Origin of the sequence: uncultured Eubacterium sp. (assembly GCF_934561735.1) — a bacterium.
Taxonomy (GTDB): Bacteria; Bacillota; Clostridia; order Oscillospirales; family Acutalibacteraceae; genus Eubacterium_R.
On record NZ_CAKTGT010000012.1, the window covers coordinates 1 to 41537 of the forward strand.

43 protein-coding genes and 1 pseudogene are annotated in these 41537 nt (G+C 39.9%); 15 read left to right on the plus strand and 29 right to left on the minus strand.

Annotation, left to right across the window (positions count from 1 at the left end; genetic code table 11):
• The coding region (locus Q0E08_RS08245; RefSeq protein ID WP_294778640.1) for a glycoside hydrolase family 2 protein at window positions 1–1817 on the minus strand (1817 nt) is incomplete at its 3' end.
• Window positions 1818–2099: 282 nt separating this feature from the next.
• Here Q0E08_RS08245 and Q0E08_RS08250 point away from each other — a divergent pair.
• The 3 genes from Q0E08_RS08250 to Q0E08_RS08260 all read left to right on the plus strand — a co-directional run bounded on the left by Q0E08_RS08250 (window position 2100) and on the right by Q0E08_RS08260 (window position 4677).
• Entirely contained in the window at window positions 2100–2864 is a 765-nt protein-coding gene (locus tag Q0E08_RS08250) for a threonine/serine exporter family protein (protein ID WP_294778641.1), read from the plus strand.
• Window positions 2861–3328, plus strand: a complete 468-nt coding sequence (locus Q0E08_RS08255) for a threonine/serine exporter family protein (RefSeq protein WP_294778642.1) — start codon at window positions 2861–2863, stop codon at window positions 3326–3328. The genes Q0E08_RS08250 and Q0E08_RS08255 overlap by 4 nt, the downstream gene beginning before the upstream one ends.
• Before the next feature lie 101 nt (window positions 3329–3429).
• A complete protein-coding gene (locus Q0E08_RS08260; RefSeq protein WP_294778643.1) occupies window positions 3430–4677 on the plus strand; it encodes a 6-phosphofructokinase in 1248 nt (415 codons plus the stop codon).
• A 42-nt stretch (window positions 4678–4719) separates the two neighbouring features.
• Here the strand turns inward: Q0E08_RS08260 and Q0E08_RS08265 are convergent, their stop codons facing one another.
• The 3 genes from Q0E08_RS08265 to Q0E08_RS08275 all read right to left on the minus strand — a co-directional run bounded on the left by Q0E08_RS08265 (window position 4720) and on the right by Q0E08_RS08275 (window position 8732).
• Window positions 4720–4959 (minus strand): hypothetical protein, encoded by a 240-nt coding sequence (locus Q0E08_RS08265; protein WP_294778644.1) that lies wholly within the window; start codon window positions 4957–4959, stop codon window positions 4720–4722.
• A gap of 61 nt (window positions 4960–5020) precedes the next feature.
• On the minus strand, window positions 5021–6793 hold the full coding sequence (locus tag Q0E08_RS08270) for a peptidylprolyl isomerase (RefSeq protein ID WP_294778645.1): 1773 nt from the start codon (window positions 6791–6793) through the stop codon (window positions 5021–5023).
• Between the two features lie 73 nt (window positions 6794–6866).
• On the minus strand, window positions 6867–8732 hold the full coding sequence (locus Q0E08_RS08275; protein WP_294778646.1) for a peptidylprolyl isomerase: 1866 nt from the start codon (window positions 8730–8732) through the stop codon (window positions 6867–6869).
• 203 nt (window positions 8733–8935) lie between these two features.
• Between Q0E08_RS08275 and Q0E08_RS08280 the strand changes: the two genes are divergently transcribed.
• Complete coding sequence (locus Q0E08_RS08280) at window positions 8936–10297, plus strand: O-antigen ligase (RefSeq protein ID WP_294778647.1); 1362 nt, start codon at window positions 8936–8938, stop codon at window positions 10295–10297.
• Window positions 10298–10352: 55 nt separating this feature from the next.
• On the opposite strand, the gene Q0E08_RS08285 is transcribed toward Q0E08_RS08280, so the two are convergent.
• From Q0E08_RS08285 to Q0E08_RS08310, 6 genes are all read right to left on the minus strand, one after another.
• On the minus strand, window positions 10353–10523 hold the full coding sequence (locus Q0E08_RS08285; RefSeq protein ID WP_294778648.1) for a DUF362 domain-containing protein: 171 nt from the start codon (window positions 10521–10523) through the stop codon (window positions 10353–10355).
• 133 nt (window positions 10524–10656) lie between these two features.
• Window positions 10657–11478 (minus strand): stage 0 sporulation family protein, encoded by an 822-nt coding sequence (locus Q0E08_RS08290; protein ID WP_294778649.1) that lies wholly within the window; start codon window positions 11476–11478, stop codon window positions 10657–10659.
• A 35-nt stretch (window positions 11479–11513) separates the two neighbouring features.
• A complete protein-coding gene (locus tag Q0E08_RS08295) occupies window positions 11514–12497 on the minus strand; it encodes a DNA polymerase III subunit delta' C-terminal domain-containing protein (protein ID WP_294778650.1) in 984 nt (327 codons plus the stop codon).
• Between the two features lie 20 nt (window positions 12498–12517).
• A complete protein-coding gene (locus Q0E08_RS08300) occupies window positions 12518–13453 on the minus strand; it encodes an AEC family transporter (RefSeq protein ID WP_294778651.1) in 936 nt (311 codons plus the stop codon).
• Between the two features lie 11 nt (window positions 13454–13464).
• A complete protein-coding gene (locus Q0E08_RS08305; RefSeq protein ID WP_294778652.1) occupies window positions 13465–14256 on the minus strand; it encodes a hypothetical protein in 792 nt (263 codons plus the stop codon).
• A gap of 25 nt (window positions 14257–14281) precedes the next feature.
• Window positions 14282–15649, minus strand: a complete 1368-nt coding sequence (locus Q0E08_RS08310; RefSeq protein ID WP_294778653.1) for a citrate synthase — start codon at window positions 15647–15649, stop codon at window positions 14282–14284.
• Window positions 15650–15759: 110 nt separating this feature from the next.
• Between Q0E08_RS08310 and Q0E08_RS08315 the strand changes: the two genes are divergently transcribed.
• A complete protein-coding gene (locus Q0E08_RS08315) occupies window positions 15760–15897 on the plus strand; it encodes a hypothetical protein (protein ID WP_294778654.1) in 138 nt (45 codons plus the stop codon).
• On the opposite strand, the gene Q0E08_RS08320 is transcribed toward Q0E08_RS08315, so the two are convergent.
• Genes Q0E08_RS08320 through Q0E08_RS08330 form a run of 3 tightly spaced genes read right to left on the minus strand, consistent with a single transcriptional unit; the run spans window position 15882 to window position 19471 of the window.
• Window positions 15882–17003, minus strand: a complete 1122-nt coding sequence (locus Q0E08_RS08320) for a Ger(x)C family spore germination protein (protein ID WP_294778655.1) — start codon at window positions 17001–17003, stop codon at window positions 15882–15884. The two genes, Q0E08_RS08315 and Q0E08_RS08320, sit on opposite strands and share 16 nt — an antisense overlap.
• The gene (locus Q0E08_RS08325) at window positions 16981–18024 is read right to left on the minus strand and encodes a GerAB/ArcD/ProY family transporter (protein WP_294778656.1); all 1044 of its coding nucleotides are present in this window, start codon (window positions 18022–18024) and stop codon (window positions 16981–16983) included. The genes Q0E08_RS08320 and Q0E08_RS08325 overlap by 23 nt, the downstream gene beginning before the upstream one ends.
• Window positions 18017–19471: a spore germination protein gene (locus Q0E08_RS08330; protein WP_294778657.1), complete on the minus strand. Its 1455-nt coding sequence runs from the start codon at window positions 19469–19471 to the stop codon at window positions 18017–18019. The genes Q0E08_RS08325 and Q0E08_RS08330 overlap by 8 nt, the downstream gene beginning before the upstream one ends.
• A gap of 75 nt (window positions 19472–19546) precedes the next feature.
• On the opposite strand from Q0E08_RS08330, the gene Q0E08_RS08335 reads away from it, so the two are divergent.
• Together Q0E08_RS08335 and Q0E08_RS08340 are read left to right on the plus strand one after the other, a co-directional pair.
• Window positions 19547–20221 (plus strand): DUF421 domain-containing protein, encoded by a 675-nt coding sequence (locus Q0E08_RS08335; RefSeq protein WP_294778658.1) that lies wholly within the window; start codon window positions 19547–19549, stop codon window positions 20219–20221.
• Complete coding sequence (locus tag Q0E08_RS08340) at window positions 20218–20544, plus strand: DUF4363 family protein (protein WP_294778659.1); 327 nt, start codon at window positions 20218–20220, stop codon at window positions 20542–20544. The genes Q0E08_RS08335 and Q0E08_RS08340 overlap by 4 nt, the downstream gene beginning before the upstream one ends.
• 43 nt (window positions 20545–20587) lie before the next feature.
• Here Q0E08_RS08340 and Q0E08_RS08345 read toward each other — a convergent pair whose 3' ends face one another.
• Together Q0E08_RS08345 and Q0E08_RS08350 are read right to left on the minus strand one after the other, a co-directional pair.
• Complete coding sequence (locus Q0E08_RS08345; protein WP_294778660.1) at window positions 20588–21493, minus strand: 2-oxo acid dehydrogenase subunit E2; 906 nt, start codon at window positions 21491–21493, stop codon at window positions 20588–20590.
• A gap of 128 nt (window positions 21494–21621) precedes the next feature.
• Window positions 21622–23043, minus strand: a complete 1422-nt coding sequence (locus Q0E08_RS08350; protein ID WP_294778661.1) for an acetyl-CoA hydrolase/transferase family protein — start codon at window positions 23041–23043, stop codon at window positions 21622–21624.
• A gap of 171 nt (window positions 23044–23214) precedes the next feature.
• On the opposite strand from Q0E08_RS08350, the gene Q0E08_RS08355 reads away from it, so the two are divergent.
• The 5 genes from Q0E08_RS08355 to Q0E08_RS08375 all read left to right on the plus strand — a co-directional run bounded on the left by Q0E08_RS08355 (window position 23215) and on the right by Q0E08_RS08375 (window position 28395).
• Window positions 23215–24876 carry a hypothetical protein gene (locus Q0E08_RS08355; protein WP_294778662.1) on the plus strand — a complete coding sequence of 554 codons (1662 nt, stop codon included), beginning with the start codon at window positions 23215–23217 and terminating at the stop codon, window positions 24874–24876.
• A gap of 33 nt (window positions 24877–24909) precedes the next feature.
• A complete protein-coding gene (uvrC, locus tag Q0E08_RS08360; protein WP_294778663.1) occupies window positions 24910–26730 on the plus strand; it encodes an excinuclease ABC subunit UvrC in 1821 nt (606 codons plus the stop codon).
• 75 nt (window positions 26731–26805) lie between these two features.
• On the plus strand, window positions 26806–27351 hold the full coding sequence (gene rsmD / locus Q0E08_RS08365; RefSeq protein ID WP_294778664.1) for a 16S rRNA (guanine(966)-N(2))-methyltransferase RsmD: 546 nt from the start codon (window positions 26806–26808) through the stop codon (window positions 27349–27351).
• The gene (gene coaD, locus Q0E08_RS08370) at window positions 27348–27833 is read left to right on the plus strand and encodes a pantetheine-phosphate adenylyltransferase (RefSeq protein ID WP_294778665.1); all 486 of its coding nucleotides are present in this window, start codon (window positions 27348–27350) and stop codon (window positions 27831–27833) included. Before rsmD ends, coaD begins: the two co-directional genes overlap by 4 nt.
• A gap of 1 nt (window position 27834) precedes the next feature.
• A complete protein-coding gene (locus Q0E08_RS08375) occupies window positions 27835–28395 on the plus strand; it encodes a hypothetical protein (RefSeq protein ID WP_078768565.1) in 561 nt (186 codons plus the stop codon).
• Between the two features lie 116 nt (window positions 28396–28511).
• Here the strand turns inward: Q0E08_RS08375 and Q0E08_RS08380 are convergent, their stop codons facing one another.
• The 7 genes from Q0E08_RS08380 to ylxM form a co-directional block, all read right to left on the minus strand.
• On the minus strand, window positions 28512–28775 hold the full coding sequence (locus tag Q0E08_RS08380; RefSeq protein WP_078768564.1) for an HPr family phosphocarrier protein: 264 nt from the start codon (window positions 28773–28775) through the stop codon (window positions 28512–28514).
• A 178-nt stretch (window positions 28776–28953) separates the two neighbouring features.
• The gene (gene trmD / locus Q0E08_RS08385; protein ID WP_294778666.1) at window positions 28954–29697 is read right to left on the minus strand and encodes a tRNA (guanosine(37)-N1)-methyltransferase TrmD; all 744 of its coding nucleotides are present in this window, start codon (window positions 29695–29697) and stop codon (window positions 28954–28956) included.
• The gene (gene rimM, locus Q0E08_RS08390; RefSeq protein ID WP_294778667.1) at window positions 29687–30196 is read right to left on the minus strand and encodes a ribosome maturation factor RimM; all 510 of its coding nucleotides are present in this window, start codon (window positions 30194–30196) and stop codon (window positions 29687–29689) included. Before rimM ends, trmD begins: the two co-directional genes overlap by 11 nt.
• 87 nt (window positions 30197–30283) lie before the next feature.
• Complete coding sequence (locus Q0E08_RS08395) at window positions 30284–30517, minus strand: KH domain-containing protein (protein ID WP_078768561.1); 234 nt, start codon at window positions 30515–30517, stop codon at window positions 30284–30286.
• A gap of 39 nt (window positions 30518–30556) precedes the next feature.
• Complete coding sequence (gene rpsP, locus Q0E08_RS08400; protein ID WP_078768560.1) at window positions 30557–30799, minus strand: 30S ribosomal protein S16; 243 nt, start codon at window positions 30797–30799, stop codon at window positions 30557–30559.
• A 77-nt stretch (window positions 30800–30876) separates the two neighbouring features.
• On the minus strand, window positions 30877–32274 hold the full coding sequence (gene ffh, locus Q0E08_RS08405; RefSeq protein WP_294778668.1) for a signal recognition particle protein: 1398 nt from the start codon (window positions 32272–32274) through the stop codon (window positions 30877–30879).
• Between the two features lie 4 nt (window positions 32275–32278).
• Window positions 32279–32644 carry a YlxM family DNA-binding protein gene (ylxM, locus tag Q0E08_RS08410; protein WP_294778669.1) on the minus strand — a complete coding sequence of 122 codons (366 nt, stop codon included), beginning with the start codon at window positions 32642–32644 and terminating at the stop codon, window positions 32279–32281.
• 156 nt (window positions 32645–32800) lie between these two features.
• Between ylxM and hisC the strand changes: the two genes are divergently transcribed.
• The gene (gene hisC / locus Q0E08_RS08415) at window positions 32801–33862 is read left to right on the plus strand and encodes a histidinol-phosphate transaminase (protein WP_294778670.1); all 1062 of its coding nucleotides are present in this window, start codon (window positions 32801–32803) and stop codon (window positions 33860–33862) included.
• 40 nt (window positions 33863–33902) lie between these two features.
• Here hisC and Q0E08_RS08420 read toward each other — a convergent pair whose 3' ends face one another.
• From Q0E08_RS08420 to Q0E08_RS08430, 3 genes are all read right to left on the minus strand, one after another.
• Window positions 33903–34811 (minus strand): hypothetical protein, encoded by a 909-nt coding sequence (locus Q0E08_RS08420; RefSeq protein WP_288527168.1) that lies wholly within the window; start codon window positions 34809–34811, stop codon window positions 33903–33905.
• The gene (locus tag Q0E08_RS08425; RefSeq protein WP_294778671.1) at window positions 34801–35286 is read right to left on the minus strand and encodes an RNA polymerase sigma factor; all 486 of its coding nucleotides are present in this window, start codon (window positions 35284–35286) and stop codon (window positions 34801–34803) included. The genes Q0E08_RS08420 and Q0E08_RS08425 overlap by 11 nt, the downstream gene beginning before the upstream one ends.
• A gap of 272 nt (window positions 35287–35558) precedes the next feature.
• Window positions 35559–36653, minus strand: a complete 1095-nt coding sequence (locus tag Q0E08_RS08430; protein WP_294778672.1) for a metallophosphoesterase family protein — start codon at window positions 36651–36653, stop codon at window positions 35559–35561.
• A gap of 185 nt (window positions 36654–36838) precedes the next feature.
• Here Q0E08_RS08430 and Q0E08_RS08435 point away from each other — a divergent pair, with 185 nt between their 5' ends.
• Window positions 36839–37618, plus strand: coding sequence for a YoaK family protein (locus Q0E08_RS08435; protein WP_294778673.1), 780 nt, complete (start codon window positions 36839–36841; stop codon window positions 37616–37618).
• 50 nt (window positions 37619–37668) lie between these two features.
• Here Q0E08_RS08435 and nrdR read toward each other — a convergent pair whose 3' ends face one another.
• From nrdR to Q0E08_RS08455, 4 genes are all read right to left on the minus strand, one after another.
• Window positions 37669–38118 (minus strand): transcriptional regulator NrdR, encoded by a 450-nt coding sequence (nrdR, locus tag Q0E08_RS08440; RefSeq protein ID WP_078768555.1) that lies wholly within the window; start codon window positions 38116–38118, stop codon window positions 37669–37671.
• A gap of 105 nt (window positions 38119–38223) precedes the next feature.
• A complete protein-coding gene (locus Q0E08_RS08445; protein WP_294778674.1) occupies window positions 38224–39111 on the minus strand; it encodes a DMT family transporter in 888 nt (295 codons plus the stop codon).
• Window positions 39108–39893 carry a sugar phosphate isomerase/epimerase gene (locus tag Q0E08_RS08450; RefSeq protein WP_294778675.1) on the minus strand — a complete coding sequence of 262 codons (786 nt, stop codon included), beginning with the start codon at window positions 39891–39893 and terminating at the stop codon, window positions 39108–39110. The genes Q0E08_RS08445 and Q0E08_RS08450 overlap by 4 nt, the downstream gene beginning before the upstream one ends.
• Window positions 39893–41146 carry an aminotransferase class I/II-fold pyridoxal phosphate-dependent enzyme gene (locus tag Q0E08_RS08455; RefSeq protein ID WP_294778676.1) on the minus strand — a complete coding sequence of 418 codons (1254 nt, stop codon included), beginning with the start codon at window positions 41144–41146 and terminating at the stop codon, window positions 39893–39895. Before Q0E08_RS08455 ends, Q0E08_RS08450 begins: the two co-directional genes overlap by 1 nt.
• 191 nt (window positions 41147–41337) lie before the next feature.
• Here Q0E08_RS08455 and Q0E08_RS08460 point away from each other — a divergent pair.
• A pseudogene (locus Q0E08_RS08460) lies at window positions 41338–41537 on the plus strand (SCP-2 sterol transfer family protein); the annotation flags it as partial.

Here is a 41537-nt window from a genome sequence, read left to right on the forward strand (position 1 = left end):
ATACTCGACCACGAGCAAACACCCCAACAATCGTTGAACTGCCAATACATTGAGCCGTTACATCTGCCCTTGTTTCTTCTCCAATGCTCGGTTGCATCACGAATACATTCAAGCTGTGTTACCTGTGAAAGATAAACATAATCCCTGAAATGCTTTGGCAAATCAAATCTGCCTGCAATGTAGTAAACCATTTTGTCATTGCCGTTCATACACTTTTGATGCGAAAGGAACACAGGACTGTTGAGGTCATAATCGGACTTGTCGGCAAAAATGCGAATACTGTTCATATCGGGAAGAGATTCAAAGCCGAATTCACTGCAAAAACGGGTCATACGCTTTCTGTAATAATCCATAGGCTTCAAGCCGTGCCATACGCCCCAAAGATGAGTATCACCCACATTATCGGCATACACGCCCTCGTTGTGGCTTTTACCGATAGGCGAACCTTGAGTATACGGAGTTTGAGAATCGTATTTTCTGATTTCAGGTTCAAGAATTCCGTAGAAAAACTTTTCTGTCCACGCAATATACTTAGGCATATTTATCCACGCCATGTGCATATCCTCAATCTCGTTGTTACCGCACCACAGTGCAAGTGACGGATGAGAAGAAATGCGTTTTACATTGTATTTGACTTCCTTCTTTACATTTGCAAGGAAATCTTCATTAAAGAACGGATAAGCCTGGCATGCAAACATAAAGTCCTGCCAAACAAGAATACCTCTTTTGTCGCACTCACTGTAAAGAGCTTCACTGCCGTAATATCCGCCGCCCCAAATACGAAGCATATTCATATTTGAAAACTGAAACGCATCAAGCAAATAGTTAAGTTCCTTGTTACCAAATCTGGTAATAAAGCTGTCGGGCGGGATATAGTTTGCCCCCTTGGCAAAAATCGGCACATCATTAATCTTGAATTGGAAGTTTTTACCGTAGCCGTCAAGTTCTCGATTAAGTTCAATCTTGCGGATACCGATTTTCTTTGAGCATTCATCAACAACCGTACCGTCACACAAAAGAGTTGCTGTCACGGTGTAAAGCGGCTGTTCCTTTTTGTCGGACAAATCGTAGGTCCACCAAAGTTCGGGCTTTTCAATATCAAAATGAGCGGTGTCACCGTTTGCCGACATAACTTCTCCGCTCGGAGATGTAAGAGTGATTTTACACTCACAATCTTTGTATGCTGTATATTCGATTTTTGCATCAACGGTTGCGTCAGTAATATTGCAAATCTGAGAAACGGCGAAATCATTGATTCTGCCCTCGTTTACAAATTCAAGATAAATATCCTCGGTAATACCGCTGCAAGGAAGTACCGGACCCCAATCCCAGCCGAAGTGACATTGCGGCTTGCGGATATGAACAATGCCGTTTTGACCGTTTGAATTAATAGGAGTTACACAATTTTTGTACTTATCTTTGACCCAATTAACAGGAGAATGAAAATATATCGCAATCTCATTTTCGCCTTTTTTAAGAAATTTCTTAATTTCAAACTCGTATTTAATAAAACAGTTATCGGCGGAAAACATAAAACTGTCATTGATAAACACATCGCAAACGGTATCGAGCATATCGGCACAAAGCAAAACACTGTTTGAAGCCAGTTCTTCCTCTGTAACTTCAAATGTACGCTTATATTCAAAATCAGTTTTGCCGACCCACTCTGCATCTTTTTCGTTAAGCTTCAAAAACGGGTCGTCAATAACGCCGTTAGCCATCAAATCAAGGAAATTGCAACCCGGAACGGTTGCATTCATCCACTTATCATCCGTATTCTGTTTAAAGAGCCACGCTCCGTTTAATAATTTTTTCATAACATATCCCTTTTAATTTGTATTTTTTAACAAGCACCTCATTGTCTGTGAGGTTATATGTGTTTTGCATTATTATTGATTGCAACTTTCTCTATGGTTTTTGCAATATGAAAAACCATACCGAGTTTATGCATAAAAATTACTTTTTATAAAACAAATATCATATATAGATTATATATTACCCAAATGTTTTTGTCAATCAAAGTAAAATTGAAAAAGCACCAAATCATATTGACAAAATAACTTATTAATTTATAATAAAACTAAAGAGAGGTGAGGCTTGTGAATGACAGAGAATGCGAATTGTTCCTTGAAAATTTGCTTGAATTCGGAAGCAAATATGTATCCTCGGGTACGCAGGTAAAAAGGGTTGAGGATTCGCTCATAAAAATATGCAAAATATACGGTTTTGAGCATATAGAAATATACGCCGTAACAAGCCTTATAGTTGCCACAATCAAAACAAAAGAGGGCAAACATTATACTCAAAGCGTCCGTGTAACAAAAGGCGGAACAGACCTTGGAAGCAGCGAAGAACTAAACAATATTTTTAAATACATTTGTGAAAACAAGCCAAGCATCGAAGAACTTAACAAACTGATTAATCATCCTAAAAAAGCAAAGTCAAAGCCGGCAATAAAATGTATGGGATATGTACTTGCGGCAGGAAGTTTTGCCCTGTTTTTCGGCGGCAACATATATGACGGACTTGCATCGGCACTTATCGGAATATTTATATATTTTATGGATTATCACTTTAGGTTGAGAAACATCAACAACATTGTTTACACTTTTACGGCAAGTTTTTTGGCAGGTGTGCTTGCAATACTTTGTATGTATATCGGAATAGGAAGCAACATTGACAAGGTGATGATAGGCGACATAATGCTGTTTATACCCGGACTTTTGCTTGTTAACTCCATTCAGGAAATGTTCAACAAAGACATTGTGGCAGGGCTTTACAAATTTATTGAAGCTTTGCTGACGGCTGTTGCAATAGCCGGCGGATATGCAATGTCTATGCTTATGCTCGGAGGGTTGATATGAAAGATTTTGTTATTCAAATCATAACCGCAACGACGGGTGCACTCGGATTTTCGATTTTTTTCAGAGTAAGTGAAAAAAATGTGCTTGCTTCAACAATCGGCGGCGGACTCGGCTGGGCACTGTTTTTATTAATAAATCATTTAACCGGCAATATGTTTTTATCCAACTTTGCGGCGGCGTTATTCGTTTATCTTTACAGTCAAATTATGTCGGGAATACTCAAGGCTCCGTCAAATGTTTATCTTGTACCGGGAACAATTCCGCTTATTCCCGGAGGTGCTCTTTACTACACAATGAGAGGACTTTTGGACGGTGACAAGGTGCTGTTTTGGAACAATCTTAAAACAACGGCAATAGTCACCTTTGGCCTTGCGGCAGGTATCGTGATAGGCACGGTAATGATAACCTATGCAAAAAGTATGATAAAAAAGAAAAAAGGAATAGCTAAAAATGAGTCTGTATAATTGCAGGCTCATTTTTTGACATTATTAAAAATTTAATTATTGAAAAATTAAGTGAAAGAATATATAATACATAGTTGACTTTCGAAGTAGGAGTTATAACCATGAGCAAAAAAAATATGATAATCGGTCAGTCGGGCGGACCGACTGCAGTAATAAATTCTTCGCTTGCAGGGGCGATAGACTGTGCCTTTAAGCAGGATAAAATTGAAAAAGTGTACGGAATGATTAACGGAATTGAGGGATTTTTAAACGAAAATCTGCTTGACCTCAATGCAACATTTGAAAACAAGCCGTATATGATGAACTGCCTCAAGCACTCGCCTGCCATGTACCTCGGTTCTTGCAGATACAAGCTTGGCGGAACAGAAGATGAATACAGGCAAATCTTTGCACTTCTTGAAAAGTACAACATCGGCTACTTTTTTTACATCGGCGGCAACGATTCTATGGACACGGTTAAACAACTCAGCGAATATGCCGCAAAGATTAAAAGCGATATAAAATTTGTAGGTATACCTAAAACCATAGATAACGACCTTGTAGGCATTGACCATTCACCGGGATTTGGAAGTGCGGCAAAATACATCGCTTCGTGTGTAAGAGAAGTTGCATATGATACTTCCATTTACAACATCAAGAGTATTCACATCATAGAAACCATGGGCAGAGATGCCGGATGGATTGCCGGCTCTGCCGCTCTTGCAAAAGAGGGCACGGCACTTGCCCCACACCTTATCTATTTGCCTGAGGTTGCATTTTCTACCGAACAATTCATCAAAGATGTTAACAAAATGCTTGACAGATACAATTCCGTTATCATTGTTGTCAGCGAGGGCATCCGTGACAAAGACGGTAACTACATCAGTGCCGAGGGGTCAAAAGCAGACAAATTCGGACACATTATGCTAAGCGGTGCAGGTGCGTATCTTAAAAGCGTTATTGAAGAAAAAATCGGCTGTAAGGTAAGAGCACTTGAGCCGGGAGTTTTGCAAAGAAGCACTGCTCACATTGCATCGCTCACAGATGTTAACGAAGCATTTAATCTTGGTGAAGTTGCAGTAAAAGCCGCAGTTAACGGAAAGACGGGAGTGTTCTCCACAATCAAGAGAACAAGCGAATCACCATATTGTGTGGAATACGGCACAGAAGATGTCAGAGTTGTTGCAAACGCCGTAAAAACCGTTCCGAGAGAATGGATTAACGATGAAGGCAACTATGTAACAGAAGAATTTTTAAACTATGTAAGACCGCTTGTAGTGGGTATTGCACAGATACCGTACAGAAACGGACTGCCGGATTACATCGATGTTCGTCATCTCAACTCGAAAGGTCAAAAATACACGGAATAAAAGAAAACCGACGGTTCTTGAAACATCAAGCCGTCGGCATTTTTATTTGTTTTCGTTTGATTTTAGATTGTCAACCAAGGCTTCAATATCACCTTTAAGCGTTTGAAGAACATCAATATTCTTTTCGAGTTCCCTGTTTGACTCTTTAAGTTGAGCTTCTAAATTAGAATTAATAATAGTAAGACGCTGACATTCGTATTCAGCCTCACCGAGTGCCGCTCTTAATCGGGCGTTTTCTTTTTTCAGTTGTTCAACTTCTTTATTTGTCGGTATCAACGGCATAAGCAAATCCTTTATCTAAACAAGTAATGGCGAGAATAATTCCCGCCATTATTTATTGCTGTTAAGCATCAATATCTGTATCAATTTCAAAATAGCGTGAACCAAGCCAATTCTTCTTGATAGTAACCGAATCTTCCTCTTTTTCGCTGTCTTCGGAAGCAAGTGCCTGCTGTGCAATATACTGCCATACAGTTTGGTCATTTTTACCTTCAAAGTACATTACATGATAACCGTACTCTGTCTTAACGATGCCGACATCACCTGCTTTACGGGATGAATCAAAGCACCAAGCGTTGAAAGTAGGAACCATTTGGTTTGTAGTTATATTTTCGTACAAACCGCCGTCGCTTGCGTTACTGTCGGACGAATTAGCCTTTGCAAGACTTGCAAAAGACTTTGATGTTTTCTTGCCCTTATTATATTCGGCAAGAATTTTTTCTGCCTTTTTCTTTGCGGCAGCCCATTCCTTATCTGTGCAATTCTTTGCGGAAGTTGATGAGCTGTCATCGCTTGAATCGGATGATTCGGGAGCGATAAGAATATGGCGAACATTAACTGTCTTTGTATCTGACATATAAGCAGGCTTTACAACATATACAACTGTTGTTGAATCCTGTCTTACATCTCCTGCCTTACGGTCGGAAGAATAGAGCCAATCAAGACCCGGATACTTATCCTTATCGTCATCGTCAGCTGTTGCAATAGCTACAGAAAGCTTTTCCATAGTTGTACGATTCATATCGTTGTATGTGGTTTCCTGAGGGTCTTTATAAGCCTTTTTGTCAAACTTATCGGATGAATACTTTGAAGCAAGAGCGGCAAAGTTTGAGCCGTCTGCTTTGAGTGCTTTCTTAAATGCTTTTGCGTCATCTTCGCTGTCGCATTCAAACATCTTGATATCTACAGACTGAAGCTTTGACTTATTTTCCTTCTTATACTTATTGAGTTCTTCCTTAGTATAAGTCTTGTTTGAAAGTTCTTCTTCATGATCGGATTCGTAGTTTTCGGCGATGTAAGAAATAGTTGCTTCACGCTTAAACACTTCCTTAGTTACACCGTGACCCATTGCGGCTTCGATGTAACCTGAAACGGTATAGCCGTACTTATGAGCGGACTCTTTGTAATTCTTGAGAGCGTCTTTAAGTTCTTTCTTTTGATCGTCTGTAATTTCAGGCTCCTTACCCTTATTTGCTTTAACAGCCTGATAATAGTGCATATATGTATGCTTGATATTATCCTCAACCTGCTGCTGAACATATTCAAGCCATGTTGTTGTCTTGCCATCCTCGGTTCTTGTTTGCTCCGAGAGCTTTTTGTCAAAGTCAACATTGAGGTTTGCCTCATCAAGGTCAATGCCGTACTGCTTGTACTGGCTGACTGTTGACTGAAGGTTATTGTAATACATAGCAAAATAGTAATTGTATGTATTTACCTTAATACTATGCTTTTCGCCGTCTGCATCGGTAAGTGTGTAAGCGGTAAAAGATTTTTGCGGCCAACCGAGAGTTGCTGCCATACCCTTGCGGACAAAGCCTGTTGCAACATATGTAAAGAGAAGTGCAATTACAACAATAAGTGCAACAACAGCCGTTACAATCTTCTTTGTCTTTGGTGCCATAGGAATTTTAACTGTATCCTCGGTAATAATTATGCTGTCACGCTCCTTAATAAGAGCATCTCTCTTTGAACGCAATTTGTTCTTTTTCTTTTGATCAGGCTCATTAAGAATATCCTTTCTGAGTGATTCGATTTGCTCAGCAAGTGCATCCTTTTTGTCATAAGCCTTATCATACTTTGCTTCCAGCTTAGCAAGCTTGTCTTTATTTTCTGCCATCTGTTTTCATCCTTTTTGGTTTTTTATCAATAGTATTCTACACTATTGTGCACATTTTTACAAGTGTTAATTTTTATTCTGCCGAAACAGTATTGTCTGCATCCGATGATGATGTGTTGCTGTCGGTAGATTGGTTAGGCTGTGCAACCTTCAATTTCTTAACTGCACCGTTATATTTTTTAACGGTTGAAGAAGATGTAAATTCTTTTTCTTTTTTGCTTTTAAGGTCGGTTTCGCAATCGTAAAGATACTTTGGCTGTTTGCTGATAAAGAACATAATATGGCAACCGTATTTTGAATCGACAATACCGGTGTCGCCGTATTTTCTTGAATCATCCATAGACCAATCATTGAAGTTTTCTACCATAGTACCCTGAGTAACACCGCCGTAATAGCCGCCGTAAGTACCCGATGAACCGCTTGAAAGCGAAGCTGTATCCTTTGAATATTTTTCTGCGAGTTTGGCAAACTCATATTCTGTTTTACCGCTTTCGTTATATTTATCAAGAATCTTTTGTGCTTTTTTTCTTGCCTCGGCAAGTTGTTCGTCTGTAAGTGTAACATCCGATTTTGAAGTGTCAACTCCGTCAGGCATAACGAGAATTTGACGAACGGAATATACTTCTTCTTTGTCAGGCTCAGGCTGAGAAACCTTGTAAAGAATATAAACAGTCTTATTTTCGGAGTCGTCAAAAGCCTTAACTTCGCCGATTTTTGTGTTTTCGTCAAAAAGCCAGTTAATGCCTTCTTCAACCAAAGCATCCTCTTTTGCGGTAATTGAAACTTCAATATTAGAGGTTAAAATATCCACACATGAATCTGCATCTTCTACATAGCCCTGTTGAACATAGCTGTCAATCAACGACTTGCAAGCCTTTGGAAGAATTTTTTTCATATCATCTTCAGACTTAATTTGTTCTGCATACTTATTGCACTTTTCAAATGTTGACTTGCCGTCATCATCGTCATAAGGAACCTGGAGATATGCAAATGTTACATTTTCATAATCTTCCTTGTTTTCTTTGTAATATTTTTTTACTTCCTTATCCGAAACCTTTCGGTTAACGGAAAGCTGTTGATAATAGTTTTGTGCAATATAACTTTGTACAAGCATTTTTTTGATGGTTGCGTAACCGCAATAATCACCGTAGGTATCGGAAAGGAATTGGTCAACCGAAACATTTTCGCTTGTGGCATTAGCTTTAATCGAAGAAAGATTTTCCTTAACTTGTTTTTTCTGTGCGGAAGTCAATGTAATGCCTTCCTCAACTGCCTTTTCGTAATAAGTGGTGATATACTGAATTTGGTTAACGGTTTCATCCTTAAAGAACTGTGCCCAAGTAACCTCTTTGCCATCGCTGTTTGTTGTTGTTTGCTTATTATAGTCTGCGGTAGTGTCAAGGTCATAATAGCCGTAGTTTGCATAAGTAATATAGTTTTGAGTAACGCAGGTATAATAATAATTATACATACCGATTGATATCGGTGTATCGTCGATTTTAAGTGCAATGTTACCCGGATTCATTTTTTCGTTTGAATTCGGCCTTGTATAATAAAATGTACCGAAAACGGCAAGAACCGCAATAACGGCTGCCAAAATAATCGAAATAAGAATAAATTGAACCTTGTCACCCTTAATTCCGCTTGTCTTTGCAGGTGAATCCTGCGGCGTAATCGGAGTTGCCTTTTTCGGTCTTTCGGCAGTTTCATACTTAGCCGACTCCGGAATATGAATTTCAAACACATCATTTTCTATAACATTGCTGTTGAGTGTTTGAGCCTCGCCGTCAAACTTCCAATTATCGTTTTCTTCATAAGCAGGAGTTGCCTCGGTATTGTCTACCTCTTGTATTTTTTCGGCAGGCTGCTCGATTTTTTCATCGTGTCCATCAGATGAATTAAGATTTTCGTTTTTAAGATTCAAATCTTTTTCGTCCACAAAATCACTCCTAAAATATAATAAATACTCATAAATTATACAACACTTTGCCGTCATTTGCAATAGTTATATTATATATTAATTATAAATATAATGTAAAATGAATGTTAATAAATATTTCTTGCATTAATAAATACAATATGTTATTATCATTGCATAAATAAAAACATTACAAAATCAGACAAAATTTTTAAGGTGACAATATGACTGTTACAGTTGCTAAAGATGACAAAAAGTTGTTTGGATGGTTGCTTGTAATCATCGGAACATCTTTTATATTGCCTGAATACATTGCTCCGCTTTTTGTTTTTTTCTTTTACATTCCGTTTTTGATTCATTTTAAAAAGACGGGCAGAAATGCAAAAATCGGCAATTTAGGCAAGGCATTTATGGCATATATGTGCTATATGCTTATATCGGGAATATGGAGCAACACACATATTCTTTCTTCCCTGATAGGGCTTTTGTGGATGGGCTGCTTTTTGTTTTACATAGAAATTGCAAATACGGTAAACACAAAAGACAAACTGAAAAACGCAATATCTGCACTCAACATATCCTCTGGGGTTATCGGACTTATTGCCGTGCTTGAATTTGTGACATACAATCTTACAAAATATTTTGACGGATTTAATTTTACAATTTCAAACCCGCTTTACTACAGCATAAACGATTGGATTTTCAGTCTTTTCCCGTTTGAAATCATCAACAGTCCGTATCTGTCAAGATCATCGGCAACATTTGACAATCCGCTTATTTTGGCAACATTTCTCATTATAACCACTCCGTTTTGTGCATTTTCATCGGTATATTTTAAGCAATCAAAGCACAGAAAACTCAGCAGAATTTGCTTTGCATTTTCACTTCTCGGCATATTATGCACTGAATCGAGAGGTGCATATATAGCGGTAGCTTTGTCGCTGATAACACTGCTCATCAGCAACAAAAAGATATTTCAAAAGCTGTTGCCGTTTATGTTTTTGCTTGCTGTAGGTATTCCGCTTACCATAGCCTTGAGATACAAAAACAACTCATCAGGCAACGAATTTTTGGCATCAAACAACAACAGATTTGCAATTTGGCAAGTATGCGCAGACCTGTTTAAAGAGCATTGGTTTGTGGGTATGGGAGCCGGAACGGAAAACATCCATCAGGAAATCATTGCACGAATCGGCATCAACCGCACACATGCACACAATCTGTTTCTCGAAATTGCCACAGAGGACGGCATTGTGGGAATTGCACTTGCGATTTTCATCGTTGTTGTTTTTGCAAAAAATCTGTTTAAGCTTTTCTATTTGAAAAACAACGCATACAGACCTTATGCAGTGCTTTACACTTCATCAATAATCGGATTCATAACAATGTCGCTGTACGAGCACACATTGCAATCCCCAAAAGAGATGATGATATTTTTTATCCTGTTAGGTTTTGCCGAAGCAACGCTTCGCATGGCAGAGGGCAACATTCAGTTATCACATGAAGAAAAAAATATCTTTGAAGACTTCACGGAACAAGATTATATCACCGATGAAGACGAAGAAAAAGAATCTATAACAAAATAGACAAATAAAAAATGCAGAGCCAAGCGGCTCTGCATTTTTAACTATTTTATTTATCTTATGCCTGACTAGGAGCGTCTACAGGGCAAACACCTGCACATGCTCCGCATTCGATGCAAGCATCAGCATCGATTACATACTTGCTGTCACCCTCTGAAATAGCAGAAACAGGACATTCAGCTGCACATGCTCCGCATGAAATGCATTCGTCTGAAATTGCGTAAGCCATTATACAATACCTCCTAATTAGATTAATAGCAATTTTCCAAATTCTATTGACTTTAATATAGCATTGAACAATCAAAAATGCAATAGTTTTTTAGTAAAAATTAATCAATTGTTTAAAATTATATATATACTTATTATTTATTTTTTACAATTTTTACCTCGTCACGGCTGACTGTTACAGGTGCCGAACCTTCCACAGCGTCATCAGGCAAAACCTTGAGTTTGCCGGTAAGCAATGCAACTTCAACAACTTTACCTCTGTTGTTGCGACCCCATTCAACGGTTGAACCTACGCGAGGAGTGATTTTTTCAAGATACTCATACGAATTTTGCTCATATTTGAGGCAGCACATAAGTCTGCCGCAACAACCGCTGATTTTTGTAGGAGAAAGAGAAAGACCTTGGTCCTTAACCATTTTGATTGAAACCGAATGAAAATCGTTGAGAAATGTTGAGCAACAAAACGGTCTGCCGCACACACCGAGTCCGCCAACCATTTTTGCCTCGTCACGAACACCGATTTGGCGAAGTTCAATACGGGTGTGGAATGTTGAAGAAAGATCTTTGACAAGTTCTCTGAAATCCACCCTGCCGTCTGCCGTAAAGTAAAATACGATTTTTGAAGTGTCAAATGTATACTCAACCTCAGTGAGGTTCATTTCAAGATTATGAGCGGCAATTTTCTTTTTGCAAATATCAAATGCCTGCTTTTCGGAAGCCTTGTTTTTTTCAATTTGGGCAAGGTCTTTTTTTGTTGCAACCCTTTTTACGGGTTTAAGAGGAGACACGATTTCGTCATCGTTGACTTCCTTAACATCAAAAACCGCCGTTCCGTTTTCTATTCCTCTTGCGGTTTCAACGATTACAACATCATTTTCTTTAACATCGATACCGCGAGGGTCAAAATAATATGTTTTGCCTGTGTCCCTAAAGCGAACACCAACTACTTTTGTCATATGTATATCTCCATTCAAGAGCCGAAGGCTCATTATTATCTTCCTATTGCACGGCGAAAATCATAACAAACCTTTGTGATAAGGATTGCGTTATTGCCGTTTTTCAGCGTTAAATCAAGCAGATTTTCGCACGCCGAAATCAAATTCATCAGCTTTTTTTTGCTGAAGTCGGTGGCAAGCTTAGCCACGGTTTTCCTTTGCCCCGAAAGGACATCGGAATTTTTTGAATAAACAAGTGCATCCCTGAAAACCGTTTTGAGTAATGTAAGAGAAGAAACAAGAGTTTCCCTGTCCTTATCAAACACAGAACACACTTTGAGAAGCGAATACTCGTCATTGCTTGCAAGAGCGTTGCACACATCAACGGCTATACCGCTTATTTTTGAAAGTTTGCTGTCACCGAGGCTTTCTATTGCTTTGCCGATATTTCCGCCCCATACGGCACACGCTTTGAGTGCTTCGTCATAATCGGCATTTTCGTCTTTTGAACAAATATATTTTGCTCCGAGAACCTCGTTGACTCCCTCAAGAGTAAGAACAACGCTTCTTGAAAGTACGGTTTCAAGAAGGGCGGATTTGTTGGTAACGGTCAAAATAAACATTGCGTACTTAGGCGGTTCTTCAAGAACCTTGAGAAGTGCATTTTGTGCATTCTCGTTCATACACTGGCAATTACCCAAAATATATATTTTATAATCAGCCTCATTCGGTTGCATATAAACATTTTCTTTTACATCACGAACAACATCAACATGAAACGACCTTGCACCGCCCGTTGCACTGTATTCGTAAATATCGGGATGAACGCCCTTGAGTACCTTTGAGCACTGAGGGCAATTTCTGCAAGGCTTATTTTCGCCCTTGCACAAAAGGTTGAGTGCGATTTCACGGGCAAAAGTGCGTTTGCCGAGTCCCTCATCACCCTCAATAACTATTGCGTGAGGCAATCTGCCCGACGCCTGAAGAAAAGAGAGCTGTTCTTTAACCTTTTCATTTCCCACAAAATCTTCAAAATTCAAGGCAAGCCCTCCTTTTTTTATCAAATAATCTGTGCCAAAGCAACTATAACCGGCATTGTGATAACGGACAAAATGCTTGTTTGCCCCACAAGTTCGGATGAAAGTGCCGTGTCATTGTCGTACTTTGCGGCATACATCGCCGTGTTTGTTGCAACGGGTGCCGATGCCGAAATTGTAAGTGCCGTGAGCATATTGCCCTTAACGCCGATAAGTTTGAACACAAACAGCATAATAACAGGGATAACTACAAGGCGAATGAGCGACACAAAATAAACTTCTTTTTTTGCAAAAATATTTTTGAAATTACAGTTTGCAAAAAATGTACCGAATACAATCATTGCCATAGGTGAATTGCAAGCACCCACTCTTGCCAATGTGTCCATCAAAAATTCAGGCAACCTAACCTGCAACAAGAACAGCGGAATAGCAATCAACACGCTGATTGAACCCGGATTGAGAATAATATGCTTAATACTGATTTTTGCGGTTTTGCCCGATATTTCCCTAATACCGTAGGTGAAAGCAAGGATGTTAAACACCGCAACATAACATGAGGAATAAAATACACCTTCCTCACCCGCAACGCTTTGTGCAAGAGGCAAAGCCAAAAATGCGGCATTTGAAAACACGATTGCATAGTGATAAACTCCGCGTTCGAGTGCGCTTCTTTTTTTGAAGCAAAATTCGGCAATTCCCATGCCGAGAAAATGAGTTAAAAAAGCGAGCACAAAGGACACAAGAAGTCCCACAATATGCTCTTTTGTTCTTTCCATTGAAAGAAATGAATTGATAATTGCAACAGGCAATATCATATTGAAAAGCAAATCAACAAGCTTGGTTGCATCGGCTTTTACAAATATTTTTGACTTATCCGCAACGAAACCCACTGCGGAAATCAAATAAAGAATAACAACCTGAACGGCAACCGTTTGCAAATTGCTTAAAAATCCGGTCATTAAAAATACCTCTAATCTGTTTTAGTATGTGAAAGAATGTTTTTCTCAAGAAAATACGCAAAAACGCCGTTAAATAAAATCGACAAAGACAAAACGGAACTCCGTTCAAGCAAAGCCGTTTGTCCACCCAAAATATCACAAAAAGTGCAAATAAAATACAAAACGGCAAAATAGGCAAAACATCTAAAAGAGAAAACAGAACAGGCAGAAGCTCCGTTCTTACCGTCAACCTCTTTGGCGAAAAAGTAAAACGCCGCAATGCACGATATCACCGCTATGTACTTAACTGCTTCTGTTTGCGAAAAGCTCTGCCCTATGTCGGACAAAAGTGCAATTCCGTTTGACAATGCCCACAAAAGCGGGAAAGCGTTGAGAAGTTTCAATTCTCTGAAATCATACCTTGTGTTTTTACCGAACGACAGCGACACCATAATCATACAGGCGGCACTTACAAGGGCAAACAAGCCCTCAAATCCGATAACCAACGCACCGACGGCAACATTGTATCCTCCGTCTTGAACAACGGAATAAAGTGTGAGTGAATCGGATACAAAATCAACAAAAAAGCCGACAGAAGCCAAAATCGAGAAAAACGAAATATGGAATTTATTTTCAAAAACGAAAGCGTCGGCAAACTTTTTTTGCCCGAATGTTTCCGCTCCGATAAGAACAATTCCGATAACAACCGCCGCAAAAAATCCGACGGTAAGAAAAACGGACTCAAAAGCAAAAACGGATATTGCTTTTAAAACTATTGCAATTACAAAAAGAAGCAATGATATTTGAGAATATCCGATTTTCACTCTTCTCCCCCGTTTCGTATAAAAATCAGCGTTTATCCAAAGGAGTATATGCTCTGTACTTTGTTACGCTCTTGTATGCAGGACGCATAATCTTTGATGATGTGGTAAGTTCCTCAAGTCTGTGAGCACACCAACCCGCAACTCTTGCCGTTGCAAAAAGCGGAGTATACAAGTCTTCCGGAATACCGAGAACTCTGTAAACAAGTCCGCTGTACAAATCGACATTTGCACACATCGGCTTTTCCACTCCCTTAATTTCGGCAAACACCTGCGGAGTAAGACGCTCAATAGCATCAAGGGTCATAAATTCCTTTTCAAAGCCGTGGTCAAAGGCAAGTTTTTTGGCACTTCTTTTAAGAATAACGGCTCTCGGGTCGGAAAGAGTGTAAACGGCATGACCCATACCGTAGATAAGTCCCGAACCGTCGCCTGCTTCTTTTTTCATAATTCTTGCAAGCATATCTCTGACCTGTGCGTCATCTGTTGAATCATCAAGATTTTCCATAATATATTCCATTTGGTGAGCAACCTTGATGTTGGCACCGCCGTGACGGGGACCTTTGAGAGAACCGAGGCCTGCCGTGATTGCGGAATATGTATCCGTGCCGCTTGATGTAAGCACACGGGTGGAGAATGTTGAGTTGTTACCGCCACCGTGGTCTGCATGAATCATAAGGCAAATATCAAGAAGTTTTGCTTCCTCATCGGTGTACTGCTTGTCTGAGCGGAGAAGACGCAAAATCGACTCTGCGGTTGAAAGTTCCGGCTTGATAGGATGAAGATACATCGACTTGTTATAAAACGCTCTGCGCTTGATTTGATAAGCCGAGTTCATCATTGTAGGAAACTGTGCAATAAGTTGAAGCGACTGACGAAGAACATTAGGCGTTGAAATATCATCCGGATTTTCGTCATAAGAATAAAGACTCATAACACAGCGTGCCATCTTGTTCATAATATCCTTTGACGGATGCTTCATAATCATATCTTCGATAAATTCGTCGGGCAAAGCTCGGCTTTTACCGAGGACATCTCTGATTTCCACAATTTGGTCCTTTGACGGCAGACTGCCGAAAATAAGAAGCCAAACAACCTCTTCAAAGCCAAATCTGTTGTCGGCAACGCAATCGGCAATTATATCCTTAATGTCATAGCCTCGATATGAGAGTTTACCCTCTTTAGGGATACGCTCGTTATCAAGAATATAATAACCCTCAACGGATGAAACATGAGAAAGACCTGCCATAACGCCTGTGCCGTCAGGGTTACGAAGTCCGCGTTTTACACGATATTTTTGAAAATCGCCGGGTTTAATACTGTTATTCTTTTCAAGTTCGCCGCACAAACCTGAAATATAATCCTGAGAAACTGATGAAATATAATGTGTTCCCATTTTACTTCTCCTTTCGATAAATTCAGAATACGGTTATATGCAATGCATAAAAAACCATTTTTAAAATATATTATACTAAATAATAAAATTTATGTCAAGGAGAGTGTACCGTGAAAAGAGCAATGATATTGTTTGCCATAATCTTTTTAACAACGCTGTTACTGCCGATGATTACGCTGATAAAACCGGCATCAAACGGCAGTGAACTTGTAACTCTGTTTAACTCCTGTGTTTACTTTCTTGTATAGTTGCCGTTAACCAAATTAAATTTGGGCGAAACAGTGACGGACACCTTAACATTCGGCAACTCGTTACGCCAGTTTTTACTGTGGCTTTTATAATAAGCGTAGCTGTATCTTGAAAGCAGTTTGCCGGCAAAAAACGGGTCGGACTTACTTTCAAAACAGACCTTTACGGCATTTCGGCACAGAGTATTAACTTTTATTTTTGCAAGTTTTTGAAGTCTTTGTGTATCTTCATCGTCAAGCTTTGCAGCAATGCCTTTTTGAGTATCGTTTAAGTTGATGTCAAAACTTACGGCAGAGCGAAAATTAACACCGTCATCATAAAACGCCATATTTTTAACTTTAACATCCGTAATTTCCATACCGACCTTGCCGTATTTCTTATCATTAAGGATTACAGTAGCACTTTTAACCTTGTTGTTTACAAGCAAAAAGCCGAGCGTTTCGGCACTGTTCAGAGTTTTTACATATTTTCCTTTGCTGAAAATTCCGATACCGTCAATTCTTGTTTTATCGTCCTTTACAGATAACACGGGAAGATAAACATCCGAGGTTTCGGACAAAAAGCAGTTTTGCAAATCCTTGACGGTTACGGCACAGGAAAGTCCTGTCTTTTCACCGGTTTTGAGCATATCGTAAATATCCTGAGCAGGCACTTTTGCCTTGTTTTCGGAGGAATTGATAACATCCTCGGCTGTGGTTTTGCTCATTGCAACAAACACATCGGGGCGGCTGTCAACCGCACGCAAAGTATAATCAACAACATTTGAAAGTCCGTTTTTTGCATAATCGTCACCAAAAATAATAACCTTGTTTTGCCCGAAAAACACAGGACTTGAAATATTTGCCGAGGTTCTCGACACGGCTTTGCTGATATTTCCTGCCGTACCAAACGCAACAGAGGTTATGTTTTCGCCCAAATTATCGGTTGTGCCGCTGCCCTTTGTCAAATCAAGATACTGCACGGACACCTTAACCTTATCGCCCGTTTTATCCACTCCTACGCCTTGTGCAACCGACATATCGGACAGACTGTCACTGCAACCCGAAAAGACCGCAACAATACAAATGACAACCGAAATTACGCTAAGCACCTTTTTCAACATCATCACTCCTATTAAAAATCAAGGTAAAAATCGGAATAACAAAAGCAAGCAAAACAAACATCACAACCGTTACGGTTTTTGATATTTCTGCCATTTTCATACCGAAAACTTCATTCATAATCACAGCGCCCAAAAAAGCCGTTGCTCCGAATACAAGCACTTTGTTTTTATGGCGGTATTTTTTTAAGAGTGTGCTCGCACAAAACAACAGCATGGCGGTTTTGAGAAACACGGCAAAAATCCAAAATGAAGTGTGAAGAATATCAAGCCTTGACATATCGTTTATCGAAGCGGTTTGAAAAAGCGTAAATATCGGAAAAGACTGCAAATCGGCACTGTTACCGAGAACTCCGCAACAGAAAACAAGAAGCAAAAACACGCCGAGATAAGCACAGGCAACGCCTGAAAAATACGGTTTTACGCAGTCGCCGTTTGTTTTGTCGTACAGCGAGAGCAAAAGTACGGGTTCAATAGAATTGCAGGTGAACAAAAATGTGTTCATCGCTATATGCTTTGCACCGTTTTGAAGCACGGGAAAAAGATTGACGCATTCAAAATTTTTAACATTAAAAATCAAAACAACGGCAATGACCACGGTAAGCAGAGCACCGCAAAACGACGCAAATCTGCCGAGCGGTTCAAGCCCCAAATACGCACCGTAGCAAGCGGCGACAAACGCAAGAGCAATAAACATAACCATCGGACTTTCAGGATTCATTTTTGTTGTGGCAAAATATGCAAATCTGCCCACCGTGAGAGAAGAAAAAAACAGAAAAAACAGCAAATACAGCATGCTAATCACCGAATTTGAAAGCGGTGATTTTTTTCTTTTTACGCAAATCACGGCAGGGATTGACATAAGACAGGTCAGCGGAAGCGACAAGGCAAAACTTATAGGAACATCGCTGTCAAATCTGCCAACGGTTACCGCCTGAATATAGGTAAGTGACACAACAAGCCTCGACACAAAAAACATAAAAAACAGTTGTTTAGGAGAAATTTTGCCTCGTTTGGCGTTAATCATCAAGCGACACTCCCTCCAAACGATTTACTCTTACCTTGCGTTTTGCAAGTTTACGCCATCCGCCACGAAACAAAACATCAATGAGCGACTTTTTGGTAAGCGGTGACAGCGGCGAGGAATACGGCACGCCGTAAGGATTAAGTGCACAAATATTGCAAAACAGCATCGCCGCACCGAGCATTAAACCGTAAATTCCGAACAATCCGCCAACTATAATAAACAAAATTCTTATCAAAGCCATACTCTCATAAAGCGGATAAACAACATAAGAAGATATTGCGGTGCCGGCAACAACGATAAGCATAGGTTCACCGATTAACCCTGCCGAAACGGCGGCATCACCTATAACGATTGCACCGATAATGGATATTGCATGACCTATACTTTCGGGCAATCGCAGTCCTGCCTCTCGCATTATCTCATACAAAAGATGTACAAACACAGCCTCTACGGTTAAAGTAAACGGTGTTGTAGCCTCATTTGCGGCAATCAAAAACAGCAGATTTGACGGTATTAGTTCCTGATGAAAAGTGCCGACGGCTACAAACAACCCCGGCAAGAACACCGAAATTATAAACGCTCCGTATTTTAAAAGCCGCATAAAGCTTGAATAAAACGGCGGATTGTCGTAATCGTCAAGTGCCGAAAAGTTGTCGGAAAACAGATAAGGAGTGTACATCACAAAAGGCGTGCCCTCAACCATAACGGCAACTCTGCCCTCAAGAAGTTTTGACGCCAAAACATCCGGGCGTTCGGTTGAACCCACACAGGAAAAAAAGCTTTTTATATCCGTATCAAGAAACGGCAACAACTCGCCGTAATCAAGAACCGTATTGAAATTTGCCCCTTTCAGTCGTTTTTCAACCTCATCAACCATAGCCATATCTGCCCTGTTGTCAATATAACAAATCGCAACAGGCGTGCGTGCACTACTGCCGAGGCTCAACTGTTTTTGCTTCAAATGATATGTCTTTAATCTTTTGCGAAGCAGAGCCTTGTTGTCATTCAGAGTTTCAACAAAACACTCCTTTGCACCTTTTACATTTGCTTCGGTTGAAGGCTCGTCGGTATTTCGTCTGTTCCAGCCTTGCACACCGAAAGCAAGTGCGGTTGAGCACCCCTCAATCACAACAACGGCAAAGCCAGACATAAGGTAATAATAAGCATCCTCAAAGGTTGTCACCTCATTTTGTTCGGGGCAACGGACAATTTGAGTTTGCAAAAGTTCAAGATATTCTCTCGGAGTTTCGCATTTTTTGTCGAAATCACAAATCGGCTCAACAATCATTTGACTGAGAAGCAACGAATTAACAAGTCCGTCCATACAGGCAAGAAACATTTTGCCGTTTTTACATTGAAGTTCTTTAAGCAGAAAGTCGGACGAATCTTTAAAATCATCTTTAAATGTTAAAAGATTAAGTTCGTAATCATCAAACAAATTTGACATAATATCACCACTTTTATTATGAAAAGCATTGTGTATATTATTCATTTTTAAGGTTAAATTATTTATGGTGATTGTATGTCTATTACATTGTTAAGAGCAGTAATTATTTACATTTTTATAACGGTATCGGTGCGAATTATGGGCAAGCGACAGGTTGGTGAGTTGAATCCGCAAGAGCTTGTTATAACAATACTTATCAGTGCGGTTGCAACCGTTCCGCTTGAAAACAACGGTATGCCGCTTGCAAATTCGCTGATACCGATTGCGATATTCATCAGCTTTGAAATCATTAATTCAACGCTTTCGATGAAATCAATCAAATTCAGGTCGATGATAAAAGGCAAACCGAGATTCATCATCAAGGACGGAATAATTCAGCAAAAAGAACTTACAAAACTACGCTTTACGACAGACGACCTAACCGACGCAATCAGGCAGGCGGGAGTGTTTGACATTTCGCAGGTTGCAAATGCAATAGTCGAAACAAACGGAGTTGTATCTGTTCAAAAGAAATCCGAGTATGCTCCGCTTACTCCGGGCGATATGGGAATAAAAGCATCGCAGGCGGAAGTGCCGATAACCGTTGTAATAGACGGCAAGGCGGTAACAGACTGCTTTGGCAATGTAAACATCGGAGAAAACGAGATAAAACTGCTTGCCGTATCAAACAACGAACAGGTTGAAAATATTCTTGTAATGACCGTCAAAAGTGACGGAACGGTATATATAGTAAAGAAGGATGAGCAATGAAAAAAATTTGGATAGCGGTTGTTTTGTTGATTATATCGGCAGGACTTTGCACATATGAACAGATATACATTGAGGATTTTTGCGACAAAGTGGTGTATATGACCGAACACGAGGACACCGACGGCATAAAGAAGTTATGGAAAGAAAAAAACGACACAATTTATATTTTTTCGGAGCACGATATGGTGGACGATTTGGCGGTGAGCATTGAACAGTTAGACAGTAAAAGCGGTGAAAAGAAAAAAGAGGCCCTTGCAGAAATACGGGCGTTGACCTACGCATACCACGAGAACCAAAGGATTACACTTTCAAACATTTTTTAGCATAAAAAAACCGCAAACATCGAGTTTGCGGTTTTCATTGATTTTATTTCCAAGTTTGGATAATTTCAGGGTGAGCAAAAATCTCATCAAGTTTGTTGAAGAACGGAACAACATCGCCGTAATCGAGTGCTCTGTGGTCCATACAAATTGAAAGAGGCATAACCGTGCCAATCTTTATTTCACCGTCAACAACAATAGGCTTTTGCTGTGCTGAATTAATTGCAATGGCAATAACCTGCGGTGGGATAATCTCAAGAAGTGTACATGAACCTTTGAAATCACGCTTGATTGAGCCGAGGTTTGAAATTGTGATTGTACCCTGCTCAATATCGTGCTTTGTAAGTCTTTCGGTTGTAGGGATAGAATAGTAATCCTTCTTTGCCTGACCCGAAAGAGTTTTTACTTTATGCTTACCTGTCTTTGAACCGTAAAGGCGGCGAATAGCCTGAAGAATCTTGCCCTGCTTCAAACCCTGAAGAGTGTTATCAAGTGATACCTCAAACATAACTTCATTGAGGTCGGTATTGTTTGCTCTACGCAAGCTGTCGTGGATAGTTTCGGTCATTTCGGTAAGAGTTTTACTGCCCATATCGTGCATATTGAGTGTCATCATCTCGCCGTTTGGCAAAAGTGCCGGCATAGAAACATCAACATGATCAAACTCGTGGAGGCAACCGCGAACAAGTTTGCGGTTGAATTCAAGGTGAGCATTCATCTTAGGTGCTGCTTTGAGTCCCTCGCAAATAACCTTCATCATAACAGTATTAATTGTAATTTTCTTTGATTTATCCGTGCAACCCTCGTTAAGCTTTTTACATTCCGCAAGAAAAGCAGTAACCTCCGGCTCGTAAACCAATCCGGCGTGCGGTATTTGCTCCCAGCTTTCGGCAGTCATATTTGAAACGATTTTTCTTGCAATACCGAAATGGGTGGATTTAGTAAGTGCCATATTTTTCTCCTTTTTATCCTATAAGTTTGTTATCCGTAAAAGTATGTATATTATATCACAAATTGTATAAATAGACAATAGCACAGATGAATTTAATAAAAAATTAAGATTTCATCTGTGCTATGTATTTATTCTTGAACTTTTGCTTTGATTTTATCTATTTTTTGTTCAATTGTAGAATGAAATTTATCTCTTTCGCTTTGAATTTTCTCTGCAATTGAGTCCTTAAAGCTTTTCATTTCTTCTTCGGTAAACGGAGTTTCAGAAAAGCGTTTTTTGTATTCTGCCATAAGGTACGGTCTGAATGCCGGGTGAGCAATTCGGATAAGTGCCTTTGCACGCTCTTTAAGTGTTTTGCCTTTAAGTTGCGCAATGCCGTATTCGGTTACAACATAGTTAACATCATTTCTCGGAGTTGTAACGGCACTGCCCTCTGTAATAATAGGTACAATACGCGACACTGTGCCGTGCTTTGCGGTTGCAGGCATTGCGATAATGGAACGGCCGCCCTTTGACATTGTTGCACCTCTGACAAAGTCAACCTGACCGCCTACCGCAGAAAACTGTGAAAGACCGATTGTATCGGACACAACTTGTCCCAAAAGGTCAATCTGCAAGCAAGAATTGATTGACACCATATTGTCATTTTTAGCAATTTCAATAGGATTGTTTACATAATCAATCGGGTGAAGTTCAACCGACGGATTGTCATTGATATAATCACAAAGAATTTTTGAACCGAACGCCGCACCGAGAACGGAACGACCTACATTTGTTTGCTTTTTCTTATTATTAATAACACCGCTTTCAAGGAGTGGAACTACACCGTCACCGACAAGCTCGCTGTGAAGTCCGAGATCTTTTTTATCGGTAAGCTGGAGGCACACGGCATTAGGAATTCCGCCGATACCAAGTTGTAAGCAATCGCCGTCATTAATAAGAGAAGCACAGTTTCTGCCGATTTCCATATCAACCTCGCTGAGTGCACCGCCGACAACCTCCGGAAGTGCTTCATCAAACTCAACAAAGCAGGTAAAATCACGAACATGCTTTATGCTGTTGCCGAAAGTACGAGGCATACACTTGTTAACCTGTGCGATAACGACCTCGCAATAATCGGTTGTGCCCTTTGTATAATCAACTGTTGTGCCGAACGAAACATAGCCGTGTTCATCAGGCGGAGAAACCATAACTATTGACACTCTCGGGCAAATATAATTTTGAATAATATCAGGAATTTCGTAAAAATGAGATGTTGTAAACTCACTGTCGCCGCTGTTTATGCCTGCTCTTGTGGACTTTGACGCAAAAAGAGTGTTGAGTTTTATATGCCCCTTGAATTCTCGCATAGACCACGGGCTTTCAATAAGAGTAAGCATTGTTACAATTTCAACATCTTTGTAGTCCTTGTAATGAGCTGCCAACGCACGCTCAATATGTATAGGTTCGCCGCAAGCAAAACCGGTAACAACCTTGTCGCCGTCATTAATAAGTTTGATTGCCTCTTCGGCTGTTGTAAGCTTTGATTGATATATTTCCTGCCAGGTCATATTTTGCTCCCTTTTCCAAAAATTACTTCATATTAAATGATACAATATTTACAAATATTCGTCAATAAATAGTTGAAGTCAAGGCATATATTTGTTATTATTGTATATATAGACAAAATAAAACTGTGCAAAATCACCATTTTGTATAAGAAGTGATGAAAGGATTACACTATGGAAATCAAAGTAGACAAATACGGCAGTGCAGACTGTTTTTCAATACCGCTCACACAAGCAATCAGCGAAATGAAGGACGGCGATACTCTTGTATTTGAAAATAAGGAATATCATCTTTTTAAGGATTACAGCCAAGAGCGTCACATTCATTTCAGCAACACAGACAGTTTCAAGAATCCGAAGAAATACTTTGGTATGCTGATTGAAAACAAAAACAACTTTAACATCGAAGGCAACGGTGCAACACTTGTTATCCACGGTGACATCTGCTCGTTCGGAATGATTAACTGCAAAAATGTAAACATTGACAATCTTACAATAAAATACGCCTGCCCGAATTGTGTTGAACTTAAAGTTCTTGAGAAAAAAGGCAAAACATACAGATTTTCACTTCCCGACTCTCAACTTTGGTACATAGACGATTCAAAGAAGAACACAGTTGTTTTCTTTGAGCAAAGCCCATACACAAAAAAGAATTATTGGGAATTCAGAAATGACGAAAACTCGTACAACGGTGTATTCCACAGTGCCGACGGCAACACGGTATACAGAATTTCAAACAAAAAATCGGTGTTCTCAGGCATAAAGTCAATGAAGCGTTTGAGTGCAACCGAACTTGAAATAAAATACAAGAAAAATAAGTTTTTCAAAGTCGGAGACATACTCACCCACCAAACAAACAAGAACAGAAACACCTGCGGCATCTTCTTCGGCGAATGTGCAAATGTTAAAAGCACAAACATCACCGTAAACTATATGGCAGGCTTCGGCTGGCTTTCACAAATGTGTGAAAATATGAGTTTTGACAATATTACATTTAAGGGTGACGGAGACCACATTGTTTCATCATTTGCCGACCTCATCCATATTTGCGGTTGCAAGGGCGATGTAACAATCACAAACAGCTATTTTTCACACGCACACGATGATTGCATCAATGTTCACGGCTCGTTTATGAGATTTAAAGAAAAGGTTGATGACCACACGGCAGTGTTTGAATTTGTACATCATCAGCAAGGCGGACACAAAAACTTCTTCCCTGGTGACACGGTAAAATTCTACCGCCGCACCAATCTCAACGAACTTCCGGGTGACTTCACGGTTAAAGCGGTTGTTGACGACCTCGAGGGCAAAACCTGCAAGGTAACATTCAACGAACCGTTGCCGCAAAACATTGACGAAAAGCATCTCCGCCAGCCTAACATCGTTGCGGAAAACAAAAGCTACTGTCCAAATGTTGAAATCAGTGATTGTGTATTTACTGCTATTCCGACAAGAGATGTTCTCTGCACAACCTCGGGCAAGGTTAAAATTCACGACAACACATTCAAAGACAGCCAAATGGCGCATATTTTCATCAGTGACGACTCAATGTTTTGGTACGAAAGCGGTCCGGTAAGAGATGTTGAGATTTACGAAAACAAATTTTTACTTTCACCGTCAATTTATTCAAAATGCCCTGCCGTACTTATTAAGCCAATCACTTTTGGCAAAATGAACAGCAAGGTACACCAAAACATCACGATACGCAACAACTACTTCCTTGTTGCAAGAGATATTCCGATAAGAGCCAAAAGTGTTACCAACCTTGATGTTTACGGTAACTCGTACAACGGTTCTTCAAGAGTGATAACATCTCATTGCAAGAAAGCAAAGTAAAACCAACACAAACGCAAGAAAGGAGGCAACATTGTGACAGAAAAAGAATTGCGAAAAAAAGCAATGGCTTTGCCGCTTAATCCGGGCGTGTATATTATGAAAAACAAAGACAAAAAGATAATATACATCGGCAAGGCAAAAGCTCTCAAAAACCGTGTTTCCTCCTACTTCGGTTCGCACACAAATCATTCGCTGAAAGTAATAAGAATGGTTGAAAATGTGGATGATTTTGACTACATTTTATGCGACACCGAATTTGAAGCATTGGTTCTTGAATGTTCGCTTATTAAACAGCATATGCCTAAATACAACATTCTTTTAAAGGATGACAAGGGCTACAACTACATCAAAATAACAAAAGAGAAATTTCCTAAAATCAGCGAAGCAAAGCAGGTACTTGACGACAACGCAACATACATCGGTCCGTTTGTCTCTAATTTTTCGGTTAAAAATGCAGTTGAGGAAACTTTGAGGATATTCAAACTTCCGCAATGCAACAAGAAATTTCCAAAAGATTATAACAAATCCCGTCCGTGCTTAAACGGATTTATGGGGATATGCTCCGCTCCGTGCAGCGGCAGAATATCCAAGGAAGATTATAAAGCCTCAATCAACGATGCAATAGCTTTTTTAAAAGGCGGAGCGGTCAAATCCGTTGAGGATATGGAAAAGCGAATGTATGAATATTCCGAAGCGATGGAATTTGAAAAAGCGGCAAAACTGCGTGACAGAATAAAAGCCATACGCAACCTTGACGAAAAGCAAAAAGTTGTATCAATCAATGTGCCTGAGGAAGATGTTTTTGCACTTGTTAACTCTAACAAAAAGGCTTGCTTTGAGGTTATCCGCTTTAAATACGGCAAACTTGTTGACAGCGAACACTGGATAATTGACAGCGTTGACGACCTTGAGGAAGCGAGATTTGACCTGATTGAGCGATACTATTCCATAAGAAGCGACATTCCCGGCAGAATCGCAGTTGACGGTGATATACTTGAAGAAGAACTTTTGCACGAATATCTTGAAAAAGAGCGTGGCAAAAAAGTTGAATTCATCCATCCGCAAAAGGGCGAGCATTTGTCTATTGTTAATCTTTGCATAAAGAACGCAAACGAACACCTTGCACAAAATCAAGGCAGACTCGGCAAAGAATTTGCGGCACTTGAAGAATTGGCGGAACTTTTGGGACTTCCAAAACCTCCCGAATACATTGAATCCTATGATATTTCGCACACCTTCGGTGCAGACAATGTTGCCGGAATGGTAGTGTTCCACAACGGCAGACCGATGAAAAAAGCGTATAAAAGATTTTCCGTAAAAGGTTTTGACGGTCAAAACGATGTCGGCTCAATGAACGAAGTTTTGGAACGCAGATTTAAGCATTACTACGAAGACGATGACGATAGCACCTTCAAAATTCTTCCGGACTTGATTTTGCTTGACGGCGGTCAACCGCAGGTTAACGCAGTGCTTCCCGTCATTGCAAGAATGAACATTGATGTGCCTGTCTTTGGTATGGTCAAAGACAATAAGCACAGAACCCGAGCCATTGCCTACAACGGCGGTGAAATAGAAATAAATTCGCACAGGAGTGCATTTACCCTTGTATCACGCATACAGGAGGAGGTGCACAGATTTGCAATCACCTATCACCACAAAAAGCACCAAAAATCATCTTTTTCCTCCTCCCTGTTAAAAATCGAGGGCATAGGAGAAAAAAAAGCAAAGGCACTTATGAAACGGTTTAAAACAATTTCGGCGATAAAAGAAGCGAGCATTGAAGAGCTTTGCACAGCCGACGGAATATCGAAAACAAACGCCGAAAGCGTCTACAATTATTACAGAAATATTTAAAATATAAAAGAAAACTTGACGAAAAGCGATTGTATCTGTATAATATAATAGTAAAAAATTAAGGATAATGTTTTTATGAAGGTAATTACAGGTTCTTTAAGAGGACGAAATCTTGAAACTTTAGGCGGTGACGATGTCACAAGACCTACCACGCAAGCCACAAAAGAAGCACTGTTCAGTTCTATTCAGTTTGAAATAGAGAACAGGAAGGTACTTGATTTGTTTGCAGGCTCGGGTCAACTTGGGATTGAGGCACTGTCAAGAGGAGCAAGAGTGTGCACATTTGTTGAAAGCAACAAAAGCGCATACAAAATAATTGAAAACAATCTTGAAAAGTGCAAAATCACCGACAAGGCAAATTTGGTCTTTTCGGAAGCAAAGAGTTTTTTGATGAAAAAAGACAACTTTGACATTGCATTTTTGGATCCGCCGTATCACAAAAATTTAGTAACAGACAGTTTGCCGCTTCTTACGAATATGATGAGTGAAAACGGCGTGATTATTTGCGAAACCGCCAAGGACGAAGAACTTCCCGAAGAAGTGAATTCGTGGCAGATTTCGAAGCAAAAAAAATACGGCAAGACCAAGTTAACCTATTACAGAAAGGGTCAGGAGCAATGAAAATCGCAATTTGTCCGGGCAGCTTTGATCCTGTAACACTCGGACACCTTGACATTATCGAGCGAGCCGCCGAATTGTTTGACGAAGTAATCGTTTTGGTAATGAGCAACAAATCAAAAAAGACATCACTGTTTACTATTGAGGAACGCATTGACCTGCTGAAAAGGACAATACATTCCGACAATGTAAAAATTGATACATACGACGGTCTTTTGGTAAACTATGCCGAGCAAAAAGGTGCTGTCGCAATAGTTAAGGGCTTGCGTGCCATGTCGGACTTTGAGTACGAATTTCAGCAAGCACTTACAAACAAATCGCTTTACCCGCAGGTTGAAACGGTGTTTTTAACCACAGAAGGCAAAAATATGTTTTTGTCATCAAGCATGGTAAAAGAGGTTTGCTCACTCGGAGGGGATATTTCTTCATTCGTTCCGAAAGAAATAATAAACGATATTTATAAAAGATGCAAAGGAGATCAATAAAATGACTAATACTGATATTTTGCTTGAAGATCTTGAGGATGTGCTTGATGACGCTACATCCATTCCGCTTTCTAAAAAATGCGCTGTTGATGTTGATAAAATAAAGACTATCATTGAGGACATCAGACTCAACACTCCGCAGGAAACAAAGCAGGCAAAGGCTATTGTTGACTCGAGAAACACAATTCTTGAAGAAGCAAAGAAAGAAGCCGCAGAAATCATCAAAAAGGCTCAGGAAGAAGCAAGAGAGCTTGTTGCAAAGGATGAAATAACAAAGACTGCACAGGCTGAAGCCGCAGACATCATTGCAAAGGCTAACGAGCAAGGCAAGCAGATGGTAACAGAATCTCAAAATCAGGCATCTGAAATTTTGAGCAACGCAACCACACAGGCAAACGAAATGGTAACATCTGCTCAAAACAAGTCAAGAGAGATGCTCACTGCCGTTAACAACTATGCAGACGACACACTTCTTTCTATTGACGACGCACTTTACAAGGCTCTTACAGACGTTCGCAGAATCCGTCAGGGTATCTCAAACGCTCAGCACAAAGAGGGCTAATTCAAAACGAAACAAAGCGGTAAAGATTTTGTCTTTATCGCTTTTATTATTTATCAGTCAGGCAAAATAAAAAACGGTACGACAATCAAAATCGTACCGTTTTATTTGTGTTGTAATTAGTCGTTGAAACCGCTCTTTACAAGTGCTACAAGACCTTCTACTGCTTCTTCCTCATCAGAGCCGTCAGCAATAATTCTGATGTCTGTACCGCCCATAATGCCGAGTGAAAGAACACCCAAAAGTGACTTTGCGTTTACTCTTCTTTCTTCCTTTTCGACCCAAATTGATGACTTGAATTCGTTAGCCTTCTGGATGAAAAATGTTGCAGGACGAGCATGCAATCCAACTTGATTTTCAACAGTAACATCTTTTACGAACATATTAATTACCTCTCAACTAATCTTAAAACAAAGCAGTCTTTCACTACTTAATTATTTATCTTACAATGGTATTATATCACGATTTTTTCAATCGTCAACTTAATTAATCAAACTTCGTGTAACTAATTAATTACAGACAACAAAAAATGTCTTAATTTGTGCATATTTAACAAAAATTTCATTCTGCTTTTTCATTCAATTTAAGTTGTGAAAGATATAGTTTATCCTTCTTTGAAAGCTCTGCATTTTCGAGCATATCGGGTCTGCGTTCATAGGTTCTTTTAAGAGATTGTTCTCTACGCCATACATCAACATTTTGATGATGCCCCGAAAGCAAAACATCAGGCACTTCCCTGCCGTTCCATACCGCAGGATGGGTATATTGCGGATATTCGAGAAGCGAGTTAAAATGGCTCTCGTCCTCAAAACATTCGTCATCCGAAAGCACGCCCGGAAGCATACGGGAAATACTGTCGGCAACAATGAGTGCCGGCAATTCACCGCCGGTGAGAACATAGTCGCCTATTGAGATTTCCTCAGGCTGAAGCTCCTCTATAACCCTTTCGTCTATGCCCTCATAGTGACCGCACAAAATAGCGATATTATCCATCTGTGCAAGTTCCTTAACTCTGTCCTGCGTAAGCGTTTTACCCTGCGGAGTCATATACAAAAGGTGGGGTTTTCCCCCTATTTCATCACAAATAGCATTAAAGCAATCGAATATAGGCTGCGGAGCCATAATCATACCCATACCGCCGCCGTAAGGCTTATCGTCCACTCTGCGGTGCTTATCCTTGGTATAGTCACGAATATCAACGGTGTTAATCTCCACCTTGCCTGCGGCTCTTGCTCTGCCGATAATACTTTCACCGAGCACGCTGTTGCACATATCGGTGAAAAGCGTCATTATATCAATTCTCATCAAAAAGTCCTTTCATCGGTTTTATGCGAACAGTCTGATTTTCCGTGTCAATCTCAACAACAACATCGTCAATAGCAGGAATCAAAGTATGCTTGCCGTTCAATTCAACATCGTAAATATCGCTTGCACCGTAATTAAGCACATCAACTATTTTGCCGTATTCCTCGTTTGTGTCAATATCAACAACGGCACAGCCGATAATATCTGCCGAATAATGAGCATCGTCATCAATAACGGCATCGTCCCTGTTACAGTACAAAACTTTGTTTTTCAATTCTTCTGCGGCTTCAATAGTTGTTATTTCGGCAAATTTGAGAATTGCAACATTCTTCTGCTGACGGGCAGACAAAAGTGTAAGCGGTTTTTTGCCCTCGTCATCAAGGTAAACGGTTTTCAACTGTTTAATATAGTCGATACCGTCGCACCACATAAGCATTTTAACTTCACCACGCAAGCCGTGAGTGTTGTTTATTTTTCCTATTTCCAAATACTGTTTCATTTAATCACCGATATTAATATAACATAAGTTTTTATGTTATGCAAACAAATAAAGAAAAAACCCCGTGTTTTGCACGGGATTTTAGGATTAATCAATTTCGATTGATATTTTTGCATCATTGCGGGTAGCTGCGGCACGCATAACAACACGGATAGCCTTTGCTATTCTGCCCTGCTTGCCGATTACTCTGCCCATATCACCTTCTGCAACATGAAGATGATAAACTGTTACGCCTTCTTCGTTAGGCTCGTCAATATCAACGGAAACTTTGGTTGGATCATCAACAAGACCCTTTGTAATGGATATCAACAATTCCTCCAAAGAAAACACCTCCTACTATAATCTTGTTTTGATGCAAGATTAAAGAATGCCTTCTTTTTTGAGAATTGACTTAACTGTGTCAGTTGGCTGAGCACCGTTTGCAATCCACTTCTTAGCCTTGTCGGCATCAATCTTAATTTCAGCCGGGTCAACCATTGTGTTGTATGTTCCGATTTCTTCGATGAAACGACCGTCACGAGGATATCTTGAATCTGCAACTACTACACGATAGAAAGGAGCCTTCTTTGCACCCATTCTGCGAAGTCTGATTTTTACTGCCATTTTTCTTACCTCCAAATAAATATAGTTATTATTTATCAACCAAATTTACAAACTTAATTGGGTTAATACTGAATTGATTAAAATCCGAAAGGATTGTTGTTACCGCCTGTTTGACCCATCATTTTTTGAGCCATTTCGGGATTTTGCTGCATCAAGCGACGCATTTTTTTGCTGACCTTTGGTCCTTTGCGACCGCCGACCTGCTTTACCATCTTTTGCATTTGCTTAAACTGCGACATAAGCTTGTTGACATCTTCAACACTTGTGCCCGAACCTGCCGCAATTCTGCGTTTGCGTGACGGATTGATTATTTCGGGATTTGCTCGTTCTTGCTTTGTCATTGAGTAAATGATACATCTCAAACGGTCAAATGCCCTTTCGTCTATATCTTCATCTTTAATCTGCTTGCCGATGCCCGGAATCATCTTGATTGTATCCTTGAGTGAGCCCATACGCTCGATTTGCTCAAACTGGTCAAGCAAGTCATTAAAGTCGAATTTGTTTTTTGCAAGCTTCTTTTCAAGCTCTGCCGCTTTCTTTTCATCAAGAGCCATTTCGGCTTTTTCGATAAACGAAAGTACATCACCCATACCGAGAATACGGGACGCCATTCTTGCCGGGTGGAAAACCTCAAGATTTTCGAGTTTTTCGCCTGTGCCGACAAATTTAATCGGCTTGCCTGTTACCGCACGAACGGAAAGTGCCGCACCGCCTCGGGTGTCACCGTCAAGCTTTGTGAGAATAACGCCGTCAATACCGAGCGACTCATTAAAGCTTTTTGCAACATTTACTGCGTCCTGACCTGTCATTGCGTCAATAACGAGCAAAATCTCATTTGGATGAACCGTTGAGCGAATATTTTGAAGTTCCTCCATAAGTGCTTCATCGATATGCAAACGACCTGCGGTATCTATGATAACATAGTCATAACCGTGGTCTTTAGCGTGCTTGATAGCCTCCTCGGCAATATTGACAGGATTGATTGTGCCCATTTCAAATACAGGAACATCAATCTGTGAGCCGACAACCTGAAGCTGCTTGATAGCAGCCGGACGATACACGTCACACGCTACGAGAAGCGGTCTGTGACCGTCTTTTTTAAGTTTAAGGGCAAGTTTGCCGGAATGTGTGGTTTTACCCGAACCTTGCAAACCGCACATCATAATAATTGTAGGCGGATGCTTTGCGATAGTAAGTCGAGATTCCGTACCGCCCATAAGTTCGGTAAGTTCCTCATTTACTATCTTAATAACCATCTGACCCGGGGTCAGGTTTTCCATAACATCGTCACCGATAGCACGCTCGGTAACTTTGTTGGTGAATTCTTTTGCTACCTTGTAGTTTACATCGGCTTCGAGAAGTGCAAGTCGCACCTCACGCATAGCCTCTTTAACATCTGCCTCGGTAAGTTTACCCTTGGCACGAAGTTTTTTAAATGAATTTTCAAGGCGTTCGCTGAGTCCTTCAAATGCCAAGTAATCACATCCTATTTAGATATTCACACAGAGCCTTAATTTTTGCGACATTATCATTGATATCCTTTGACACATTTGTGGTGAGGTTGAAATCATAAATTTGATCCGCACACTCGCTTATGTCATTAAGGCATTTGGTAAGCTCCGAGTTTTTCCTTGCAAAACCGAGCTTGTTTTCCAAATCGATAAGGGTGTTTTCTGCCCTTTTGATAGCGTCACGCACACCCTGACGGGTGATATTTTCGTTCTCTGCGATTTCGGACAAAGAGAGGTCGTCGTTATAATAGAAGTCGATAAAACTTCTCTGCTTTTCTGTTAAGCATTCACCGTAAAAATCCAAAAGGTACGAAATCTCAAGATTTTTAGCCATACGAACCCTCCCTGTAAAGTATTTTGCCTTTGTAAAGTATTTGTTCTTTACAGCAATGATATTATACATAAAGCACGCCGCAATGTCAAGAGAATTTTTTGTTTTTTATATTGCATTTAACGCTTTAATGTGCTAATATGTTAAAAGGTGATAAGAATGAATGATTTATGGAAAAACAATTTGAGAAATATTGAACCGTACACACCGGGTGAGCAAAGCAAGGACAAGGATATTGTGAAGATTAACGCAAACGAAAATCCTTATCCCCCGTCACCGAAAGCTGTTGAGGCTCTGAAAAATTTTAACACGGACAAACTGCGATTTTATCCGCAGGCGGACAGTATGCCGTTGAAGCAGGCTATTGCAAACTTCTACGGTGTTGAGGCAAAAAATGTTTTTGTCGGCAACGGCTCGGACGATGTTTTGGCACTTGCGTTTCAGTCGTTTTTCAACAGCGACAAGCCTATTGCTTTCCCCGACATCACATACAGTTTTTATCCTGTTTGGTGCAGTCTTTTCAACATTAAATACACAAACCCGAAACTTGACGGGAATTTCAGAATTAACGCCGATGACTACAAGGCAGAAAACGGCGGTGTGGTTATTCCGAACCCGAACGCCCCGACCTCGCTCGGCGAGAGCACTAAATTTGTGGAGAAAATCCTCAACTTCAACCAAGACTGCGTTGTTATCATTGACGAGGCGTATTGTGATTTTGGCGGTGAAACAAGCGTACCGCTCACAAAGAAATACGAAAATCTGCTTGTTACAGGCACATTTTCAAAATCAAGAAGCCTTGCGGGAATAAGAATCGGTTTTGCAATTGGTAGTGAAACGCTGATAAACACCCTTGAAGCGGTAAAGAACAGCTACAATTCATACACGGTTGATGCACTTTCAATCGCAATGGGTGTTGAAGCAATGAACGATGTTGAATATTTCAACAAAACGGTTACAATGATTAAAGCGACAAGGCAAAGAGTTACCGATGAATTGAGGTCACTCGGCTTTGAGGTTCTTGATTCTCAAACAAACTTTATTATGGCAACGAATGACAAGCTCGACATCAAAGATATGTTTGAATACCTAAAGACGAAGAAGATATTTATCAGATACTTCAACCAGCCGAGAATCAACAAATATGTACGTATAACTATCGGCACAGATGAAGAAATGGACAAATTCCTGCAAGGAGTCAGGGATTATATCGAGCAATAAAAAGCCTCACGGATACAAAAAGTATCCGTGAGGTTTTTATTTATGATACGATCATATGGCCGTAATCATCAAACGAAATATCTATGCTTGTGCTTTGTTTTGTTCCGTCCTCATATTCAAAGGTAAAAGTTATTTTATCCTTAATTTCAGAAGCCTTGTAACCTTTTTTATAATTACTTCCGTATGCTTCAAAATATTCATAAGCCGATACCCAATCAACCTCATAAGCATATTTGCCAAATGAATTCTGACTTTCTCGCAGTTGGTCGCCGGTAAGCGTAAGCTTATGATTCAGAAACAGCGAATAAGGATTATCTTCATCAACGGTTTCTTCTGTTTGATTTTCCAAAAGGTCCGACAATCCCGACCATTCAAGTTTTATAAATCCGTCCGGGCTTTCATTTTCAACGGTCATAGACTTAACATTTGTAAAGTCATTTACATCTGCAACAAAGAAGCCGGAGTGTGTACCGTACAGTTTGCCCTGTACATTATTGTTTTCATCATAAATATCGGTTTGAAGTATTCCGCTAAGTTGATAAGGTTCGTTTTCATCAAAGCTTTCAGCCTCTTTTTGCATTTCATTATAATCTTTTTGAGCTTTTTTATACTGTTTTTCACATTCTTTTTCATCATCGGCAGGTGCAAAATACAAACCGTTACGAACTTTTTGCCTTGTTCCTCTGATAATATTAACCTGCTCATCCGCATATGCAACAACCACGCCGAAAGATTGATTGGATTTTTTATTTTTGATAACGGCATTTGCTCCCAAACCGCTGCCTGTAACAAGTATTGCAAACGCAAGCATTGCAGACGCCAAACGCTTATATCCGACAAATCCTTTAACCTTTTTATTTTCGGTTGTAATATTGCAAATCTTTTCCATACACTCATCAGACGGAGAAAGATTTGAGAATGTGCCCTTGAATTTTTCCTTATTGTTCATATATCCATTCATCTCCCAACTTAAGTTTCAATTTGTTTCTTGAGCGTTTAAGCAATGATTTTACCGTTGATTCTTTAATACCTGTCACATTTGAAATATCGCTTATTGTCAAATCATCATAATAAAACAAAATCACGCACAAACGCTCTTTTTTATTGAGCGACATAACAGCATTATATAAATCCACATTAAAATATTTATCAAATGTTGAAACATCGTAAACTTCTTCAATAGATTTATTTTGCCTGAATGACAGATTGAAAAAGTTTTTACAATCATTGACAAGCACCTTTGTGAGCCATTTATCAATTCCCAAATCATCATTAAATTCAATTTTACTTTTCCACAGCTTTAAAAATGCGTTTTGCAAAGCGTCCTCGGCATCGTGTTTATTCTTTAAATACGAAAACGCTATGACAAACAACCTTTGACTGTTTCTTTTGACAGCATGTATAAACTTTTCTTCTGTCATCATTTCGCCTCCTCTCTGAAAGGTCCTTTCACTGTTATAACAGTTCAGAACGCCAAAAAGTTGCAGACAATTATTAATTTTATTTCGTAATCGGCACGGCGAATTTAGATCCACCAAAAAAGTTTGGAAATATCATAGGGGCGACCTGCGGTCGCCTAATTCTTTTAACCCCTCAGTCGCATATAAAGTGCGACAGCTCCCCTTTATGACATTAAAAGGGGAGCCTTGGTCGGTTTATTGATTTATATTTGGAGCCTCGATTGGTTAAAAATATTTTATTTTAAAAACATTGTAAGCAAAAGAATAATAACGAGAATAACTGCGATTGTGACAAACGCTTTAACAATGCGGGTTACGGCATCAAAAGTATTCGTTGGGCAAAGCTGCATAATTGTATACTTAATGGGATTGTCCACTTTTCTGCCGACAATGTCCTTGTAACGCATATCATAGGTTTCAATATGACCGTCGGTGAAAAGGTCGATAACTCTTGTGCCTCTGTCCATACCCGGACCGTAAACATTGAAGCCTGCGCCTTGAGTGTAGCCAACATCAACGCCGTTGATTTCGCCGTTAAAGGAATTGTTGTGGTCGTGGCCGAAGTAAATACCCTTTACATCGCCCTTTTCGCACATAGCGTCAAATTCTCCGCTGTTGACCTGTGGGTCGGCAGGAGATTCTTTCATAAACGCTTCCTTGTTCACCCTATCCTTTTTGAGCACAAAATATTCGCCCTCGTGAGTTCTGAAACCTCTTACAGAGCCACGCTTTGTGAAATTAACCTTTTTGAGCAGGTCAAAGACCTCGCACACAGGAATGTGCTGAATAACAACGCTCGGCACAACCTTGCCGAGTTTTTGCTCATAGCTGTCACGAATTGCTCGATACCAATCAATCTGATTTTCGTGCACACAATCATAGCCAACCTTGAGATTGCTGTGGCTGTCGATTGTGTAAAGCAAGAACTTAACTTCATCGCCGTCCTTGATTTCAAAGCAATGATTGCCGACTCCGTCAACGCCGTCATCACTTTCACCGACAAAGCCCTCAAAAGTTTTGTAAATCTTGAATTGCTCCTCGTTTGTAAGCCCAACCTGTCTGTCGTGATTGCCGAAACATATTGCAAAAGGAATTTTGCGTTTTACAACAGGCTCAACAAGAATTGAGAGCACCTCTTTTACCTTATCGGCATCGCCCTTGAAGCTGTGCTTACCCCAAATTTGGTCGCCGCTGTAAACCACCATATCGGGGCAGCTGCGTTCAAGTGAAGCCTCGATAAGCTTGATTGTATCCGAATTAACCTTATTACCCTCTTGGGTATCGGCTATCATAAGTATTCTGAATTTTCCGTTATTAAACTTTAATGTCATATCATCACCGAAAAATATAATAACATAAATAATGCTCAAGTGCAATTATATAGTCAAAAATTATGCTTCTATGGCGGTATTTTTAAAAAATTTGGTTATCCTGACAAAAAAGGCAACAATTTATTGAACACAAAAAACACCTGTGATATAATCATTTTGACAAAAAATAAACGAAGGGATAAAAGATGAAATCGTTTTTTGAAAAAGTGAAAATATCGCAAATGTCCGATTCGTTCATAACGGCAATATTTGTTGTGCTTTCAGGCGGATTTCAGGATGCCTACACATATATGTGCAGAGACGAGGTTTTTGCAAACGCTCAAACGGGAAACATTGTTTTGATGAGTGCACACCTCTTTCAAGGCGAATTCAAAAGTTGTGTGAGATATTTGGTGCCGTTGATATCGTTTATGGTGGGCACATATGTTGCGGAGCATGTGCATTATTATTTTAAATATCTTGAAAAAATACACTGGCGACAAATCATTATTCTTTGCGAAATTGTGCTTTTGTTTTCTGTTGGGTTCATTTCACAAAAGCACAACGCACTTGCAAACGCCCTTGTTTCATTTGTATGTGCAATGCAGGTGCAAACATTCCACAAGGTTCGAGGTCAGGTTTACGCATCCACAATGTGCATAGGCAATATGAGGAGTGCAATCGTTTCGCTGTTTGCATATTTTCAGTACAAAGACAAAAAAATCAGAGAAAAAGCAATTGTATATTTCAGCGTTATCGGCGTGTTTGCAATCGGTGCGGGTCTCGGCAGTGTTGTAACAAAGCAACTCGGTGTAAAAGCGATTTGGGTATGCTGTGCGTTGCTGGCGGTCAGTTTCTTTATGATGTTCATTGATTTGGAACTCAACGAAAAGAGAAACGGCAAAAACGGAAGAAAAAGCAAGGAAGAAATCAAACAAAAAGAGCCGAACACAAACCCGAAAAAGACAAATACACATATGGATTAAATATAAAAACGAGGTTCAAAAGAGCCTCGTTTTTGTTTTGTATTTTATTTTTATTCACCGAGTTTTGCGAGTTCATCACGGAATGATTCGGCAGAATCGAATTCCTTGTAAACCGACGCAAAACGAACATAGGCAACTTCGTCAATTTCCTTGAGTTTTTCCATAATAAGCTCACCGATACGAGATGAAGAAACCTCACGGTCAACCGATGACTGAAGCTGTGCCTCGATTTCATCAATCTTTTCGTCAAGTTCTGCAACGGTAACCTTACGCTTTTCGCAAGCACGAAGCATACCCTTGAGAATTTTATTTCTGTCAAAAACTTCTCTTGACCTATCTTTTTTGATTACAATAACAGGAACATCCTCTATGGTTTCATAGGTGGTGAACCTTTTTGAACACTGAATACACTCTCTGCGGCGGCGAATACGCTCATTTTCGTCGGTCGGTCGAGAATCGATAACCTTGCTTTCGGTATAACCGCAAAACGGACATTTCATAGCATTTTCCTCCAATGCAACAGTTGTTTCTTATTGAACAATTGCTATTATACCACAACATATAGAAAAATGCAAGAAAAACAGCAAATCTATATATAGTTTATGTTATGCTTTTTTGAGCGAGTTATCCTTGTTATTGTATATAAACATCCAAACTGCCATGGCAATGATGATTGCATAGCCTACTACGGATAGGGTATCAGGTACCTGATGGCCGAGGAAAAAGTAGCCTTCAATAGCAGTAAAGATGATATTTGAGTAGTCAAAAATTGAGATTTCGCTGCTCGGAGCAAAGCCGTATGCGGCGGTAATTCCGAACTGACCGCCTGCGGCACAAAGACCTACAAGCATAAGATACAAAAACTGCTTGCCTGTCATAGGCGAATAATTGAAAATAAGATAAGGAGAGGTTACAAGCACGGAAAATGCAGAGAAGAAGAATACCGTAAATCTGCCGTTTTCGCCCTTATTTGCCATATGACGAACACAGGTGTAAGCCGCACCGGCACTGAGTCCGCCTATCAATCCGGCAACCGACGGTATCAGCTCAATATTGGACATTGTCGGCTTGATAACAAACATTGCACCTACAAAGGCAACAATAATTGCAATTGCTTGCTTTGGTTTAACCTTTTCTTTGAGGAAAATTGCAGAGAACAGCAGCGTTGCAAACGGCGAAAGTTTGTTGAGCATTGCCGCATCTGCCGTGTGTGCCATATGTGTTGTTGCATAAAAATTGCCAAACACTCCCAAAAGACCCACGCTTGAACGCAAAAAATGATATTTAAGGCATCCTTTTGCAGGCTTAAACGGCTCGTGATTTTTAATCAAAACTGCCGAAGCAAAAAAAAGAGCAACAAGATTGCGGAAAAACACCTTTTGCGGAACAGGAACATCCCCCGAAAGATTGATAAACGAACTCATTCCGCTGAAACACAGAGCAGAAAAAAGTATGCAAAAAATTCCCTTTGTCTTGTTGCTTAACTTATTCATAATTTTATACTGTCCAAATACTCCTTACTCAAGGCAAGTTCTTTCATTACATCATAGCCCTTTGAATATATTTCTATCACATATCCGCCATTATAATCGGCATTGTTCATTATTTGGAACAAACGCTTAAAATCGAAAGTTCCCCTGCCCGGAGGCATACAATCAACCTCGGGAGTGTTGTCGCTTAAATGAATATGTGCAATTTCATTTTTAAATTCTTCGGCAACATAAAACGGGTCGTAACCGCTGCGGATAGCCTGTTTTATATCAAACACCATATGAAAATCATCGCCGAGATATGCTCTCATTTTTTTAAGGAAATCAACACTTTGACTTCTGAAGCGAACAACATTTTCCTGACAAACATTAACGCCCTCTTTTTTGCCGAGTTCAACAAGAGAAGCGAAGCGGTCAAAATAGAATTCCTCGCTCATATTCCTCTTTTGAACGGCAACCGAGCCGTGAATAACAACATTCTTTGCACCGAGGAGAGCGGCAGCGTGAAAATGCTTTTGATACAGTCCGATAAAATCATCATATCTACGCTCATATTCGGCAAAGATGCAGTTGCTTTCAAGTGCCGATGAAAACGGATGAACGGATAAAATTTTTGCACCGTGATCATCCGCATTCTTTTTGAGTTCTTTTACAAACGGTTCTTCAAGCTCTGAAGAAGTGTTGAAAAATACTTCTGCCTGCTTGAAGCCGAGAGATAAAACATTATCAAGCGACTTCTCCGTTAAAAGCGGAAAAAAGCAGGATGATGAAGCACCTACTTGCATTAGCCCACCAACTTTTCTATTGCTGCAAGTTTTACGCTTGTGCAAAGGATTTGTGTTGCAAGGTCAAGTTCTGCAACAGGTGGGAGTGACGGAGCAATGCGGATATTGCTGTTGTTAGGGTCGTTGCCATACGGATAAGTTGCACCGACTGTTGTAAGAGTTACGCCTGCTTCCTTGCAAAGCTCACCAACTCTTTTTGCAGTGCCGTTCATAACATCAAGGCTGATGAAATAGCCGCCCTTAGGGTCAAGCCATTCTGCAATACCCAAACCGCCGAGTTCATTTTCAAGGTGTTCGATAACCATATCAAACTTTGGCTTCATAATAGCTGCGTGCTTTTTCATATGTGCCAAAAGACCGTCAACATTGCCAAAGAACTTTACATGGCGAAGCTGATTCATCTTGTCATAGCTGATTGTTTCGCAATTAAGTCTTTTCTTAATCTGTGCGATATTTGCATCGCTTGCTACAAGTGCCGAAACACCTGCACCCGGGAAAGTCATCTTTGAAGTTGAGCAAACCTCGATAACCATATCCTCGTTATCGCCCAAAACATCGTAGATGTTGAGAAGTGTGTCGCCCTCGTCCTTAATATCATGAACGCAATATGCGTTATCCCAAACGATTCTGAAATCCTTTGCGGCAGGCTTAAGTGCGGCAATACGGCGAACCGTGTCATCAGAAAAAGTGATGCCCTGCGGGTTTGAATACTTAGGAACGCAAAACATACCCTTTACAGCTTCATCCTTTACAAGTTCTTCGATAACATCCATATCAGGGCCTTCGCTTGTCATAGGAACATTAATCATCTTAATGCCGAAGTGCTCCAAAATTGTGAAGTGTCTGTCATATCCCGGAACAGGGCAAAGGAATTTAACCTCATCAAGCTTGCACCAAGGAGTTGAACCGAGAACACCCTCGCAGTAACACTGGCAAATATAATCATACATAAGGTTTAAAGAAGCCGACGGACCGACAATAACATTTTTTACTTCAACGCCGAGCAAATCCGCAAAAAGTTGCTTACAGCTCTTAATACCGTCAAGAAGTCCGTAGTTACGAACATCAAAACCGTCCTCTGTATAATCAATAGGCTTGAGCATATCCATAGAAAGGTCAAGTTGTTCCTTTGACGGCTTACCTCTGGACATATCAAGATTAAGGCCCATTGCCTTGTATTCTTCAAATTTTTTAAGGAGAACAGACTGTTCTTTAAGAAGTTCTTCCTTTGTCATATCAACATATTTTGACATACCTTATCCTCACAATCATAAAATTACTAAAATATTTTACCACAAAATTCGACTGCATTCAATATACCATAAATATAAAACCACGCCAAAAATGCCTTATTTTTTGGTAAATGTACCTATAAAAGTGCTATTGCATTTATTAATATTGTATGATAAAATATAGATATAATAATTTTTAAGGAGGAATTATCATGGCAGGTATGACATATGAATCAATCGTGGCAGCTACCAGAACAAAATTCTACAACGCAGATGTTTCAAACGTACAGGGTACAATGGCTTTTCAGATTAACATCGAAGGCAAAGCGGTAAACGGCATTTTTTACATAGAAATAAAAGACGGTCAGGTACATGTTGAGCCTTATGAATATTATGACAGAAATGCTATTAT

What these genes read in the sequence shown, in the direction of transcription:
- Q0E08_RS08255 (WP_294778642.1), top strand. Translation starts at nt 2,861, where the DNA reads ATGAAAGATTTTGTTATTCAAATCATAACCGCAACGACGGGTGCACTC.
- Q0E08_RS08260 (WP_294778643.1), top strand. Translation starts at nt 3,430, where the DNA reads ATGAGCAAAAAAAATATGATAATCGGTCAGTCGGGCGGACCGACTGCA.
- Q0E08_RS08265 (WP_294778644.1), bottom strand. Translation starts at nt 4,959, where the DNA reads ATGCCGTTGATACCGACAAATAAAGAAGTTGAACAACTGAAAAAAGAA.
- Q0E08_RS08270 (WP_294778645.1), bottom strand. Translation starts at nt 6,793, where the DNA reads ATGGCAGAAAATAAAGACAAGCTTGCTAAGCTGGAAGCAAAGTATGAT.
- Q0E08_RS08280 (WP_294778647.1), top strand. Translation starts at nt 8,936, where the DNA reads ATGACTGTTACAGTTGCTAAAGATGACAAAAAGTTGTTTGGATGGTTG.
- Q0E08_RS08285 (WP_294778648.1), bottom strand. Translation starts at nt 10,523, where the DNA reads ATGGCTTACGCAATTTCAGACGAATGCATTTCATGCGGAGCATGTGCA.
- Q0E08_RS08290 (WP_294778649.1), bottom strand. Translation starts at nt 11,478, where the DNA reads ATGACAAAAGTAGTTGGTGTTCGCTTTAGGGACACAGGCAAAACATAT.
- Q0E08_RS08300 (WP_294778651.1), bottom strand. Translation starts at nt 13,453, where the DNA reads ATGACCGGATTTTTAAGCAATTTGCAAACGGTTGCCGTTCAGGTTGTT.
- Q0E08_RS08310 (WP_294778653.1), bottom strand. Translation starts at nt 15,649, where the DNA reads ATGGGAACACATTATATTTCATCAGTTTCTCAGGATTATATTTCAGGT.
- Q0E08_RS08320 (WP_294778655.1), bottom strand. Translation starts at nt 17,003, where the DNA reads ATGATGTTGAAAAAGGTGCTTAGCGTAATTTCGGTTGTCATTTGTATT.
- Q0E08_RS08325 (WP_294778656.1), bottom strand. Translation starts at nt 18,024, where the DNA reads ATGATTAACGCCAAACGAGGCAAAATTTCTCCTAAACAACTGTTTTTT.
- Q0E08_RS08330 (WP_294778657.1), bottom strand. Translation starts at nt 19,471, where the DNA reads ATGTCAAATTTGTTTGATGATTACGAACTTAATCTTTTAACATTTAAA.
- Q0E08_RS08335 (WP_294778658.1), top strand. Translation starts at nt 19,547, where the DNA reads ATGTCTATTACATTGTTAAGAGCAGTAATTATTTACATTTTTATAACG.
- Q0E08_RS08340 (WP_294778659.1), top strand. Translation starts at nt 20,218, where the DNA reads ATGAAAAAAATTTGGATAGCGGTTGTTTTGTTGATTATATCGGCAGGA.
- Q0E08_RS08345 (WP_294778660.1), bottom strand. Translation starts at nt 21,493, where the DNA reads ATGGCACTTACTAAATCCACCCATTTCGGTATTGCAAGAAAAATCGTT.
- Q0E08_RS08350 (WP_294778661.1), bottom strand. Translation starts at nt 23,043, where the DNA reads ATGACCTGGCAGGAAATATATCAATCAAAGCTTACAACAGCCGAAGAG.
- Q0E08_RS08355 (WP_294778662.1), top strand. Translation starts at nt 23,215, where the DNA reads ATGGAAATCAAAGTAGACAAATACGGCAGTGCAGACTGTTTTTCAATA.
- rsmD (WP_294778664.1), top strand. Translation starts at nt 26,806, where the DNA reads ATGAAGGTAATTACAGGTTCTTTAAGAGGACGAAATCTTGAAACTTTA.
- coaD (WP_294778665.1), top strand. Translation starts at nt 27,348, where the DNA reads ATGAAAATCGCAATTTGTCCGGGCAGCTTTGATCCTGTAACACTCGGA.
- Q0E08_RS08375 (WP_078768565.1), top strand. Translation starts at nt 27,835, where the DNA reads ATGACTAATACTGATATTTTGCTTGAAGATCTTGAGGATGTGCTTGAT.
- Q0E08_RS08380 (WP_078768564.1), bottom strand. Translation starts at nt 28,775, where the DNA reads ATGTTCGTAAAAGATGTTACTGTTGAAAATCAAGTTGGATTGCATGCT.
- trmD (WP_294778666.1), bottom strand. Translation starts at nt 29,697, where the DNA reads ATGAGAATTGATATAATGACGCTTTTCACCGATATGTGCAACAGCGTG.
- rimM (WP_294778667.1), bottom strand. Translation starts at nt 30,196, where the DNA reads ATGAAACAGTATTTGGAAATAGGAAAAATAAACAACACTCACGGCTTG.
- rpsP (WP_078768560.1), bottom strand. Translation starts at nt 30,799, where the DNA reads ATGGCAGTAAAAATCAGACTTCGCAGAATGGGTGCAAAGAAGGCTCCT.
- ylxM (WP_294778669.1), bottom strand. Translation starts at nt 32,644, where the DNA reads ATGGCTAAAAATCTTGAGATTTCGTACCTTTTGGATTTTTACGGTGAA.
- hisC (WP_294778670.1), top strand. Translation starts at nt 32,801, where the DNA reads ATGAATGATTTATGGAAAAACAATTTGAGAAATATTGAACCGTACACA.
- Q0E08_RS08420 (WP_288527168.1), bottom strand. Translation starts at nt 34,811, where the DNA reads ATGAACAATAAGGAAAAATTCAAGGGCACATTCTCAAATCTTTCTCCG.
- Q0E08_RS08425 (WP_294778671.1), bottom strand. Translation starts at nt 35,286, where the DNA reads ATGATGACAGAAGAAAAGTTTATACATGCTGTCAAAAGAAACAGTCAA.
- Q0E08_RS08430 (WP_294778672.1), bottom strand. Translation starts at nt 36,653, where the DNA reads ATGACATTAAAGTTTAATAACGGAAAATTCAGAATACTTATGATAGCC.
- Q0E08_RS08435 (WP_294778673.1), top strand. Translation starts at nt 36,839, where the DNA reads ATGAAATCGTTTTTTGAAAAAGTGAAAATATCGCAAATGTCCGATTCG.
- nrdR (WP_078768555.1), bottom strand. Translation starts at nt 38,118, where the DNA reads ATGAAATGTCCGTTTTGCGGTTATACCGAAAGCAAGGTTATCGATTCT.
- Q0E08_RS08445 (WP_294778674.1), bottom strand. Translation starts at nt 39,111, where the DNA reads ATGAATAAGTTAAGCAACAAGACAAAGGGAATTTTTTGCATACTTTTT.
- Q0E08_RS08450 (WP_294778675.1), bottom strand. Translation starts at nt 39,893, where the DNA reads ATGCAAGTAGGTGCTTCATCATCCTGCTTTTTTCCGCTTTTAACGGAG.
- Q0E08_RS08455 (WP_294778676.1), bottom strand. Translation starts at nt 41,146, where the DNA reads ATGTCAAAATATGTTGATATGACAAAGGAAGAACTTCTTAAAGAACAG.